The 57,671-nt window shown below is 30.5% G+C and carries 57 protein-coding genes, 1 tRNA gene and 1 other RNA gene (1 of these 59 only partly in view); 38 read left to right on the forward strand and 21 right to left on the reverse strand.

Annotated features, from left to right (window positions below; translation table 11 throughout):
- Positions 1 to 1,423, reverse strand: a 1,423-nt coding sequence (locus V7P59_RS08770; protein WP_333809793.1) for a SprB repeat-containing protein, incomplete at its 3' end; no start/stop codon positions are given.
- Between the two features lie 349 nt (positions 1,424 to 1,772).
- Between V7P59_RS08770 and V7P59_RS08775 the strand changes: the two genes are divergently transcribed.
- From V7P59_RS08775 to V7P59_RS08795, 5 genes are all read left to right on the forward strand, one after another.
- Positions 1,773 to 2,264 (forward strand): SixA phosphatase family protein, encoded by a 492-nt coding sequence (locus V7P59_RS08775; protein ID WP_333809794.1) that lies wholly within the window; start codon positions 1,773 to 1,775, stop codon positions 2,262 to 2,264.
- A complete protein-coding gene (ppk1, locus tag V7P59_RS08780; protein ID WP_333809795.1) occupies positions 2,257 to 4,341 on the forward strand; it encodes a polyphosphate kinase 1 in 2,085 nt (694 codons plus the stop codon). Before V7P59_RS08775 ends, ppk1 begins: the two co-directional genes overlap by 8 nt.
- Before the next feature lie 9 nt (positions 4,342 to 4,350).
- A complete protein-coding gene (locus V7P59_RS08785) occupies positions 4,351 to 5,241 on the forward strand; it encodes a Ppx/GppA phosphatase family protein (RefSeq protein ID WP_333809796.1) in 891 nt (296 codons plus the stop codon).
- A 145-nt stretch (positions 5,242 to 5,386) separates the two neighbouring features.
- Entirely contained in the window at positions 5,387 to 5,848 is a 462-nt protein-coding gene (gene tnpA, locus V7P59_RS08790; protein WP_333809797.1) for an IS200/IS605 family transposase, read from the forward strand.
- 333 nt (positions 5,849 to 6,181) lie between these two features.
- Positions 6,182 to 6,388 carry a hypothetical protein gene (locus tag V7P59_RS08795; RefSeq protein ID WP_333809798.1) on the forward strand — a complete coding sequence of 69 codons (207 nt, stop codon included), beginning with the start codon at positions 6,182 to 6,184 and terminating at the stop codon, positions 6,386 to 6,388.
- A 12-nt stretch (positions 6,389 to 6,400) separates the two neighbouring features.
- Here V7P59_RS08795 and V7P59_RS08800 read toward each other — a convergent pair whose 3' ends face one another.
- The 3 genes from V7P59_RS08800 to V7P59_RS08810 form a co-directional block, all read right to left on the reverse strand.
- On the reverse strand, positions 6,401 to 6,970 hold the full coding sequence (locus V7P59_RS08800) for a DNA polymerase III subunit gamma/tau (RefSeq protein ID WP_333809799.1): 570 nt from the start codon (positions 6,968 to 6,970) through the stop codon (positions 6,401 to 6,403).
- A gap of 119 nt (positions 6,971 to 7,089) precedes the next feature.
- Complete coding sequence (gene dnaX, locus V7P59_RS08805; protein ID WP_194095671.1) at positions 7,090 to 8,163, reverse strand: DNA polymerase III subunit gamma/tau; 1,074 nt, start codon at positions 8,161 to 8,163, stop codon at positions 7,090 to 7,092.
- 108 nt (positions 8,164 to 8,271) lie between these two features.
- Positions 8,272 to 8,580, reverse strand: a complete 309-nt coding sequence (locus V7P59_RS08810; RefSeq protein ID WP_333809800.1) for a hypothetical protein — start codon at positions 8,578 to 8,580, stop codon at positions 8,272 to 8,274.
- Between the two features lie 124 nt (positions 8,581 to 8,704).
- Here V7P59_RS08810 and rnpB point away from each other — a divergent pair.
- Positions 8,705 to 9,027: RNase P RNA component class A (rnpB, locus tag V7P59_RS08815), an RNA gene on the forward strand.
- 13 nt (positions 9,028 to 9,040) lie between these two features.
- Here rnpB and rsmD read toward each other — a convergent pair.
- The 3 genes from rsmD to V7P59_RS08830 are packed head-to-tail and all read right to left on the reverse strand — an operon-like array spanning position 9,041 to position 11,173.
- Positions 9,041 to 9,619 carry a 16S rRNA (guanine(966)-N(2))-methyltransferase RsmD gene (gene rsmD, locus V7P59_RS08820; protein WP_333809801.1) on the reverse strand — a complete coding sequence of 193 codons (579 nt, stop codon included), beginning with the start codon at positions 9,617 to 9,619 and terminating at the stop codon, positions 9,041 to 9,043.
- Positions 9,616 to 10,428, reverse strand: a complete 813-nt coding sequence (locus V7P59_RS08825; protein WP_333809802.1) for a DUF3822 family protein — start codon at positions 10,426 to 10,428, stop codon at positions 9,616 to 9,618. The genes rsmD and V7P59_RS08825 overlap by 4 nt, the downstream gene beginning before the upstream one ends.
- Positions 10,412 to 11,173, reverse strand: coding sequence for a hypothetical protein (locus tag V7P59_RS08830; RefSeq protein WP_333809803.1), 762 nt, complete (start codon positions 11,171 to 11,173; stop codon positions 10,412 to 10,414). The genes V7P59_RS08825 and V7P59_RS08830 overlap by 17 nt, the downstream gene beginning before the upstream one ends.
- 122 nt (positions 11,174 to 11,295) lie before the next feature.
- On the opposite strand from V7P59_RS08830, the gene V7P59_RS08835 reads away from it, so the two are divergent.
- Entirely contained in the window at positions 11,296 to 12,720 is a 1,425-nt protein-coding gene (locus V7P59_RS08835; RefSeq protein ID WP_333809804.1) for an ATP-dependent DNA helicase, read from the forward strand.
- Positions 12,721 to 12,747: 27 nt separating this feature from the next.
- Entirely contained in the window at positions 12,748 to 13,473 is a 726-nt protein-coding gene (kdsB, locus tag V7P59_RS08840) for a 3-deoxy-manno-octulosonate cytidylyltransferase (RefSeq protein WP_333809805.1), read from the forward strand.
- Here the strand turns inward: kdsB and V7P59_RS08845 are convergent.
- Both V7P59_RS08845 and V7P59_RS08850 read right to left on the reverse strand, forming a co-directional pair.
- Positions 13,470 to 14,180, reverse strand: coding sequence for a potassium channel family protein (locus V7P59_RS08845; RefSeq protein WP_333809806.1), 711 nt, complete (start codon positions 14,178 to 14,180; stop codon positions 13,470 to 13,472). The two genes, kdsB and V7P59_RS08845, sit on opposite strands and share 4 nt — an antisense overlap.
- Entirely contained in the window at positions 14,177 to 14,839 is a 663-nt protein-coding gene (locus V7P59_RS08850; protein ID WP_333809807.1) for a spermidine synthase, read from the reverse strand. The genes V7P59_RS08845 and V7P59_RS08850 overlap by 4 nt, the downstream gene beginning before the upstream one ends.
- Positions 14,840 to 14,894: 55 nt before the next feature.
- Here V7P59_RS08850 and V7P59_RS08855 point away from each other — a divergent pair, with 55 nt between their 5' ends.
- Complete coding sequence (locus V7P59_RS08855) at positions 14,895 to 15,449, forward strand: 1-acyl-sn-glycerol-3-phosphate acyltransferase (protein ID WP_333809808.1); 555 nt, start codon at positions 14,895 to 14,897, stop codon at positions 15,447 to 15,449.
- A 474-nt stretch (positions 15,450 to 15,923) separates the two neighbouring features.
- Here the strand turns inward: V7P59_RS08855 and V7P59_RS08860 are convergent, their stop codons facing one another.
- Positions 15,924 to 16,385 carry a helix-turn-helix domain-containing protein gene (locus V7P59_RS08860; RefSeq protein WP_333809809.1) on the reverse strand — a complete coding sequence of 154 codons (462 nt, stop codon included), beginning with the start codon at positions 16,383 to 16,385 and terminating at the stop codon, positions 15,924 to 15,926.
- A gap of 302 nt (positions 16,386 to 16,687) precedes the next feature.
- Between V7P59_RS08860 and V7P59_RS08865 the strand changes: the two genes are divergently transcribed.
- Genes V7P59_RS08865 through V7P59_RS08875 form a run of 3 tightly spaced genes read left to right on the forward strand, consistent with a single transcriptional unit; the run spans position 16,688 to position 18,933 of the window.
- Entirely contained in the window at positions 16,688 to 17,842 is a 1,155-nt protein-coding gene (locus tag V7P59_RS08865) for a M14 family metallopeptidase (protein ID WP_333809810.1), read from the forward strand.
- Positions 17,843 to 17,899: 57 nt separating this feature from the next.
- Positions 17,900 to 18,379, forward strand: coding sequence for an Lrp/AsnC family transcriptional regulator (locus V7P59_RS08870; RefSeq protein ID WP_026726210.1), 480 nt, complete (start codon positions 17,900 to 17,902; stop codon positions 18,377 to 18,379).
- Positions 18,380 to 18,423: 44 nt separating this feature from the next.
- Positions 18,424 to 18,933, forward strand: coding sequence for a DinB family protein (locus V7P59_RS08875; RefSeq protein WP_333809811.1), 510 nt, complete (start codon positions 18,424 to 18,426; stop codon positions 18,931 to 18,933).
- A 37-nt stretch (positions 18,934 to 18,970) separates the two neighbouring features.
- Here the strand turns inward: V7P59_RS08875 and V7P59_RS08880 are convergent, their stop codons facing one another.
- The 4 genes from V7P59_RS08880 to aroB all read right to left on the reverse strand — a co-directional run bounded on the left by V7P59_RS08880 (position 18,971) and on the right by aroB (position 23,203).
- Complete coding sequence (locus V7P59_RS08880) at positions 18,971 to 19,357, reverse strand: DNA primase (protein ID WP_333809812.1); 387 nt, start codon at positions 19,355 to 19,357, stop codon at positions 18,971 to 18,973.
- A gap of 87 nt (positions 19,358 to 19,444) precedes the next feature.
- Complete coding sequence (locus V7P59_RS08885) at positions 19,445 to 20,419, reverse strand: deoxyhypusine synthase family protein (RefSeq protein WP_026726207.1); 975 nt, start codon at positions 20,417 to 20,419, stop codon at positions 19,445 to 19,447.
- An 11-nt stretch (positions 20,420 to 20,430) separates the two neighbouring features.
- Entirely contained in the window at positions 20,431 to 21,840 is a 1,410-nt protein-coding gene (locus V7P59_RS08890; RefSeq protein WP_333809813.1) for an arginine decarboxylase, read from the reverse strand.
- A 295-nt stretch (positions 21,841 to 22,135) separates the two neighbouring features.
- Positions 22,136 to 23,203 carry a 3-dehydroquinate synthase gene (gene aroB, locus V7P59_RS08895; protein ID WP_333809814.1) on the reverse strand — a complete coding sequence of 356 codons (1,068 nt, stop codon included), beginning with the start codon at positions 23,201 to 23,203 and terminating at the stop codon, positions 22,136 to 22,138.
- 94 nt (positions 23,204 to 23,297) lie between these two features.
- On the opposite strand from aroB, the gene V7P59_RS08900 reads away from it, so the two are divergent.
- The gene (locus tag V7P59_RS08900) at positions 23,298 to 24,464 is read left to right on the forward strand and encodes a proline dehydrogenase family protein (RefSeq protein WP_333809815.1); all 1,167 of its coding nucleotides are present in this window, start codon (positions 23,298 to 23,300) and stop codon (positions 24,462 to 24,464) included.
- Between the two features lie 146 nt (positions 24,465 to 24,610).
- Here V7P59_RS08900 and V7P59_RS08905 read toward each other — a convergent pair whose 3' ends face one another.
- From V7P59_RS08905 to V7P59_RS08930, 6 genes are all read right to left on the reverse strand, one after another.
- Complete coding sequence (locus V7P59_RS08905) at positions 24,611 to 24,886, reverse strand: GIY-YIG nuclease family protein (RefSeq protein WP_333809894.1); 276 nt, start codon at positions 24,884 to 24,886, stop codon at positions 24,611 to 24,613.
- Between the two features lie 33 nt (positions 24,887 to 24,919).
- Positions 24,920 to 24,997: transfer RNA gene (locus V7P59_RS08910), tRNA-Val, on the reverse strand.
- Positions 24,998 to 25,079: 82 nt separating this feature from the next.
- Complete coding sequence (locus V7P59_RS08915) at positions 25,080 to 25,466, reverse strand: DUF4258 domain-containing protein (protein ID WP_333809816.1); 387 nt, start codon at positions 25,464 to 25,466, stop codon at positions 25,080 to 25,082.
- A gap of 59 nt (positions 25,467 to 25,525) precedes the next feature.
- Complete coding sequence (locus V7P59_RS08920; protein WP_333809817.1) at positions 25,526 to 26,722, reverse strand: alanine dehydrogenase; 1,197 nt, start codon at positions 26,720 to 26,722, stop codon at positions 25,526 to 25,528.
- Positions 26,723 to 26,822: 100 nt separating this feature from the next.
- Positions 26,823 to 27,236: a tRNA (adenosine(37)-N6)-threonylcarbamoyltransferase complex ATPase subunit type 1 TsaE gene (tsaE, locus tag V7P59_RS08925; RefSeq protein ID WP_333809818.1), complete on the reverse strand. Its 414-nt coding sequence runs from the start codon at positions 27,234 to 27,236 to the stop codon at positions 26,823 to 26,825.
- A 27-nt stretch (positions 27,237 to 27,263) separates the two neighbouring features.
- Entirely contained in the window at positions 27,264 to 28,817 is a 1,554-nt protein-coding gene (locus V7P59_RS08930) for a T9SS response regulator signal transducer PorX (RefSeq protein WP_333809819.1), read from the reverse strand.
- Between the two features lie 132 nt (positions 28,818 to 28,949).
- Between V7P59_RS08930 and V7P59_RS08935 the strand changes: the two genes are divergently transcribed.
- The 8 genes from V7P59_RS08935 to sucD all read left to right on the forward strand — a co-directional run bounded on the left by V7P59_RS08935 (position 28,950) and on the right by sucD (position 36,534).
- On the forward strand, positions 28,950 to 30,185 hold the full coding sequence (locus V7P59_RS08935) for an HD domain-containing protein (RefSeq protein WP_333809820.1): 1,236 nt from the start codon (positions 28,950 to 28,952) through the stop codon (positions 30,183 to 30,185).
- A gap of 120 nt (positions 30,186 to 30,305) precedes the next feature.
- A complete protein-coding gene (gene lpxD / locus V7P59_RS08940) occupies positions 30,306 to 31,325 on the forward strand; it encodes a UDP-3-O-(3-hydroxymyristoyl)glucosamine N-acyltransferase (RefSeq protein WP_333809821.1) in 1,020 nt (339 codons plus the stop codon).
- A gap of 15 nt (positions 31,326 to 31,340) precedes the next feature.
- On the forward strand, positions 31,341 to 32,729 hold the full coding sequence (locus tag V7P59_RS08945; protein WP_333809822.1) for a bifunctional UDP-3-O-[3-hydroxymyristoyl] N-acetylglucosamine deacetylase/3-hydroxyacyl-ACP dehydratase: 1,389 nt from the start codon (positions 31,341 to 31,343) through the stop codon (positions 32,727 to 32,729).
- Positions 32,730 to 32,824: 95 nt separating this feature from the next.
- Complete coding sequence (gene lpxA, locus V7P59_RS08950) at positions 32,825 to 33,610, forward strand: acyl-ACP--UDP-N-acetylglucosamine O-acyltransferase (protein WP_333809823.1); 786 nt, start codon at positions 32,825 to 32,827, stop codon at positions 33,608 to 33,610.
- A gap of 34 nt (positions 33,611 to 33,644) precedes the next feature.
- Positions 33,645 to 34,211, forward strand: a complete 567-nt coding sequence (gene efp, locus V7P59_RS08955) for an elongation factor P (protein ID WP_333809824.1) — start codon at positions 33,645 to 33,647, stop codon at positions 34,209 to 34,211.
- 73 nt (positions 34,212 to 34,284) lie between these two features.
- Positions 34,285 to 35,226 (forward strand): UDP-3-O-(3-hydroxymyristoyl)glucosamine N-acyltransferase, encoded by a 942-nt coding sequence (locus V7P59_RS08960; protein WP_333809825.1) that lies wholly within the window; start codon positions 34,285 to 34,287, stop codon positions 35,224 to 35,226.
- Positions 35,216 to 35,578, forward strand: coding sequence for a nuclear transport factor 2 family protein (locus V7P59_RS08965; protein WP_333809826.1), 363 nt, complete (start codon positions 35,216 to 35,218; stop codon positions 35,576 to 35,578). Before V7P59_RS08960 ends, V7P59_RS08965 begins: the two co-directional genes overlap by 11 nt.
- 83 nt (positions 35,579 to 35,661) lie before the next feature.
- Entirely contained in the window at positions 35,662 to 36,534 is an 873-nt protein-coding gene (gene sucD, locus V7P59_RS08970; RefSeq protein WP_333809827.1) for a succinate--CoA ligase subunit alpha, read from the forward strand.
- Positions 36,535 to 36,598: 64 nt separating this feature from the next.
- Here sucD and V7P59_RS08975 read toward each other — a convergent pair whose 3' ends face one another.
- A complete protein-coding gene (locus V7P59_RS08975; protein WP_333809828.1) occupies positions 36,599 to 37,783 on the reverse strand; it encodes a cytochrome-c peroxidase in 1,185 nt (394 codons plus the stop codon).
- 137 nt (positions 37,784 to 37,920) lie between these two features.
- Here V7P59_RS08975 and fabG point away from each other — a divergent pair, with 137 nt between their 5' ends.
- The 17 genes from fabG to hisD all read left to right on the forward strand — a co-directional run.
- Positions 37,921 to 38,667 (forward strand): 3-oxoacyl-[acyl-carrier-protein] reductase, encoded by a 747-nt coding sequence (fabG, locus tag V7P59_RS08980; protein ID WP_333809829.1) that lies wholly within the window; start codon positions 37,921 to 37,923, stop codon positions 38,665 to 38,667.
- 41 nt (positions 38,668 to 38,708) lie between these two features.
- A complete protein-coding gene (locus tag V7P59_RS08985) occupies positions 38,709 to 39,086 on the forward strand; it encodes a four helix bundle protein (RefSeq protein ID WP_333809830.1) in 378 nt (125 codons plus the stop codon).
- Positions 39,087 to 39,119: 33 nt separating this feature from the next.
- A complete protein-coding gene (locus tag V7P59_RS08990; protein ID WP_333809831.1) occupies positions 39,120 to 41,147 on the forward strand; it encodes a hypothetical protein in 2,028 nt (675 codons plus the stop codon).
- Between the two features lie 85 nt (positions 41,148 to 41,232).
- Positions 41,233 to 43,191, forward strand: a complete 1,959-nt coding sequence (locus tag V7P59_RS08995; RefSeq protein WP_333809832.1) for an LTA synthase family protein — start codon at positions 41,233 to 41,235, stop codon at positions 43,189 to 43,191.
- A gap of 129 nt (positions 43,192 to 43,320) precedes the next feature.
- Positions 43,321 to 43,758, forward strand: coding sequence for a thioredoxin family protein (locus V7P59_RS09000; RefSeq protein WP_333809833.1), 438 nt, complete (start codon positions 43,321 to 43,323; stop codon positions 43,756 to 43,758).
- Positions 43,755 to 44,738 (forward strand): FAD:protein FMN transferase, encoded by a 984-nt coding sequence (locus V7P59_RS09005; protein WP_333809834.1) that lies wholly within the window; start codon positions 43,755 to 43,757, stop codon positions 44,736 to 44,738. The genes V7P59_RS09000 and V7P59_RS09005 overlap by 4 nt, the downstream gene beginning before the upstream one ends.
- A gap of 1 nt (position 44,739) precedes the next feature.
- A complete protein-coding gene (locus V7P59_RS09010) occupies positions 44,740 to 44,949 on the forward strand; it encodes a DUF4266 domain-containing protein (RefSeq protein ID WP_333809835.1) in 210 nt (69 codons plus the stop codon).
- Between the two features lie 8 nt (positions 44,950 to 44,957).
- Positions 44,958 to 46,289, forward strand: coding sequence for a DUF3570 domain-containing protein (locus tag V7P59_RS09015; protein WP_333809836.1), 1,332 nt, complete (start codon positions 44,958 to 44,960; stop codon positions 46,287 to 46,289).
- Positions 46,290 to 46,302: 13 nt separating this feature from the next.
- Positions 46,303 to 46,968 (forward strand): response regulator transcription factor, encoded by a 666-nt coding sequence (locus tag V7P59_RS09020; protein WP_333809837.1) that lies wholly within the window; start codon positions 46,303 to 46,305, stop codon positions 46,966 to 46,968.
- A 1-nt stretch (position 46,969) separates the two neighbouring features.
- Entirely contained in the window at positions 46,970 to 47,854 is an 885-nt protein-coding gene (locus tag V7P59_RS09025; protein WP_333809838.1) for a cation diffusion facilitator family transporter, read from the forward strand.
- A 3-nt stretch (positions 47,855 to 47,857) separates the two neighbouring features.
- Positions 47,858 to 49,243: a sensor histidine kinase gene (locus V7P59_RS09030; protein WP_333809839.1), complete on the forward strand. Its 1,386-nt coding sequence runs from the start codon at positions 47,858 to 47,860 to the stop codon at positions 49,241 to 49,243.
- 63 nt (positions 49,244 to 49,306) lie between these two features.
- The gene (locus tag V7P59_RS09035) at positions 49,307 to 49,684 is read left to right on the forward strand and encodes a hypothetical protein (protein WP_333809840.1); all 378 of its coding nucleotides are present in this window, start codon (positions 49,307 to 49,309) and stop codon (positions 49,682 to 49,684) included.
- Between the two features lie 89 nt (positions 49,685 to 49,773).
- Positions 49,774 to 54,108, forward strand: a complete 4,335-nt coding sequence (locus V7P59_RS09040) for a CusA/CzcA family heavy metal efflux RND transporter (RefSeq protein ID WP_333809841.1) — start codon at positions 49,774 to 49,776, stop codon at positions 54,106 to 54,108.
- Between the two features lie 6 nt (positions 54,109 to 54,114).
- Entirely contained in the window at positions 54,115 to 55,227 is a 1,113-nt protein-coding gene (locus V7P59_RS09045) for an efflux RND transporter periplasmic adaptor subunit (RefSeq protein WP_333809842.1), read from the forward strand.
- Between the two features lie 13 nt (positions 55,228 to 55,240).
- Entirely contained in the window at positions 55,241 to 55,741 is a 501-nt protein-coding gene (locus V7P59_RS09050; RefSeq protein ID WP_333809843.1) for a hypothetical protein, read from the forward strand.
- 258 nt (positions 55,742 to 55,999) lie between these two features.
- The gene (gene hisG, locus V7P59_RS09055) at positions 56,000 to 56,857 is read left to right on the forward strand and encodes an ATP phosphoribosyltransferase (protein ID WP_333809844.1); all 858 of its coding nucleotides are present in this window, start codon (positions 56,000 to 56,002) and stop codon (positions 56,855 to 56,857) included.
- Positions 56,858 to 56,890: 33 nt separating this feature from the next.
- Positions 56,891 to 57,671: the 5' portion of a histidinol dehydrogenase gene (gene hisD, locus V7P59_RS09060; protein ID WP_333809845.1), read on the forward strand. 494 nt of this gene lie beyond the right edge of the window; the window shows 781 of its 1,275 coding nt (coding positions 1-781); the start codon lies at positions 56,891 to 56,893; the stop codon falls past the right edge of the window.

Raw genomic sequence — 57,671 nt, forward strand, 5'->3', positions numbered from 1 at the left:
TTAGAGCAGCGGTATTTCCAGCGCCATCACATTGCACTTCCAAATTAGAAGCTTGAGTTGTGATTGTTGGGTTAGTGGTATCATTAATATTAAAAATTTGATTACAAGTTACAACGTTTAATATTGTATTCTCTCCTGCATCTCGAATTCCGTTATTATTTGCGTCTAAATATTCAGTAATAGTGTATGTTCGGGTTACTTGAGAATTGCATCCCAAATAAGCGCTGTTTGAAGCAGTTATTTGGATTACACCACAAGGATTATTTCCTATTATACCCGTACCGTTTCCAAGAGCTTCAAATTCTAATTCGGTTAATGAAGTTGCTTGAGGTAATAAATCATAACATTGTAAAGTTATGGGTGAAAAAGTTGGACAAGTAACTAAAAATTCACAGCATACCACAGGAGATATTGTTGTAGAATAATTTTTTACGCATCCAACTGCGTCTGTAATTGTAGCTGAGTATGTTCCAATTCCTAAATTAGAGATATTTGGTGTTGTGGCTCCAGTATTCCATAAAATATTGTAAGGTCCAGTTCCACCACTAATTGATAAATTAATCGAAGCGGTAGAACCTGCAATACAAGACAAACCTTGAACATTCGGATTAATAATAACTTCACTAGGATAATTAATTAATACAGAAAAAGTATTTGTTAATCCTAAGGCATCAGTTACAGTTAATGTCGCTGTATTAGAAGTGGTAGTATTGTAGTTGAAAATAGGATTTTCTTCAGTGGAATCAATAGTTCCATTTGAGTCAAAATCCCAAGCGAAACTGTAGGGGGGAGTTCCACCATTAGTTGTAGAATCAAAATGGATTGAAGCTGTAGTTCCAGTTGTACAACCTGTATATGTAAATTGAACTGCTAGTGGTTTTTTTATTACTACACTAGGAGGAAATTCGCATTGCGATCTGTTGTAGGTACTACATGTGTATGGAATTAATTCTGTATTGTTTCCAGAAGTTCTCCATACAATTAATATTCTACTTAGAATCATTTCTTGTCCACAAACCCATGTAAATGGGCCATAGAGTAGGCGTTGTCCAGCTCCTGGAGCAACTGTTCCTAAGTTAACATTAAGTGGAGTGCTAACTCCATCAATTTCTAAGTCAGCAAACATTCTTGCATGATAAATATTGCTATTAGAATTAGAAGTATAATTTAACATCACATACATGGTTTGAGACACACCAGGTGTACATGTTGTATTGTTTAGTGGAACTCCATTAACATCTGTTAAACTTAAAAAGACATCATCTAATGTATAATTATTTGATGTACAATTATAATAATCTAGATAATAATTAGGAGCTGAACCACATAATCTTAAGTCGGGTTTTGAAGTTGTAAATTGTGAATGAACAAAATTAAACCCAAGACAGATAAGAAATATCGAAATGGTAATTTTTGTTTTCATGAACGTTTTGATTTAATTTAACAATAATTGAAAAATAAGACCAAAAACGAGTAGTGAATAACTAATAGTTGAGGGGAAAAAGACGAAATGTAATTTTTGGAAAAATGATTTAAAAAAAAATATTTTAACACATATCTATTACTTGTAAAAAGTAATTAAAGCTCTAGTTAGGGCAACTATTGTAGAAATTTCTTAATGCTAAATTACTCAAAAACTTATAGTTACCTAAAATTCACCCCTTGTTTTCGATAAAATGTTCAAAAAAATCTATTAACTAACTTAAAATTGGCAAAAACTTTAACTTTTAATTCAAAAAAAAGTAGTAATTTGAATCTCTAAACTAATAACTATGAAAAATTTAATACTTATTAGACATTCAAAATCAAGTTGGGATGCGCCAGTACAAGATATTGATAGATCAATTTCTCAACGTGGTGTTAGAGATGCACATTTAATTGCTTCTAAGACTTCAACTATTTTGCCTTCATCTTACATTGTTTGGAGCAGTAAAGCAAAACGTACACAAGAAACCGCTTACATCTTTTCGCAATATTTATCTATTCCTATTGAAACGATTCTTTTTTCAGAAGAATTATACACTTTTGATGTAAAGAAGTTAGAAAAATGCATAAATAAATGTGAAAATTCATATGATAGTCTAATTCTTTTTGGGCATAATGAAGCTATTACAAAATTTGTTAATAAATTTGGAGACCTTTACATTGAAAATGTTCCCACATCTGGAGTTGTTGCCTTGCAATTTAACACTAATGATTGGAATAATTTATCTGAAGGAAAAACTATAGCAACATTATTTCCAAGCCAGTTTAAAAATGAGTAATACTATTAATAACTATATAGATAGAGAAAAAAGTTGGTTAACCTTTAATGCAAGAGTACTTCAAGAAGCAAATGATGAGAATGTACCTTTATTAGATCGATTTCGATTTCTTGGGATTTTTTCCAATAACCTTGATGAATTTTTTAGGGTTCGATATGCTGCTATTCGAAGATTAAGTCATGAAAATTTGGAAACCGAAAAAATTTTAGGTTTACCAGCCGAACAATTGCTTAAAGAAATTACTGACATTGTTATTGAACAACAATCCGAGAGTTTACGTATTTTAAGTGAAATCGAAAAAAAACTTGAAAAAGAGAATATCTATATCATCAACGAAAAACAAGTTACCAAAGAACAAGAGATTTTTATTCATGATTACTTTATTCAAAAAGTAAGTCCGGCTGTTGTAACTATTATGTTAAATGACTTGGAAGAATTTCCTTTATTAAAAGATACTTCTGGTTACTTAGCTATTAAGTTAGTCATGAAATCTGATAATGCTGAAAAAGAAATTCGTTATGCCGTTATCGAAATTCCGCACACCATAAATAGATTTGTAGTACTTCCTTCAAATTCTGAAAAACAGTATATTATTCTATTAGATGATGTTATCCGTCTTAACTTAAATAGTATCTTTAATATATTTGATTATGAGAGTATTTCGGCACATATGATTAAAATTACTCGTGATGCTCAGCTGGAATTTGATAGTGATTTAAGTAAAAGTTTAATTGAAAAGATTTCTTCTTCTGTTAAAGAAAGAAGAGTTGGAGAACCTGTTCGTTTTGTATACGATCAGGCCATTGGAAAAGATACTTTAGATTTCTTTCTAAAACGAATGAATATTTTAAGTTCTGAAAGTATTATTCCAGGAGGAAGATATCACAATCGTAGAGATTATATGAACTTCCCCAATTTAGGTCGATACGATTTATTATATAGAGAAAATCTTCCATTACCTGTTCCAGGTTTATCACTAGAAGGAAGTATTTTAGAGCGAATCAAAAAGAAAGATTATTTGCTTTATGCGCCTTATCAATCTTTTTCTTACATCATTAAATTTTTGCGTGAAGCCGCTTTAGATCCAAAAGTAGCGTCAATTAAAATTACATTGTACCGATTGGCTAAGAACTCTCAAATTGTAAGTTCCTTAATCAACGCTGCAAAAAACGGAAAAAAAGTAACTGTCCAAATAGAATTACAAGCGCGTTTTGATGAAGAAAGTAATATTTCATATTCCGAACAAATGCAAACCGAAGGTATCGAATTGATTTTTGGAGTAAAAGGCTTAAAAGTACATAGTAAAATATGTGTTATTGAACGTATTGAAGAAGGAAGAGTAAAACGCTATGGCTTTATTTCAACAGGAAACTTCAATGAAAATTCTGCAAAAGTCTATACAGATGTAACTTTATTTACAAGTAATACAGAAATTTTAAAAGATGCGGCTAAAATTTTCGATTTCTTTGATGTGAATTACAGAGTACATCGTTATAAGCACTTAATAGTATCACCACATTACACTAGAAGTCGTTTTAACAAATTAATTGATAGAGAAATTTTAAATGCACTTTCTGGAAAAGAAGCTTATATTAAGTTGAAAATGAATAGTTTGTCAGATTTTAAAATGACTGATAAATTATATGAAGCAAGTAAAGCGGGAGTTAAAATTCAATTGATTATTAGAGGAATCTGCTGTTTGATTCCGGGTGTAAAGGGGTTAAGTGAAAATATTGAAGCCATTAGCATTGTAGACAATTATTTGGAACATTCACGAATTTATATTTTCGCAAATTCGGGTAATCCTGAAGTGTATATTTCTTCAGCTGATTTTATGACCCGAAATCTAGACGCTAGAGTAGAAGTTACCTGCCCAATTTATGATCCAGAAATCAAACAAGAGTTAATCGATACATTTGAAATTGGTTGGAAAGCTAATGTAAAAGCCCGAATTCATTCAGCTGATTTACTAAATCGTTACAGAAAAAAAGGAGATGAGAAACCTTTTAGAGCCCAACAAGAAATGTACAATTATTACCAAAATAAATTAGATGTAATTGCAGAAAACGTGCAATAAATTAAATACATGATTACAATTAAAAAATATGCAGCTATTGATATTGGTTCCAATGCCATGCGATTATTGGTTACTAATATTGTAGAGCAAGAAGGTCAAACGCCACAATTCAATAAAAGTTCATTAGTTCGTGTTCCCATTCGTTTAGGACAAGATGCCTTTACTGTGGGCGAAATTACGGATGAAAACATCGATAGAATGATTGACGCCATGAAAGCCTTTAAATTATTAATGAAAGTGCACAAAGTAGAAAAATATCAAGCTTGTGCTACATCGGCCATGCGTGAAGCTTATAATGGAAAAGAAGTAGTTGAAATCATCAAAAAGAAAGCTGATATAAAAATTGATATCATCGATGGTAAAAAAGAAGCCGCTATCATTGCTGCATCCGATTTAAAACAATTTATTAGTACTGATAAGGCATATTTATACGTTGATGTTGGAGGAGGAAGCACCGAATTTTCATTATTCTACGAAGGTAAAATCATAGCATCTAAATCTTTTAAAAATGGAACGGTTCGTTTATTAAACAATATGGTAAACGAAGTTGTTTGGCAAGAAATTGAAAAATGGATTAAAACCAATACCGAACCTTTTGAAGATATTACACTAATTGGTTCTGGTGGAAATATTAATAAATTATTCAAATTGTCCGAAAAACAACAAGATAAACCGCTTTCGTATGTGTATGTGAGTTCGCAATATCAAAAATTGAATAGTATGACTTACGAACAAAGAATAGCCGAAATTGGTTTAAATCCAGACCGCGCCGATGTAATTATTCCAGCTACAAGAATCTATCTTAATGCCATGAAATGGAGTGGAGCCCGTCATATTTACGTACCAAAAATCGGATTATCCGATGGTATCGTGAAAGCAATGTATTATGGTAGGATTTGATATTATTCTCAGATTCATTTAGTCTCGTAGGGACGCCATTTCGGTAGAAAAAACAGTCGGTATTCAGAGTCCCATCGGGACGACATATTGGTAGAAAAATTTAATTGTAATAATTAATTAATCCCGTCGGGATGGCAAAACGGTAATGGCAAACACATATACACAGATTCATATTCAATTTGTTTTTGCGGTAAAATACCGAGACGGATTAATTCATTCGTCCTTCAAAGAGGAATTGTATCAATATATTTCTGGAATAATTAAAGCCAATAATCATAAATTATTAGCGATAAACGGAATGTCAGACCACATTCATATTTTAATAGGAATGCGTCCAACACAGTCAATTTCCGAATTGATGCAAACCATTAAAGCCAATTCCTCCAAATGGATTAACGAGAAAAAGTTTTTGAAAGTAAAATTTGAATGGCAAGAAGGTTATGGAGCTTTTTCGTATTCTAAATCCCACGTTGAAAATGTTATTAAATATATTCAGAATCAAGAACAACGTCATAAAATAAAAACATTTCAAGAGGAATATTTAGAATTTTTAGAGGCTTTTGAAGTGGAGTATGATGAGCGTTACATTTTTAAAGAACCGATTTAATGTCATCCCTACGGGATTATAAGTCCCTGTCTGCTTTACGTTACCAAAATTTCATCCCTAACGGGATTTATAAAATTTGTTTTTATGAATAAAATACTATTTTTCAAATTTCTTATAATAATAACATCTTTATTTCTATATAGTTGTGATAAACGTTAGATTAATAGAATTTCTGAATCAAATAAAAGAAAAAATATAATTGAAGATTTTGATAGATTTTATGATAAATTCCATAAAGATTCTATTTTCCAAATATCAAGAATTAAATTTCCTTTGGATGGTGCTAAATTTGATTCAGGTGAGGAAATGAAATGGTCGAAAAACAATTGGACTATGTTAAAAACAAGAATATTTGATGTAGATACAACCGAATTTAAAATTGAATTTAAAAAAAATAATGATTCCTTTTATCAGAAGTACTGGATTGAAAATTCAGGTTTTTGGGGAGAATATAAGTTTAAATTGATAGAGAATAAATGGTATCTAGTCTATGCTGTTGATCATAATTTATTAGGAGAATTTGGGTATTTCCTTTCTTAAAGGATTCATTAACTAAACATCCAAATCAAAAGTCTTTCTCAACAAGTCTAAAGCCGGATTAATTTGTTTTAAACGTTCAAATTTTTCTTGAGGGGTGAACGCATATTTGTTTTCGGTAGTTTCATTTACTACAACTTCGATGGTAATATCATGGTTGTGTAATTTGCCTCTTAAATACCCTAATAATTCAATCGAACCAGATAAAAACTCTTCTTTTGTACTTTGGTTAGGAAGTTCTAAAGTAATTTTCGTTCCGTTTAATGTTGGATCGTTCATTTGCATGTATGTCGCCATTAAACGTTTTCCAGTGTCTGCCATTTTTTGGGCAAACTTATTCCATTGCAACAACATATCGGTTTCGTTAAAGGCTTCTGAAGGCAATTCTTCGCGATGTCTTTGAACGGTTTGTTGTTGGGCTTCTAACTCTTTTTTAGCTTTAATACTCGCTAATGAAAGTGCCGAAACTTTAGTTCCTGTCGGATTTAAATTGGTTAAAACAGGTTTTGGTATTTCAGGAACAATTGGAGTAATTACTTCATTTTGAACTTCTGGAATTGAAGATAAGATTGACTCATTTACCACTGGTTCTGTTTTTTCAACAGTTTTAATTTCCTCAGTTGGAACTTGAGTTTTTAATGAAGAAACTTCCGAAATAGAGTAGGAGTTGTTCTTGTAATACGTAGCCGGAATGATAAATTTAGCTACTTTTTTTTTTCTCCATCAAAAGTGATAGAGGCTAATTGCATCAAACAAAGCTCAACTAAAAGTCGTTGATTTTGACTGACTTTATATTTCAAATCGCATTCATTAGCTAATTCAATTCCTTTTAATAAGAAATCGTGCATCGCTTTGTGAGATTGTGCTGCATACAAACTTTGTGCATGTTCACCAGCTTCCAATAAAGATAAGGTTGCAGGATTTTTACAAACTAATAAATCTCTAAAATGCGAAGCCAAACCAGCAATAAAATGATGTCCATCAAAACCTTTTGCTAAAATGTCATTGTAAGCTAAAAGTAAATCTGGAATCTTATTTTCTAAAATTAAATCGGTGATTTTGATGTAATATTCAAAATCTAAAACATTTAAGTTTTCGGTAACCGCTTGTCTGGTTAAATTATTTCCGCAATACGAAACAACTCTGTCAAAAATTGATAAAGCATCACGCATAGCACCATCAGCTTTTTGGGCAATAATGTGCAATGCGTCGTCTTCAAACGTAATTCCTTGTTCTTTAGCGATTTCTGCTAAATGCTCTTTCGCATCTTTAACCGTAATTCTTTTGAAATCAAAAATCTGACAACGCGATAAAATCGTTGGGATAATTTTATGTTTTTCAGTAGTAGCTAAAATGAAAATAGCATGTTTAGGAGGTTCTTCTAATGTTTTCAGGAAAGCATTAAAAGCAGCTTGTGACAGCATGTGTACCTCGTCAATGATGTAAACTTTGTATTTTCCCGTTTGAGGTGGTATTCTAACTTGGTCGATAATGCTTCTGATATCATCAACACCATTATTAGAAGCAGCGTCTAATTCAAAAACATTAAAAGAGAAATCTTCGTAAGGATCATCATAACCTTCCTGATTGATTTTTCGGGCTAGAATTCGGGCACAAGTTGTTTTACCCACACCACGTGGTCCAGTAAACAATAAGGCTTGTGCTAGATGGTTGGTTTCAATAGCATTCAACAAAGTATTAGTAATAGCTTGTTGGCCCACAACATCTTTAAATGTTTGCGGACGATATTTACGAGCTGATACAATAAATTGTTCCATAAATTCTATTGAAATACAAATATAGAGGGAAAATATCCAAAAGTCAAATCTGTGTTTCTAAAATCTATGAAATGTTACTAAAAGTTATTCACAATTAAAAAATAGCAATTAAAGGGAAGATTTATTTTCTGTTTTAACTCCTAATTTAGAAATTATTTCAGCATCTTCATCAAAAGAATTAGCTGATGTACCCGTTACAAAAACTCCTTTTAAACCAAATTTTGAAACTATTCCGTAAACGGTTGCTTCATCATCAGGATTTGAGTTTCCTTCATAGTGATACACATAATTGATAATATAATTTTCAGGATGAACAATAAGATCTTCTCTATTCAAATTAAAATCGAAGGTAAAACCTTTCTCTCTTAGTTTTGTTAATGCTTCTGAAACTGAAGCATAATGATAAATACCTGACATAGTTGTATATTTTAAAAGATTTGCGACCTATAAATTTACAACTTAAATAACGGATTAGGACAAAACATTATGTTAAACTATATATTAAAATTTCTTTAAAGAACTTTATTTATTGTAAGTTTGCACCGCAGACCGCCTTATCGTTCCCGATTTATCGGGAGAGGAAAGTCCGGACACCACAGAGTAGCATAGTGGGTAACGCCCATCCACCGAAAGGTGAGGACAAGTGCAACAGAAAGTATGTACAGGTAATGCTGTAGTGAAACCAGGTAAACTCTATGCGGTGAAATGCCAAGTATATCAGCAGTTTCTGAGCAATCAGAATAAGGGCTACTCGTCCGATGTTGAAGGGTAGGCAGCTTGAGTTATGTAGTAATACATAATCTAGATAAATGATAAGGCTCCATTCATTGGAGACAGAATCCGGCTTATAGGTCTGCTTTTTTATTTTGTGACGATTTTATCCTTCATCTTCATTTTCAAATTCTTCTTCATCTTCACTTTCAAATTCATAAAATGAAAATACTGAACCTCCATAGCTTTTAGAAAATGAAAAATTCGTTAAATGATCTAATTTGGTATGTTTTGAATGCTCTACAATTAACATTCCTTCTTCATCCAAAAGTTCGTTTTCAAAGATAAGTTGAATAATTTTTTCAAAATTCTCTTGACTCAAATCATAGGGTGGATCAGCGAAAATAATATCATAGTTAGCTTTACTTTTTTCTAAAAACTTGAAAACATCGCTTTTGATTACACTAATATCTAAATCTAGTTCGGTAGAAGTTTTTTTTATGAAATTTACGCAACCCATATCACCATCAACACTGGTAATAGGACCAGCGCCTCGAGATGCAAATTCGTAGCTTATGTTTCCTGTTCCTGCAAACAAATCCAAAACTTTTAATCCGTGAAAATTAAAGTAATTATTCAAAATATTGAATAACGATTCTTTACACATATCGGTTGTGGGACGAACAGGCAAATTTTTTGGAGCAACTAAACGACGTCCTTTGTGTTTTCCAGATATAATTCTCATGAATGATAAAGTATAAAGTGATTTCTCAACTCGGCAGACGAAACATCTAACATTGAAGCTTTGTTTGTAACATCTAACAAAGTACAATTTCTGATGTATTTATAGGCAATTTTATATAAGGCATCTTCTTCTAAGCAATTTCCTAAAAGTTGTACTGAAATAGTCTCTGGATTTAATTGCAATTGTTCACAAGTGAATAAGATGAAATAAATAAAATCTTCGGGAGTATGATATTGAAAAGAATTAAAAAGTAATAATTGTTGATTTTTAACCACAACAATTTCAAAATGCTCTTTTTGTATGTGAACAAAAACTTGTTTTTCTTCTTTGTTTTTTGATAAATCGAGTAATTGTTTTACTAATATAGAATTTGAGTTTTGATATTCAAACGTTTCGTATTGATCTAACAGGAAATTGTTAATATTTACAAAAGGCACATAAACGTTATTCATCTCATATGGAAAAATAACATCATGTGTAAAAAAATCGGTTTCAAAAACTTTGGTATTGTATTGCAAGTAACTTGCTAAAAAATGAACATCAAATAAGGAAGTAGGAACAAAAGTATTCAAGTTATTGTCATGAATTACCATTACTTCATCAAATGATTTTGTTAGAATAGGATAGTCAACAAAAGTTCTCCAAAGTTGTTCTTCAATAACTTTGTTTTTTTCAAAGTAAATAGACATGGTATTGACTACCTTGTTGCTAAGTAAATCAAATACACAAAAAGAAAGTCCACTCAAGGAAACCTGAATGGACAACTTTTTGTATGTTTTTTGAGTAATGTCGTTATTCGTTATTACCATATTTCTTTGGCCAGTTTCCTGTAAGAGTAACTTCTTCTAATGAACCTAAGATAATTTTATCACCATTGATTTCATCAATAGATTCTACTTTGTTTTCTTGTTTTACCAATTCTTGATCTAAATCTTTTAGTAAAGCATTTTTATCTATTGTAGCTTGGAAAACAGAAATATTCATATCGTTTCTAGGAACTACAGCAGTTTTCATAAGAACTGGTACTTCAAAGTTACCAACTTTTACAACATTTAATCTTTTGTAACGATCAGAATTTTTAAATAATGAATCTTTTACTTTAACAGTACCTAATTTAGTAATGATAACTTCGTCTTTAAAGAAACCACCTACACCATCAGCACCTACTTTAATACCAAAAGCAGCATTTTTAGCATGATCGATTACAGCAGTATCTCTTCTTGAAATAATTTCAAATTCACCAGTTTCTACAAACTTTACTAATTCTTCAAAAGTATCTGCGTATTTTCCATGAACAGATTTGTAACCTGTTTGTAGTTTTTTAATGTCAAGCATCTTTTTAACAGCAATTTCATAGCGAGCTTCTTTTTCTTGTTTAAACTCAATTGGTTTCATTACTGAAGCATAGATTAAGTATGCTAATGCAAAACAAATAATCCATAAAGCAGCTGATACGGCTACTCTAGCTTTAGCTGGTAAAAATTTATCTATTAGTTTTACTAAAACCACTGCAACAACGCAAGTGATTACAACGTACAATAATAATAATAACATTAGATTTATATTTTTTTAGTTAAATAGGTACGCAAATCTACAATTTTTTTTTCTACACAAAAGAATTTCTTGTAAAAATCATCAGTATATTTGAAAAATTAATATTGGCCTAAACCATTTTTATGACTTACAAGCTGTTTTACAATTTATTACATCGAAATTTTCCGCATCAACCCACTTTAAAACAGGATATTTTTTTTCAAAAAATTGCCGATTTCATTTTGAATTCGACTTCCGATGATATTTTTATCCTCAAAGGTTATGCCGGAACTGGTAAAACAACAATAATTTCTACAGTAATTAATAATTTGGTTGATGTTAATATGAAAGTAGTGCTGCTTGCACCCACCGGTAGAGCTGCAAAAGTAATCAGCAATTATTCTGGAAAACCAGCTTATACAATACACAAGAGAATTTATTTTCCTAAAAAAAACAAAGCAGGTGGAGTTAGTTTTACTTTACAACAAAATAAATTTAAAAATACTCTTTTTATTGTTGATGAATCTTCTATGATTTCAGATACCAATCAAGATTCCAAAATGTATGAAAATGGTTCGTTGTTAGATGATTTATTTTTTTATGTTGATGCAGGTAAAAATTGCAAACTTTTATTAATTGGAGATACTGCACAGCTACCACCTGTTAATATGAGTGTGAGTCCTGCCTTAGATATTGATTCGCTTTCACTTCATTATCAAAAAAATGTGCATCACATTGAATTGGATGAAGTCATGCGCCAAGCAGAACATTCTGGAATTTTATACAATGCAACCCAATTACGAGAATTATTACACTCGCATTTTTTGGATACTTTCCAATTCAAATTGAAAGGTTTTAAAGATATTGTTCGCTTGCAAGATGGATATGATATTCAAGATGCTATTCATCAAGCGTATGATAGTTATAGTATAGAAGACACGGTTTTTATTTTACGATCCAATAAAAGAGCGAATCAATACAACCAACAAATTAGAGCTTCCATATTGTCTAAAGAAAGTGAAATTTCAACTGGAGATTATTTAATGGTTGTGAAGAACAATTATTTTTGGTTACCCGAAAATTCAGAGGCAGGTTTCATTGCTAATGGTGATATTGTCGAAATTCTAGAAATCAGAAAAATTCAAGAACTGTACGGATTCAAATTCGCCACGGTTAAAATCAGAATGGTCGATTATCCAAATCAAATACCGTTTGACACTGTGATTATGTTAGATACGATTATGAGTGAATCGCCTTCGTTGACATACGAAGAATCAAATAAATTGTATCAAGAAGTGTTGTTGGATTATGAAGAAGAACGCCAACAATATAAAAAACTTCAAAAAGTTAAAGAAAATCCTTATTTCAATGCACTTCAGGTGAAATTTTCTTACGCCATAACCTGTCATAAATCACAAGGTGGCCAATGGAAAACTGTTTTTGTAGAACAACCATATTTACCAGATGGAATTGACATCGATTATGTACGTTGGTTATATACTGCCATCACCCGTGCCGAAGAAAAATTATATTTAATCGGATTTAAGGATGAGTTTTTTGAAAATTAATACTTTTGTAAACAAACATAGTTAACCATGAAAATAATAGCTGTAATTCCCGCTCGATATGCTTCTACACGTTTCCCAGCAAAATTAATGCAAGATTTGGGAGGCAAAACAGTAATTCTTAGAACCTATGAAGCAGCTATTTCAACCAATCTGTTTCATGATGTTTTTGTTGTGACGGATTCTGATTTAATTTACAATGAAATTATTTCGAATGGAGGAAAAGCCATTATGTCAATAAAAGAACACGAAAGTGGAAGCGACAGAATTGCAGAAGCTGTTGAAAACATGGAGGTTGACGTTGTAATTAATGTTCAAGGCGATGAACCTTTTATCAATAAAAAACCTTTAGAAGAATTAATCGAAGTTTTTAAAAACGATACAGAAAAGAAAGTCGATTTAGGTTCTTTAATGTTTCAAATTACTGATAAAGAAGAAATTAATAATCCAAACAACGTAAAAGTAATTACAGATCAACAAGGCTTTGCCTTATACTTTTCGCGTTCTGTAATTCCTTTTCCAAGAGAAGAAAATGTTGGTGTTCGTTATATGAAACATATTGGAATTTATGCTTTTAGAAAAGAAGCACTAATGGATTTTTATCGCTTACCTATGTTATCTTTAGAAGCTTCTGAAAAACTAGAACAACTCCGATACTTAGAATATGGGAAACGTATCAAAATGGTAGAAACTTCTCACGGAAGCATCGGAATTGATACTCCAGAAGATTTAGAAAAAGCTAGAAAACTACTTTAAAAATCTGATTTATCATTAAAATAACCTTTGGTCTTGATTTTTGAAGAGAAGAAATTCATAAATAAAATCACAAAAAATAAAAATAGAAATACCTGCATAATCGTAAAAATTTTTCCTTGTGTGGCTACAGGATAATAATCGCCATAACCAATAGTCGAAGAAGTTACAAAGCTATAATAAACAGCATCAAACCAGTTATTTAAAGGCTCATTCAAATAATCACCAGTTCTATAAAAAACAGCAAAAGACAAAACCGATTCTAGATAATTGAAAAACAATAACAACATTGATCTTTTATAAGAACGTGGTTGTGAAAACACATCGGAAGCAAAGATTAATGTTGGGATATACAAAACTGTTTCTAACAAAACATATATCAAGATATATATCACATAGTTATAGTTTTGCCAGTCATTTGTTAAAATTAGAACCGGGAAAATAACTTTAGCTAAAATATAAAAATCCATAGCTAGGTCTTTATATTCGTGACCAAATTTATTTGCATAATGCTTAATGTAAATACCTGGAAATAATAATTGAGATGAAGAAAGAAATAATCGAACAATTTTTTCTATTCCGTTATCTTCTTCATGGTCATTATTCCAAATAGCTCTGATATTTAGAATCGTTTTTTTAATAGGACTAATATTGTGATGATTGATTTTATTTACTTTTCCAACCAATAACTTTTTTATTACGCTCATCATGCTAATTTTTTTATAGTAAACAATTCATTATGAACTTCGATTTTTGGATACAGTCGCACTGAATAATTAGAATCAAATTTATTCTTATAATTAACATTTCGTCTTCTGTCTTGATAATCTAAAACCATAGTATTAAATAAGATAAAACCATTTACATTAAGTAAAAAATTAATACGATTTATGAAGAAATCTTCAAATAAAAAATTAGGCATTATTGTATCTTGAAAGATATCAATAATAATTAAATCGTATTTTTCTTTGGTTTTTAAAACAAATTCAAAAGCATCATCAATCACAATGGAAACGTTGTTGTAATTTTCTAAGCCAAAATATTTTGTTGCTAATTCTACAACTGCTGCATCAATTTCTACTCCCGTAATTTTACCTTCAAATTTAATTTCTTTTTTGAGAGTTTCAATAACACTCCCTCCAGCAACACCTAGCACTAATATTGATTGAAAATTCTGAATTCGTTCATAACCAATATATTTCAATCCTTTTTTAAGTACACGTTGTAAACTTCCAAAAGAATAGTTGGTGTTTTCAGAGTCTAAAACCAAATAACCGTTATTCCATGTAACTTCAAGATTTTTACTGTAAACCGATTTTCGTTGGTGAACTTTTATAGGGAATAAAAAACTAAGTAATTGCTTAATCATGTAATTTTGTTTGTAATCGTAAATATAATTTTATTTTTGTCTCAAAATAGCGCTAATGAAACAAATTTTATACAAATTCATTTTCTTCAAAATTTTAGGCTGGAAAATTGTAGGAACAATTGATCCTAAACTTAAAAAATGTGTTATGATTGTTGTTCCACATACCAGTTGGTTTGATTTTTTTGTTGGAGTATTTACCCGTGGGATTGTACAATTAGAAATGAATTTTGTAGCTAAAAAAGAACTATTTGTTTTTCCTTTTAATTTTTATTTTAAATGGATGGGAGGAACCCCATTGAACCGTCAAAAGAACGAAAATAAAGTAGATGCCATTGCTTCAATATTTGATAAGAAAGAGGTTTTTAGATTAGCTATTGCTCCAGAGGGAACTCGAAAAAAAGTTGAAGAATGGAAAACTGGATTTTATTTTATTGCCCAAAAAGCAAATGTTCCCATCATACCAGTAGCATTTGATTATGGAAAAAAAGAAGTTAGAATTCATGAACCATATAAAACTACTAATGATATTCAACATGATTTTAAAGTGCTAAAATCTTACTACAATGGGGTTTTAGGTAAGTTTCCTGAAAAAAGTTTCACAAATATTTAATTTTTTAAAACCATAAAGAATTGTTTTTCGTAAATAGGAGAAAACAAAATTCTTATTCATGAAAAACTATATGGTTTAGTTTTCTTAACCGTATTGCAAGCACTTTGTAAATACAGTAGTTTTTTTATGTCTAAGATTTTCATAATAAGGTAGTTAAAAATAAATGTTCCCCCTAGAATATGCTGAATTTTTTCAGTCCTAAAAGCGCCGACAGTGGTTTGATAAAGTGTTTAAAAATATTTCTGATACAAAAGAGACAGAAATTTCGAGAATGATTGCTATGAAAATCAAACTTTATGTGTACAACTTAACATTTTAAAAACCCTGTCGTTGTTGCTTTTTGAATATTGTACCTGAAGATTTTAATATATCTTACTCTAAAATATATTTATTATATCAATGAACTGATATTAAATCGTGTTAGTTGTTTAAAATTCTATTGAGAATGTGCTCTGAAGAAATTCAGAGCATTTTTTATGGCTTGTAATTTTTAAAAGTTCCATTTTTAAAGAAAATAACAATTCTTTCAATTTCTTCTGAATCTACATTGTCATTTTGAAGCATATCAGAATTTTTTCTTTCAGAAGAAATAATTGAAGTAGTTTTTTCTACTGATGAAAATAAGTCAGGCGTCAAGTTAGTATTTGATTCAATAGATGGAGGTATGACTTCATTTTCTGATTCTGAAAGAGTAGGAGATGTAGTTTCAGATTTAGGAAAATTTCCTTTTCCATTTAATATCCAATATAAATCTACTTCAGGAAAAACTTCAATAACTTTAATGATGAAATCTAAACTTGGCTTATTTCGACCTGAGAGTAGGTGAGACAAACTAGAACGCTGCACATTGATTTTATCTGCAAATGCAGATGCAGATAAATTATAATATTCAAGTATAATTTCAAGCCGTTTAATAAAATCATCTATGTTCACCATTGTAAATAGTTGTTTTGAATTACAAAGTTACAAATGTAAACAAAGTAAATAAAACACGCAAGTTTACATATGTAAATAATAATTTTAAAATTAAAATATAACTTTATTTAATTGGATATAATGCATTGATTTAAAACTAAATATGTGTTTGAATATTTGTCTATTCAATTTTGTAAATTAATACACTATAGTTAACTATATACAATAATTGAAATCGTTTACAAAAGTAAATTATATAGTTATTTACCGTGTTTACAATTGTAAAATTAAAGTTGTTTACATTTGTAAATCAAAATAAAAGCATGGATTATTTACAATTAGCAACTCAATTTTTAGAGCCGAAATTAAAAGGAAAGTATATTCATTTAGATTCTATTTTTCCACTATTACAATCGTTAAATTCTGATTTTGAAATTTCACAAATTGGTAAATCCGTTCAAGGAAGAGCAATTCATCAAGTTAAAATTGGAACCGGGAAAACCAAAGTTTTGATGTGGTCACAAATGCATGGGAATGAATCAACCACAACAAAAGGACTATTAGATTTCTTTAATTTCTTACAATCAGATAATGAATTCGCAAAAAGAATTAAATTGAATTATACATTATTATGCATTCCTATGCTAAATCCAGATGGAGCTTATTTGTACACAAGAGAAAATGCTAATAAAGTGGACTTAAATAGAGATGCTTTTAATGCTACTCAGCCTGAAATGCAGCTTTTAAGAAAGATTTATACGGATTTTCAACCTGATTATTGTTATAATTTACACGATCAACGCACGATATTTGGTACAGAAGGATACAATCTACCTGCAACGGTATCTTTTTTATCACCTGCATTTAATGAATTAAGAGAGTATAATTCGGTGCGATTAAAATCAATTAGTATAATAAATAAGATGAATAATGCGTTACAAGTTTATATTCCAAATCAAGTAGGGCGTTTTGATGATAGTTATAATGTGAATTGTACGGGAGATTATTTTACAACACAAAATACACCTACTATATTATTTGAAGCAGGACATTATGAAAAGGATTATGATAGAGATCAAGTTCGAAAATACATTTTTGTAGCGCTTTTGAGTTCATTTGATGCTAGTTACGAAAACGTTATAGTTGATAATGAATTGAGTAAATATTTAAATATTCCTCAAAATAACAAATGTTTTTATGATTTTATTTATAAAAATGTCAAAATTATCGATAATAATGAAGAAAAAATAATTAACTTTGCAGCTCAATATACTGAAGTAATAGAACAAGGAGAATTAAAATTCATAGCAATTATTGATAAGATTAATAATTTGCAAGATTTTAAAGGACATGTAGAATATGATTGTAAAAATGGATTATTTTCTTCAAAAACGTCTAATTTTCCAAAAATAGGAGATAATTCTAGTTTTTTTATCAATAATTTAACAAAATTTAACAATGGTGTAAAAATTATTTGATAAATTTGCTTCGGATTTGAATAAAAATCAAAAATTTAACAATTATTATAAGCACTTATGAGTAAGTTTCGTTTAGATGAAGTAGATCATCAAATTTTGGACATGTTGATTGATAACACGAGAGTTCCTTTTACAGATATTGCAAAAAAATTATTAATTTCTGCAGGGACTGTTCATGTTAGGGTAAAGAAAATGGAAGACGCAGGAATCATTCAAGGTTCTTCATTAACATTAGACTATGAGAAATTAGGATATTCTTTCATCGCTTATGTTGGGGTTTTCTTACACAATACGTCTCAAACTAAATTCGTTTTAGAGCGAATTAATCAAATACCATTCGTAACAGTTGCTCACGTAACTACAGGGAAATTCAATATTTTCTGTAAAATTAGAGCTAAAGATACTAAACACGCAAAAGAAGTAATCTTTATGATAGACGATATCGAAGGTGTTTACAGAACAGAAACGATGATTTCTTTAGAAGAAAGCATTAACGATAAGAAACGATTAATGCATACGATTTTTAAAGAATTGTAAAATACGGAAGCCTCTTATTGAGGCTTTTTTTATATCTTTAAATTATGAAAAATTTAAAACCAAACGAATTTGCTCCTTATTATGAGAATTATATCAAACTAGTTCCTGAGCAAGATATAGTGAAAGGACTTCTTAAACAAAGAGAAGAAATCTTGCATTTCTTTAAATCAATACCTGTTTTTAAACATGAATTTCGATATGCCGATGGGAAGTGGACAATAAAAGATATTATATTGCATTTGATTGATGCTGAAAGAATTTTTACCTATAGAGCTTTGCGAATTGCTAGAAATGACGAAACTGCATTACCTGGATTTGAGGAAAATGATTATGTAAATACAGCTAATGCTAATAATAGAGAATACGAAAGTTTGTTGGCAGAGTATGAAACGGTAAGAAATGCTACAATAAGTTTGTTTGAAACTTTTACTAGTGAAGATTTACTTCGATTGGGCACTGCTTCTAATAACTCCGTTTCTGTTAGAGCTATAGGGTATATAACATTAGGACATGAATTACATCATAAAAATATAATTCTAGAAAGATATTTATAAAAAAAGGGATTCAAACTGAATCCCTTTTTTTTATATGTTAATATTCATCTTCTTCGTCCGCATCATCATCACCATCTTCAGAATCTTCAATATCATCAGAATCATTTGAAATATCATCATCGTCATCGTCGTCTTCAATATCTAAGTCTTTCAGAGCTCCGATTTTTTCATCTGGTACTACTACCACATCATCTTCGATAATGTCATCTTCGTCGTAATTTTCTATTCTGTCAGCTAGTTTAGTACTTACTTTTACCAAGTAAATAGTATCTTCTGTACGAACTTCTACAGCTTCAACTGTTTCATTCTTAGCATTTTTAAAACGAATAACATCCGAATCATCATATCCATCGGGGAACTTCTCAACTAATAAGGTTAAGATTTCATTTGTTAATTTTGCGTAATCAACAATAACTCTTTTCATTGGGTAGGTTTTAATCTTGTAATTTTTTCAAAAGTACTATCCTTTGCTTATATTTTCAAGTAAAATTTAATATTTTTTTTAAAAAAATTACCAACCTAAAACGTAAGCAAACATTAATGGTGCAACTATCGTAGCATCAGACTCTACGATAAATTTAGGTGTGGTAATATCTAATTTACCCCAGGTAATTTTTTCGTTTGGAACAGCTCCAGAATAAGATCCGTAACTAGTTGTAGAGTCAGAAATCTGGCAAAAATAGCTCCAAAATGGTACATCATGCATTTCCATATCTTGATATAACATAGGAACTACACAGATAGGAAAGTCTCCTGCAATACCACCACCAATTTGGAAAAAACCAATTCCTTTTCCTTCACAATTTTTCGTGTACCAATCTGCTAACCACATCATGTATTCAACACCACTTTTCATAGTTGTAGCTTTGAATTCCCCTTTGATACAGTAAGAAGCAAAAATATTACCCATTGTACTATCTTCCCATCCTGGAACAACAATTGGTAAATTCTTTTCTGCAGCAGCTACCATCCAAGAATCTTTTGGATCGATTTCGTAGTATTGCTCTAATACACCTGAATTAATCATTTGGTACATGAATTCATGTGGAAAATAGCGTTCTCCTTTTGAATCGGCATTGTTCCAAATGTCAAATAAATGTTGTTGTAATCTTCTGAAAGCCTCTTCTTCAGGAATACAAGTATCCGTTACACGATTATAATGGTTTTCTAATAAATCCCATTCTTCTTGTGGTGATAAATCTCTGTAATTTGGAACTCTTTTGTATGAATTATGAGCTACCAAGTTCATGATGTCTTCTTCTAAATTAGCACCAGTACAAGAAATAATATGTACTTTATCTTGACGAATCATCTCGGCTAATGATTTCCCTAACTCAGCTGTACTCATAGCACCAGCTAATGTAATCATCATTTTTCCGTTGTCTAATAAATGTTCTTCATATCCTTTTGCAGCATCTACTAAAGCAGCAGAATTAAAGTGAAGATAATGTTTCTCGATAAACTGACTAATTGGTCCTTTGCTCATTACTTTTTATTTTATTGTTCTTTTTTCTTGTTGTATCCTAAAATTTCTAAAACGTCCTCGGCTTTTTGTTGCTCTGAAAAAACTTCAGTGGCAATTATTCCGTTTTTGTCTTTATCTATTAAAATATGCTTTGGTTGTGGTAAAATACAGTGACTCAATCCGCCAAAACCTCCAATGGTTTCCTGATAAGCTCCTGTGTTAAAGAAACCGATGTATAATGGTTTTTCTTTATTGTATTTTGGTAAATAAACGGCATTCATGTGCTGCTCAGAATTATAATAATCATCACCATCACATGTTAATCCTCCTAAAAGAACTCTTTCATATGTATCATTCCAACGATTAACAGCTAGCATTACAAAACGCTTGTTAATTGCCCAAGTATCAGGTAGTGTAGTGATAAAAGAGGAATCTATCATATTCCAATTCTCTCTATCGTTTTGTTTCTTTTGATATAACACTTGGTATAATGCACCTCCTGATTCACCAACAGTAAACGAACCAAATTCTGTGAAAATATGTGGAACAGCAACCTCTGCATCATCACAAGCAATTTTGATTTGGTTTAAAATTTCATCTACCATGTATTGATAATCGTAATCAAAAGCTAGTGAATTTTTAATTGGGAATCCGCCACCGATGTTTAAGCTATCTAATGATGGACATTCCTTTTTTAATGCAATGTATACTTTCATACATTTTAATAATTCGTTCCAATAGTAAGCTGTGTCACGAATACCTGCATTAATAAAGAAGTGAAGCATTTTTAATTCTACTTTCTTGTTTTCAGCAATTTGTTTTCTGTAGAAAGGAACAATATCTTTATATCCAATTCCTAAACGTGAAGTATAAAACTCAAATTTTGGTTCTTCTTCAGCAGCAATACGAATTCCAATTTTAAATTTCCCTTCAATTTCTTCTTGAAGTAAATCTAATTCTTCAAAATTATCAATTACCGGAATGGTATTTTTATGTCCGTTATTAATCAAACGAGCAATATTTGTTACATATTGATCGCGTTTAAATCCGTTACATACAACGAATGTATTTTTATTTATTTTTCCTTGCTCCATTAAGCTTTCAACAATGTTGATATCAAAAGCTGATGAAGTTTCAATATGAATATTGTTTTTTAAAGCTTCGTTTAAAATAAACTCAAAATGAGAGCTTTTTGTGCAATAACAATAGAAATACTTTGCATCATAATCATGCTTTTCCATTGCATTTCTAAACCACATTTTGGCTTTATTAATATTTTGAGAAATTTTAGGTAAATAAGTGAATTTTAATGGTGTACCATATTCTTCAACCAATTTCATTAAATCGATACCATGAAACTGAAGATTGTCTTTGTTTAAAGTAAATTCTTCTTGAGGAAAGTAAAAAGTCTGATTAATTAAGTCGTAATATTTAGTGTTCATTTTGAAAAATAAGATTAAAATTAAAAAAGCTTAAGTATACTTGATTTTAATCTTAATTTTCAAACCCTTATATTCGCAAATCGAATTAATAGTTTTTCACTAAAAGTTTTCGATAATGCAAATAAATCAATTATGTGAAAACAAAAAACAGAAAAGAACAATCTTTCAATAATGGATAAGTCAGCATTCCTATTATCAAGAATCCTGTTGTAATTATTAGTATTGTTGTTCTCTTTCATTGGTGCAAAGTTAAAAAATAAAATGGCTATTATTTAAAGAAAAATTAAAAAAATAATTAGAGAGCATAATCTTTAAAAGCCTTGAAAATCAATTCATTGTTAGCTTCTTGATTAATTTTAATTTTTCCAATTCCATCAAGTAATGCAAATTGTACTTTTCCAAATTCATTTTTTTTGTCGAAAATTAATAGTTCAATAATTTGATTAATGTCGTTTTCATTAAATTCAATTCGTTCAAAAATATCGTTTATAATGTATTTAATTTCTTGATATTCTTCATTTGATAATAATTTTTTTTCTTTAGAAATGTAGCTCTCTAGAATCATTCCAGCTGCAATTGCTTCGCCATGAAGTAAGTTAGTTTTATTTTCATTGTCTAAAAAATAACTTTCGATTGCATGACCTAGAGTATGTCCAAAATTCAAGGCTTTTCTAATTCCGTTTTCAGTTAAATCTTCACAAACAATTGTGTTCTTTATTTCAATTGATTGATGAATTAGTTCATTTAAATCATCTGTATTTAAGTTATTTAGACTTTTAAATTTATCCCAATATTTTTTATCAAAAATTAATCCGTGTTTAAGCATTTCTGCTAATCCGGAACGCATTTCTTTTTGCGATAATGTACTTAAGAATTCCGTATCCACAATAACTGCTTTAGGTTCACGGATTATCCCGATTTGATTTTTTAAATTACCTAAATCGACACCGTTTTTTCCTCCAATTGAAGCATCAACCATAGAAAGTAAAGTAGTAGGAATATTAATAAAATCTATACCTCTTTTAAATGTACAAGCTACAAATCCGCCCAAATCAGAGATTACACCCCCACCTAAATTTATGATGATACTTTTTCTATCAGCTCCTAATTCTGACAATGCTGCCCAAACTTCAGTACAAGTCGCAATATTTTTATGAACTTCACCAGATTCCAATTCAATGATTTCAATTTCTATTTCGGTAGCCAAATTGTTTAATAAATGAGGTAAACAATGCTGAGAGGTATTATCATCAACTAAAATAAAAATTCTTGAATAGCTTGAAGGAATAAGATATGAAGCTAGTTTTTCATAGCCTTTTTCATTAAAAAATACGGAATAATTAGTCGCTTGTATGGTTTGCATGAATATGTGTAAAATTAGGCTGCAAAATACGTTATTTTTTATTTATTATTCGATAACTGTAGCGTATATTTGTATCACTTTATTTTAAAACATAATGAACACACTATTTAATAATACAGAAGTTGCTTTTGCATTAAAAAGTGACACCGAATTAGAAAGAGCTTATTTTTTATTCAAATTAATAGACAGTCAGCCTTTAGTTAAAATTGGAACAGCGGTAACAAATTTTGCTTTAAAAGCTCATTTGCCAGTTGAGGGTTTAATTCGTTCAACTGTTTTTGATCATTTTTGTGGTGGTGTTAACGAAACGGATTGTCTTCGAGTGGTAGATAAAATGTACACAAAAGGAGTTTCTTCGGTTTTAGATTATTCTGTTGAAGGAAAAGAAGAAGAAGCGCAATTTGACGCTGCTTTGAACATGACTTTAAAAACAATTGAATTTGCTAGAGAAAGAGAAGCAATTCCGTTTGCAGTATTTAAACCAACTGGATTCGGGCGTTTAGCATTGTATGAAAAAATAGGAGAGAAGGCTTATTTAACAGAAAACGAACAAAAGGAATGGAACAGAGTAATTGAACGCTTTGATATTGCTTGTAAAACAGCATTTGAAAAAGATGTTTTATTATTGATTGATGCTGAAGAAAGTTGGATGCAAGATGCTGCTGATGCAATTGTAACTGACATGATGCGCAAATACAACAAACAAAAAGCTATTGTTTTTAACACATTACAAATGTATCGTTGGGATCGATTAGATTATTTAAAAAATCTTCATGAACAAGCAAAAGCTGAAGGTTTTTACATTGGAATGAAATTAGTTCGTGGCGCCTACATGGAAAAAGAAAATGATAGAGCGGCTGAACGTGGACAAAAATCGCCAATTTGTGAATCTAAAGAAGCTACCGATATCAATTACGATGCAGCTGTTTTGTTTATGGTTGAAAATATTGATAGAATGGCAATTTTTGCGGGTACACACAATGAAAATAGTTCTTACAAATTAATGGAATTGATGGAAGAAAAAGGAATTGCAAAGAATGACAAACGTATTTTCTTTGGTCAATTATTAGGAATGAGTGATAACATTAGTTTCAATTTGGCGGCTGAAGGTTATAATGTTGCAAAATACTTGCCTTTTGGTCCAGTGAGAGATGTGATGCCTTATCTGATAAGAAGGGCAGAGGAAAATACTTCGGTAGCTGGACAAACTAGTAGAGAGTTAACGTTGATTAAGAAAGAAAAAGAACGTAGAAAGTTATAATTAGAATCCCACATTAGTGGGATTTTTACTTTTTAGAGTATAAAAACAAAAATCCTACATTCCCGTAGGGTTTAAATTTGGTGGGCAATAAGGGATTCGAACCCCTGACCCTCCCGATAAATTCGGGATGCACTGAAATAACTGAGCTAATAATTATTTTGTTGAATTAATTCTTTAATTTTGATTTTACTTTTCCAGTTTTTGATTTGCTTTTCTCTCTGAATAGCTTCGCTTTGTGAGTTAAATTCTTCTTGGTAAACTAAAATCCAATCATTTGTAGAACCAGTAAAACCTTTACTTTTTTGATTATGTCGAATAATTCGTTCTGATAAATTTGTTGTACATCCAATATAGAATTTGTCTTCAGTATGACTGTGGAGAATGTAAACAGTGTATGGTATATAAATTAATTTTTGACGTATAAAAAAATCCTACATTTCTGTAGGATTTAAATTTGGTGGGCAATAAGGGATTCGAACCCCTGACCCCCTCGGTGTAAACGAGGTGCTCTGAACCAGCTGAGCTAATTGCCCCAATAAAGTGCTTTACTATTTCTGTATTGCGAGTGCAAATATACAAGTATTATTTGTATCTGCAAGAAATTTTGAATAAAAATTACTTTTTTTCTATCTTTTCCAACAAGACTTTATTGGTATAATTAACCATGGTTATGGTAATCTCTTCATTATTAGAAGTTTTACCTTCAATTACATAAATTTTCCCTTTTCTGTAGGCTTCATTACTTTTTGAAAAATCAACATCTCCATAGCGCATACTATTACGAATATCTTCTAGGGTAACCCATTTAGCATCTAAAGATTTTTGTGCAAGTGAATCAATTTCTAATGATTTACTACGTAAATCTTTCAGAACTCTACAATTTGGAAAATAACAAAATTCTACACCTTTATCAGTAGCTTTCGATTTTAAAAACCACATTACAAAAACTGCTCCTAATAATAACCCAAATAAATAATATGCTAATCTAAACTGGAACTTCATAAATTAATAATTTCTGCAAATTTAGTTTAAATTATACATATAGTCTATAGATTTTGATTTTAAAAAACAATCAGATTGATATCGCGATATTCTAAGTTAAACCAATCGGCAATCGCCTTGTTAGTAAGTAAGCCATGATAGCTGTAAATTCCGTTTTTTAAACCTCTGTTACAACGAATAGCACTTTCAATTCCACCATCTTCGGCAATATGTAATAAGAAAGGAGTAATAATGTTACTAATTGACATTGAAGCTGTTTTTGAATAACGGGAGGGAATATTTGGTACACAATAATGAATAACGCCATTTTTAATGAAGGTTGGTTTTTCATGAGTAGTGACTTCCGAAGTTTCAAAACAACCACCCGTATCAATGCTCACATCTACAATAACAGCACCTTTTTTCATGTGTTCTACCATGGTTTCAGTAACTACCACTGGGGCTCTATTTTTACCTTTCATAGCGCCAATTGCAACATCGCAACGTCTTAATGCTTTTAAAAGTGATTTGTCTTGTATAGTTGAAGTAAAAATCCTTTGATTTAACGTATTTTGTAAACGACGTAACTTAGTAATAGAATTATCAAAAACTTTTACATGAGCACCTAAACCAAGTGCAGTTCTTGCTGCATATTCAGCTACTGTTCCAGCACCAATGATAACAACTTTTGTTGGAGGAACACCAGTAATATTACCAAAAAGTAAACCTTTTCCAATTTTTTCACCAATCATTAATTCTGAAGCGATTAAAATAGAAGCAGTTCCTGCAATTTCTGATAGTGATTTTACGGCTGGATATGAACCGTCTTCATCCTTAATAAATTCGAAAGCTAAAGCTGTAATCCTTTTATTGGCTAATGCTTCAAAATATTCTTTTTTTTGTGTTTTTAATTGAATGGCAGAAATGACAATCGTTTGTGGATTCATCATTTCAATTTCGGCAAGCGTAGGTGGTTCTACTTTCAAAATCATGGGGCAACCCAATACTTTTTTTGTGTCTTGCGTAATTTCTGCGCCAGCATCACTGTATTCTTTGTCGGTATAACTAGAACTTTCACCTGCACCTGCTTCTAGCATTACGCGATGTCCGTGAGAAACTAATGAAGAAACCGCATCAGGCGTTAAGCAAATTCTTCTTTCCTGATAGGATGTTTCTTTAGGAATTCCTATAAATAATTCGCTTTTATGACGCGCTACCTCGAGTTTTTCTTCTTGTGGAAGCAATTGTGAAGCAGAAAAAGGACTATATATCGACATTACTTTTGATTTTGAGGTTCTAAATTAGGAATAATTTTAGACTTGAGAAATAGAATCATAAAAAAAGAGAATAGCATCTAATTTTCTATTCTCTTAATATTTAATTTTTAAGCGTTAATTCACGTTTACCATTTGGTAAAATTTTTATAGAAATACTTGCATGATCTATTGGGATTAAATTTGGCGTTTTTTCAGGCCATTCAATAAAACACCAATTATCAGAATAAAAATATTCGTCTAATCCCATGTCATAACCTTCTTCTTCTGAATTTAAACGATACAAATCGAAGTGATACACGATTTCGTCTTCATGAGTTCTATATTCGTTCACTAAAGAAAATGTTGGGCTACTTGAATTATCTTTAACCCCCAACTCTTTAACTAATTCTTTAATTAAAGTGGTTTTTCCGGCACCCATTGGCGCATGAAACGTTATGATTTTCTTTAAATATGGTGTAGCAAGAATTTGTTTTGCAATGGCATTTATTTCTTCTAAACTGTAAATTACGGTCATAATAAATTTTCCTTTTACTGAACACTATTACCTTGGCTCTAAAACTAAAAACGGAATTACCATTTCTTCTAATGAAATTCCTCCGTGTTGATAGGTGTTTCGGTAATAACTCACATAATGATTGTAGTTATTCACATAAGCCAAAAATAAGTCGTTTTTTGCAAATATAAAAGAGCTACTCATATTTAGTGCTGGCAATCCAATTTTCTTAGGGTCTTTAACAGCATAAACGTCTTTATCTTCATAAGTTAAACTTCTACCTGTTTTATAACGAAGGTTTAAACTCGTGTTTTTATCACCAATTACTTTTGAAGGATTTTTACAATTAATTGTTCCATGATCAGTTGTTAAAATTAATCGAAATCCTTGTTTTTGCGCTTGCTGAATGATATCTAATAAAGGTGAATTTTTAAACCAACTTACCGTTAATGAACGATAGGCTTTATCATCAGAAGCTAATTCTTTAACAACTTCCATTTCTGTTTTAGCGTGCGAAAGCATGTCAACAAAATTGTAAACAATGGTTGTTAAATCATTGTTTTTTAAAGCTTTAAAATTCTCGGCTAATTTTTTACCATCTTTAAAGTTGGTGATTTTATAATATTCTTGCTTAATGTTTAATCCTAATCGTTTTAATTGCTCTGTAAGAAATTCGCCTTCATACAGGTTTTTTCCGCCATCATCAATATCGTTTTTCCAATATTGTGGAAATTTTTTCTCCATATCCAAAGGCAATAATCCAGAAAAAATAGCATTTCTTGCGTATTGAGTTGCAGTTGGAAGGATAGAATAGTAGCTTACTTCTTTTTCTAATTTGTAATAATTATTAACTATGTTTTCAAAAGCTTTCCATTGATCATATCGTAAATTATCAATTACAACAAATAAAATAGGTCTGTCTTTTTTACGAATCTCTGGCGCAACATATTGTCCAAAAACTTGATGTGATAGAACAGGCGCATCATCTGGATTTTGAATCCAATCTTCATAATTACGTTCGATGAATTTTCCAAATTGAACATTCGCCTCGGTTTTCTGACTCTCTAAAATTTCGACCATGCTTTGGTCTTCGATATTTTCCAGCTCTAATTCCCAAAACAATAGTTTTTTATACAATTCAACCCAATCTTCATAAGAATTCACCATAGCCAAATCCATAGCTATTTTTCTGAATTCTTTTTGATAATCCAAAGTTGTTTTTTCGGAAATTAAACGAGAATGATCTAAATTCTTCTTTAAACTCAATAAAATTTGATTAGGATTTACGGGCTTTATCAAATAATCAGCAATTTTAGATCCTATCGCTTCTTCCATGATATATTCTTCTTCACTTTTAGTGATCATAATCACTGGAACAGAAGATTTTTTTTCTTTTAATTCAGATAACGTTTCTAAGCCACTCAAACCAGGCATATTTTCATCTAAGAAAACAATATCAAAATTATTTTCTTCGAATAAATCAATAGCATCTTGTCCGTTATTGCAAGTGGTTACGTGATAATTTTTCTTTTCTAGAAAGAGGATATGGGGTTTTAATAAATCAATTTCATCGTCTACCCAAAGTATTTTTATCTGACTCATATTTCTTAATTTGTGTGCAAGTTACTATTTATTAAACGAGGTTTGTATTAAATATTGTATAAAATTTTGAATACTTTTTAACGATTTCATTTTGTAAAAAATCGCTACATTTGTTACTAAAATTATCAAATTGTGAGCCAAACCAACAAACTCAAAATATTCAACGATCCTATTTATGGTTTTATTACCATTCCCAACAGTTTAATTTACGATTTAATTCAGCATCCTTACTTTCAGCGTTTACGAAGAATTTCTCAAATGGGAATGTCGTATTTGGTGTATCCAGGAGCTCATCATACACGTTTTCATCATGCTTTGGGTTGTATGCATATCATGCAAAAAGCGGTTCAAACCTTGCAATTTAAAGGTGTTTCAATTTCAGAAGAAGAAGAAAATGCGCTGTATATTGCGATTTTATTACACGATATTGGTCACGGCCCATATAGTCATGCAATGGAACATAGTATTGTAGAAGAAGTGCATCATGAAGAATTATCGTTGTTGTTTATGGAGCAATTAGATAAGGAGTTTGATGGTAAACTAAGTTTAGCAATTCAAGTTTTTAAAGGCGAATATCACAGAAAATTCATGTTGCAATTGATTTCAAGTCAATTGGATATGGATCGCATGGATTATCTAAAACGCGATAGTTTTTACAGCGGTGTCGCCGAAGGAAACATAAATAGTGAGCGTTTAATTCAAATGATGAACGTGCAGGATGATTATTTGGTTATCGAGGAAAAAGGAATTTATTCTGTAGAAAAATTTTTGGTTGCCAGAAGATTGATGTATTGGCAAGCATATTTACACAAAACTAGTGTGGTGGCAGAATTGATTTTAACTAAAATTCTAAAAAGAGCCAAAGAATTAACTCAAAAAGGGATAATTTTACCTTGTAGCGAATCGTTACAATTTTTCTTGCAGAATAAAATCTCTTTAGAAAATTTTGATAAAAATGTTTTAGATAAATTTTCCTATTTGGATGATTACGATGTTTTAGGCGCAATAAAATCATGGCAATTTCATGATGATTATGTATTACAATCACTTAGTAAAATGATATTAAATCGTGATTTACTAAAGATTCAAATGAGTGATGATAATCCAAACAAAGAGAACTTATTAGAAATTAAAAATAAATACATTTCTATATCTGGTATTTCTGAAAAAGAAGCAGATTATTTTGTATTCAAAGGCAAGTTAAAAAATCAAGCTTATAGTAAATCCAGTGAGCCTATTCGCATTTTGAAAAAAGATAAAACCATTGAAGATGTGGTGGAAGCTTCAGATCAATTGCATTTGAAAGCTTTATCAAAACCTGTAACAAAATACTTTATTTGTTTTCCAAAAGTGGTATTAGAAGCATAGCTTTTTAATTTAATTTTATATTTTTGCCAAGTTGAAGAGGAATCAATACTTGGTATTAAATGAAAATGAGTATTTTTATATTCCAAAGTCTATCTTAACAGATAGTAATAAAATTTTTAAATGAAGTTTACAGCAGCACAAATAGCAGGCATTTTAGAAGGCGAAGTAGTGGGTAATCCAGATGCAGAAGTATTTAAATTGTCTAAAATAGAAGAAGGGACCGAAGGTTCATTGACGTTTTTGGCCAACCCAAAATATATCAATTACATTTATTCTACTCAAGCAACTGTTACGATTGTTAACAATACTTTTGAGCCAGAGCAAGAAATAACAACTACTTTAATTAAAGTAGATGATGCTTATAAATCATTTTCAAAGTTGTTAGAATACTACAATCAAGTAAAATTGATGAAATCAGGAATTGAGCAACCTTCTGTAATTTCAGACGGCGTAACTTATGGTTCTGATTTATATTTAGGAAGTTTTTGTTATGTAGGTAAAAATGTAACTATTGGAAATAACGTTAAAATTTATCCGAATAGTTTTATTGGTGATAACGTTACCATTGGCGATAATTGTGTTTTCTTTGCTGGCGTTAGAATATACTCTGAAAGTGTAATTGGAAATAATTGCATTATTCATTCAGGAACTATTATCGGATCTGATGGATTTGGTTTTGCCCCTCAAGAAGACGGAACATATACGAAAGTCCCTCAAATAGGTAATGTAATTATTGAAGATAATGTTGAAATTGGCGCTTGCACTACAGTTGATAGAGCAACATTAGGCTCTACAATAATAAGAAAAGGAGTAAAACTTGATAATCATGTTCAAGTAGCTCACAACGTTGAAATTGGAGAAAATACTGTAATTGCAGCTCAAACTGGTATTGCAGGAACAACCAAAATAGGGAAAAACTGCTTAATAGGTGGTCAAGTAGGTTTTGCAGGACATTTAGTAATTGGGGATGGTGTAAAGATCCAAGCACAATCAGGAATTGGAAAAAATTTAGAAGCTGGTGAAGTGGTTCAAGGAAGCCCAGCATTTAATTACGGAGATTTTGCAAAATCATTCGTGCATTTTAGAAATTTACCAAAGATTGTTACCGATTTAGAAGAATTAAGAAATAAAATAAAATAATTAAAAATTTTTATCATGGCTAAGCAAACAACAATTGCTGCAGAAATATCATTAAAAGGTGTAGGATTACATACAGGACAAGAAGTTACGATGACTTTTAAACCAGCTCCTGTAAACAATGGATTTACATTTGTACGTGTAGATTTAGAAGGTCAACCTATTATTGAAGCTGATGCAAATTATGTTGTAAATACGCAACGAGGAACAAATTTAGAAAAATTAGGAGTAATGATTCAAACTCCTGAACATGTTTTAGCGGCGCTTGTAGGTTGTGATTTAGATAACGTTATTATAGAATTAAATGCTTCTGAACTTCCGATTATGGATGGTTCTTCAAAATATTTTGTAGAAGCTATTGAAAAAGTAGGTATAGTTGAACAAGAAGCGGAGCGAAAAGTTTATGTTGTAAAAGAAGTAATTTCATTTTTAGATGAAGCTACTGGAAGTGAAATTACAGTTATTCCGTCTGAAGAATATTGTGTTACCGCTATGGTTGATTTTGGTACTAAAGTTTTAGGAACTCAAAATGCTACCATGAAAAACATAAAAGAATTTAAAGCAGAAATTGCAGATTGTAGAACATTTAGTTTTTTACATGAATTAGAATCTCTTTTAAATAATGGATTAATCAAGGGTGGCGATTTGAATAACGCTATTGTTTATGTTGATAAAGAAATTTCATCTGAAACTATGGAAAATTTAAAGAAGGCTTTTAATAAAGATTCTATTTCCGTAAAATCAAATGGAATTTTAGATAATCTAACCTTACATTTTCCTAATGAAGCGGCTCGTCATAAATTGTTGGATATAGTTGGTGATTTATCTTTAATTGGAACAAGAATTCAAGGAAAAGTTATTGCTAATAAGCCTGGACATTATGTAAATACACAGTTTGCCAAGAAAATTGCTAAAATTATTAAATTAGAAGAGCGCAATAATGTACCTAGTTATGATATCAACAAAGAACCTGTAATGGATATTCATGGTATTATGAATTTATTACCTCATAGACCACCATTTTTATTAGTAGATAAAATTTTAGAATTATCAGATTCTCATGTTGTTGGATTAAAGAATGTTACAATGAATGAAGATTTCTTCGTTGGACATTTTCCAGGAGCTCCAGTAATGCCAGGAGTTTTACAAATTGAAGCAATGGCGCAAACAGGAGGGATTTTAATTTTAAGCACAGTTCCAGATCCAGAAAATTATTTAACCTATTTCATGAAAATTGATAATGTTAAGTTCAAAAATAAAGTATTACCTGGTGATACCTTATTCTTCAAATGCGATTTAATTTCTCCAATAAGAAGAGGAATTTGTCACATGCAAGCGTATGCGTATGCTAATGGTAAATTAGTTTCAGAAGCCGAATTGATGGCTCAAATTGTTAAAGTAAAATAAAGATATATGAAATCGCCACTAAAAAAACTTTGCGTAAGCAAAAACAAAAATGAAAGGCGATACCATATTTTACCATAAAAATAAAATTTTAAAATATGAATCAACCATTAGCTTATGTGCATCCAGGTGCCAAAATAGCAAGAAACGTAGTAATTGATCCTTTTACTACTATTCATAACAATGTTGAAATAGGTGAGGGAACTTGGATTGGCTCCAATGTTACCATTATGGAAGGTGCTCGAATCGGAAAAAATTGTAATATTTTCCCTGGTGCTGTTATTGCAGCAGTACCACAAGATTTAAAATTTGGAGGTGAAGATTCTTTAGCAATTATTGGTGATAATACCACTGTTAGAGAATGTGTAACTATTAATAGAGGAACTATTGCTTCTGGTCAAACAAAAATTGGAAAAAACTGTTTGATAATGGCTACAGCTCACATTGCACATGATTGTCACATTGGTGATAACGCAATTATTGTAAATGGAGTAGCGCTTGCCGGACATGTTTCTGTGGGTAATTTTGCGATTATTGGAGGTTTAGCTGCGGTTCATCAATTTATTTCAATTGGAGATCATGCTATGATTTCTGGTGGTTCGTTAGTTCGTAAAGATGTTCCTCCATTCACAAAAGCTGCAAAAGAACCACTTTCTTATGTGGGTATTAATTCTGTTGGATTAAGGAGAAGAGGATTTACAACTGAAAAAATTAGAGAAATTCAAGATATTTACCGAATTTTATATCAAAAAAATTATAATACTTCTCAAGCAGTAAGTATTATTGAAGCTGAAATGGAAGCAACTCCAGAAAGAGATGAAATTTTAGATTTCATAAGAAACTCATCGCGTGGAATTATGAAAGGATATACAAGTTCAATTTAAAAATAATAATAGTAAACAAACATAAATAATTACAATGGCAACAACTGCAGATATTAGAAACGGATTATGTATTAAATATAATAATGATATTTACAAAATCATTGAGTTTTTACACGTTAAACCTGGTAAAGGTCCAGCTTTCGTAAGAACAAAGTTAAAATCATTAACAAACGGTAAAGTGTTAGATAATACGTTTTCAGCAGGACATAAAATCGAAGAAGTTCGTGTAGAAACACATACTTTTCAATATTTATATGCAGAAGGAAACGATTTTCACTTTATGAATAACGAAACATTTGAACAAATTACATTAAACAAAAATGTTTTAGATGCTCCAGATTTATTAAAAGAAGGAACAAACGTAATGATTCAAATTAATGCTGAAACAGAAGCACCTTTATCAGTAGATATGCCTGCTTCAATTGTTTTAGAAGTGACTTATGCTGAGCCAGGAGTTAAAGGAAATACAGCTACAAATGCTACAAAACCAGCAACTGTTGAAACTGGAGCTACAGTAAACGTTCCGTTATTTATCAATGAAGGTGATAAAATCAAAATTGATACTGCAACTGGTAACTATATGGAAAGAGTAAAAGAATAATTACAAAGTGTTCGGTTAACAATGAGTTTTCCGAACACTTTTTTTATATTCTTTTTAATCTAATTTTTATCTAATGAAATTTCCAAAAGTTTATCCTCTAAAAGAAATTGCCCAAATTATCAATTGTAATTTTGTGGGTAACGCTGATTTTCCAGTTCACGGTATGAATGAAATTCATGTAGTAGAACCTGGCGATATTGTATTTGTAGATCATCCCAAATATTATGACAAAGCACTTCAATCGGCTGCTACTATTGTTTTAATTAACAAAGAAGTGGTATGTCCAGAAGGAAAAGCATTGTTAATTTCAGATGATCCATTTAGAGATTTCAATAAACTTACAAAACATTTCAGACCTTTTCAAGCTTCTAATAGTGCAATTTCAGATTCTGCCAAAATCGGTGAAGGTACGGTTATTCAGCCTAATTGTTTTATTGGACACAACGTTCAAATTGGTAAAAATTGTTTGATTCATGCCAATGTTACCATTTATGATAACACCGTAATTGGTGATAACGTAATGATTCATGCCGGAACCATTTTAGGAGCTGATGCTTTTTATTACAAAAAACGTCCTGAAGGATTTGACCAATTATTATCAGGTGGGCGAGTAGTAATTGAAGATAATGTAGGAATCGGTGCACTTTGTACAATTGATAAAGGAGTTACTGGCGATACAACTATTGGAGCTGGGACTAAAATAGATAATCAAGTTCATGTTGGTCACGACACTGTGATTGGCAAAAAATGTTTAATTGCTTCACAAACTGGAATTGCAGGATGTGTTGTTATAGAGGATGAAGTAACTCTTTGGGGACAAGTTGGTACAACAAGTGGAATTACTATTGGTTCAAAAGCTGTGGTAATGGGACAAACTGGTGTTACCAAATCCATTGAAGGTGGTAAAACTTATTTTGGTACTCCTATTGAAGAATCGCGAGAAAAATTGAAGCAGTTAGCCAATGTGAAACGTATTCCAGAAATCATTGAAAAATTGAAACAAAATGACAAATAGAGAGAAATTAGAATTTTTGTACAAAGAAGATGGAATAAGAGATAAGCAGTTTTTAGATGCTTTAATCCATGAAGATTTTAAATTAGAATGGGATAGTTCTTCTGGGAATTCTATTTTAGATAAAAATTTTATTTTGAATCTGAGTGAAGTTATTAATTTGAATTTCGAGATTTCTTATTTTGAAATATCGCATTTAATCGAAGAAAATAATCAAATAGCAGTAAAATATAATCATAAAGTGGCTACTATTGAAAACCCAAAAGAGATTATGTTAATTGCCAAAGTTGTTGCGATTTGGACTTTTGAAGATGGCAAAATTATTAATGGATACCTAATTAGCAAACCTAATTAAAAAAATATAATAAAAATTACTGATTTGTTGGTAAAAAACTTACTTTTGCATCACAAATTTAAACACAATTTAATTCATATATCATGAGCGTTTTAGTAAATAAAAATTCAAAAATAATTGTACAAGGATTTACAGGTAGTGAAGGAACTTTTCACGCTTCTCAAATGATTGAGTACGGAACTAATGTTGTAGGTGGTGTAACTCCTGGAAAAGGTGGTTCAACACATTTAGACCGACCAGTTTTTAATACAGTAAAAGATGCTGTTGAAAAAGCGGGTGCAGATACTTCAATTATCTTTGTTCCGCCAGCATTTGCTGCTGATGCAATTATGGAAGCTGCTGAGGCTGGTATCAAAGTAATCATTTGTATTACAGAAGGTATTCCAGTTGCAGATATGATTAAAGCGTATGATTACATTAAAGGTAAAGATTGCCGTTTAGTGGGTCCAAATTGTCCAGGAGTAATTACTCCAGAAGAAGCTAAAGTGGGTATTATGCCAGGTTTCGTTTTCAAAAAAGGTTCAGTTGGAATTGTATCTAAATCTGGTACTTTAACTTACGAAGCTGCTGACCAAGTAGTAAAACAAGGTTTAGGAATTACTACAGCAATTGGAATTGGTGGTGACCCAATCATCGGGACAACAACTAAAGAAGCTGTTGAATTATTAATGAACGACCCAGAAACTGAAATCATCATCATGATTGGTGAAATTGGAGGTCAATTAGAAGCAGATGCTGCACGTTGGATTAAAGCTGACGGAAACCGTAAACCAGTTGTTGGATTCATCGCAGGTGAAACGGCTCCAAAAGGAAGAACAATGGGTCACGCAGGTGCAATCGTAGGTGGAGCTGATGATACAGCAGAAGCTAAAAAACGCATCATGAGAGAAAACGGAATTCACGTAGTTGATTCTCCAGCTGAAATTGGTAAAAAAGTAAAAGAAGTTTTAGGATAATCCTCAAAACCATATAATAAAAAAAGTCCCGATGTAAATCGGGACTTTTTATTTTATATTACTTTTAATTAAAAGGATTCGACCATTTAGAATTCGTATAAACATCTGTTCCAGAGAGTGTTCTTAAAAATGCAATTACTGCATTTACTTCTGTAGCTGTTAAATTTAATTGTTGACCAACACCTCCAGGTCTTAGTCGTGGATCTAAATTATTATTACCAGGAGCAATATTGATAGTTCCGTAATGACCAATAGCTGCTTGTAAAGTGGTAATTACTCCAGTATGCATCATAGGACCATTTGTAGTTCCATCAGTTTTTACTAAATCGCGAAGGGAAGGAGCTCTTGTATTCCCTGTATCAATTCCAGTTCCAGCAATTGTTCCAATAATTCCATTGTTCAAAGTATTAGGATCTATATCGAATTCTGGTGCTCTATGACATCCTGCACATCCTAAACCTCCACTAGTTCTTACACCATTTGCATTAAAAACGGGTGGCGATAAAAATAAGTTTTTGCCTTGATTTTCTTGTGGTGTAAAATTTGAAAAGGGTTGTCCATCATTAGCAGCTAAAGCTCTTCCAGCATCATATTTGGAATCAAAAGATTGAATACTTCTAATGAATTGAGCTAATGCACTTTGTATTTTTGCTTCTGTTATTTCTTCAGAGCCATATACAAATTTAAAAAGTTCTTTATAATAACCTATTGCACTTAATTTGGTAATTAAATCATTAAAAGATAAATCACCATTTTCGCCACTAAATCCCATTTCCCCATGATCTTTAATTGGCATAGTAGTTTGAGTTTCTAAATTTAAAGCGCGTTCATTCCAAAAGAATTTGGTTTCAGTTGCAAATCTCGAATTAATTAGACGCATCGAATGTCTTCCAGTTGTTCCATTAACACCTGTACTTGCCACGTTAGTATCACTAAATGCAAATTCTTGTTTGTGACAACTTGCACAAGAAATAGTATTATTAGATGAAAGATTTTTATCATAAAATAATACTCTACCTAATGTTGCACCTTTATCGGTAATTAAATTTCCTTGCGAGTTATCTTTAATTATATAACTTGGAATATTTTGATTTGCATAGTTAGCCAAGTTATTTAAATCTAAAGATGATCCAAATTCTGCTTGTACAAAGGGATAAGAAGGAATTTCTTCATAATTTTCATCTGAGTTGTTACTACAAGAAGTCAATCCACAAATTGCAAAAAGACCTAAAATAATCTGGTTTTTCATATAGGTTGGTTTTAGGATTATTTTTGTAAGACTACATTTAATAAAAAAGGTTTAATTGAAGTGGTACATTTTTTATACTTTAAAATATTCCTATATTTGAACTTTATTACGAAAACAAACTAATACGAATCTTTATTATGAAATTATTAGAAGGAAAAGTTGCTATTATTACAGGTGCCAGTAGAGGAATTGGTAGTGGAATAGCAAAAGTTTTTGCAGAACAAGGAGCAAATGTTGCTTTTACTTACAGTTCATCTGTTGAATCTGCAATGGCTTTAGAAACAGAATTAAATGCTTTAGGAATTAAAGCAAAAGGATACAAGTCAAACGCAGCCGATTTTAATGAAGCTCAAAAATTAGTTGATGATGTAATTGCTGAATTTGGAACAATTGATGTTTTAATCAACAATGCTGGAATCACAAAAGACAATTTGTTAATGAGAATGTCAGAAGAAGATTTTGATAAAGTAATCGAAATCAACTTAAAATCAGTTTTCAACATGACTAAAGCGGTACAAAAAATCATGTTGAAAAATCGCAAAGGTTCTATTGTAAACATGAGTAGTGTAGTAGGAGTAAAAGGAAATGCTGGTCAAGCTAATTACGCTGCATCAAAAGCAGGTATGAACGGATTTACAAAATCTATCGCATTAGAATTAGGTTCAAGAAATATTCGTTGCAACGCTATCGCTCCGGGTTTTATTGAAACTGAAATGACAGCTAAATTAAATGAAGATGTAGTGAAAGGTTGGAGAGATGCTATTCCATTAAAAAGAGGAGGAACTCCTGAAGATGTAGCTAACGTTTGTGTTTTCTTAGCATCTGATATGAGTGCATATGTCACTGGTCAAGTTATTAATGTTGACGGTGGAATGCTTACATAGAAGTTTAAAAGGTTGACGTTTATAAGTTTAAAAGTTAAGAAATGAGAGTTTTTAGTTTTGAAAAATTAATTGCTTGGCAAAAAGGTAGAGAATTAGCTTTAATGATTTATAAGACTACGAAACAATTTCCTAAAGATGAAATTTTTGGTTTAACCAGTCAAATGAGACGATGTTCAATATCAATTGCATCGAATTTAGTAGAAGGTTCTGGAAGAAATTCATACAAAGACAAAGCAAGATTTTCTGAAATAGCTTATGGTTCTTCATTAGAACTATTAAACCAAGTTATTTTATGTCATGATTTTGAATATATAAATGAAAATGAATATTTATTGCTTCGAGAAAAAATAACAGAAGTCAATATGCTTATAGATGGTTTGTACAAATCTCAAATGATTAAAGCAAATCAACCCTCTTAAACTTTTAAACTTTATAAACTTTTAAACTTATAAATGACAACAAACACAATTTTACTTCTTATCTTATCAGTAATTCTTGCTGTGGGATTGTCATTTTATCAATATTTATACAAAGTCAAAAATCAGTCAAAATTCTACTGGTTTTTGGCTTTTTTACGTTTTATTAGTTTGTTTTCAATATTTTTATTGTTGATTAACCCAATTATCAGCAGAAAAATAACAGAAATCAAGAAAACGCCCTTACCCATAGTTGTAGATAATTCCAAATCAATTTCAGAATTAAAAGCAACGAAAGATGCATCAGAACTATATCTGAAAATTTCTGAAAATAAAGCGATTACCGAAAAATATGATGTTCAATTATTTTCGTTTTCCGAAGAATTTCAATCCTTAGAAAACTTAAATTTTGAAGGAAAACAATCTCATATTGATGGTATAGCTAAAAATTTAAAACAGTTATACCGAAACACAAATTATCCTGTAGTTTTATTTACTGATGGAAATCAAACCATGGGTAATGATTATGTGTTTAGTTTTCAGGAAAATACAAGTGTTTTGCCAGTTATTTTAGGTGATACAACAACGGTTTTTGATTTGAAAATCAATCAAATAAACGTTAATAAGTATGCTTTTTTAAAGAACAAGTTTCCTGTTGAAGTCTTTTTGCAATACAATGGTAATCAAACAATTTCAACTACTTTTACTATTCAAAATGGAAATCAAAATGTACACAAACAAACCGTTACATTTTCTAAAGACAAAAAAGCGCAATCTGTTGTTGTATTATTGAATGCCGATAAAGTTGGGATTGCAAAATATAAAGCTGTAATTTCTTCGAATATCAAAGAGAAAAACATAATTAATAATACTAAGAATTTTGCGGTTGAAGTAATTGATCAACGTAGCGAAATCGCTTTAATTTCAGCTATTAATCATCCCGATTTAGGTGCTTTAAAAAGAAGTATTGAAATTAATCAACAACGTAAAGTAACTATAGTAAAGCCAAACGAAATCAATTCATTACAAAATTATAATGTTTTGATTTTATATCAACCAAATACTACTTTTAAATCCATATTTGAGCAAAATAAAACAGCTCTAATTAATACCTTAATAGTTACAGGAACGGCAACTGATTTTGGATTTTTAAATCAAGTACAAGACGATTTATTTTTTAAAATGTCTGCGCCAAAAGAAGATTATTTAGCAACGTTTGAACCCGATTTTAATTTATTCGCTCAAACCAATATCGGTTTTGAAAATTTTCCACCATTAGAAAATAATTTTGGGGTTATTACGGCCAAAAATAATGTAAACACACTACTTTCTGCAAGAGTAAGAAATGTTCCATTGCAAAATCCTATTTTAACTTTTACTGAAAATGGAAGTAAAAGAAAAGCTTATTTGTTAGGTGAGAACATTTGGAAATGGCGTTTGCAAAACCACTTGAAAAAGAAATCTTTTGACGATTTTGACCTATTTACTGACAAAATCATTCAATTTTTGGTTTCAAATGCTTCAAAAAAGAATTTGAATGTTACTTATGAAAGTTTTTATAATTCTGGAGAAAGCATCGAAATTACAGCAGAATATTTCAATAAGAATTATGAATTTGATGATAAGGCTCAATTAACTATTCAAGTAGTAAATTCTAAAACAAAAGCTTCTAAGAAATACGATTTATTAAAAGCCAATAATTCATTCAAAGTAAATTTAGATGGCTTGGAAGCTGGTAATTATACTTTTAAAGTAACAGAAAAAAAGTCGAATAGCAGTTTTACAGGAACATTTGAAGTTTTAGATTTCGAGATCGAAAAACAATTTGTAAATCCAGATAAAAACAGATTAGAACAATTAGCTCAAAATACAAAAGGTAAAGTTTATTATCCAAATCAAATTGAGAATTTAATTCAAAATTTAATTGATAATAAAGACTACATCCCAACACAAAAAGAGACTATTAAGAAATCACCAATAATTGATTGGATATGGTTGCTTCTTATAGCTGTTAGCACACTTACTGCAGAATGGTTTATCAGAAAATACAATGGTTTGTTATAAATTAAGCTAATCTTAATTTTTATTTAAGTTACCCTTAAGCTATTCTTTTTATTTAAAACTCAATTTTGACAAAAATTTGAGTTTTATGATAGTAACAAATTTTATTTCAAAACGATATAGATTACTGTTAGGTTTTTCAGTTTGGTATATATTGTTTTCATTCTTATTAAGAATTGTACTTTTATTTTGGCAAATCAGTGAAATTGATATTTCGTTGATAAATTTACCCCGAATTTTATTAACAGGATTGTTATTTGATTTTGGAGTTCTATCTTTTTTAGCAGTAATTAGTACAATATATATATTGTTAATTCCAAGAAAATTAATTGGAAGTAAATTAGATAAAATATTAATTTACAGTGGTTTCGGATTAACGTTACTAATTTTTGTATTTACTTTTTTTGCCGAAATTACTTTTTGGGAAGAATTCAAATGTCGTTTTAATTTTGTCGCTGTTGATTACTTAATTTACACATTTGAAGTAGTTCAAAACATTCATGAATCGTATCCTTTGTACATATTAATTCCTTCAATGTTATTAATTACGGGTGTCATTTTTTACTATTTCATCAGAAATGAATTTTTCAAGAATACTTTTTCAACTAAAATTTCATTTAAAAACAGAGTTTTACCATTTATACTATCAACTATAATAATGAGTTTATATCTGTTTTTTATTTCCAATACTAATGCAGAATGGTCTAAAAATCGATACAATAATGAAATATCAAAAGCTGGAATTTATTCTTTTTTTGCAGAATTAAGAAATAACAAGTTAGATTTTAAAACTTTTTATAATACAATTTCTGATAAAGAGGCATTTCAGATTATCCGTAAAGATTTAAGTGATGACAATGTAAAATTTTTAGAAAATGATTACGCTTTAAAACGAAATATCACAGATAGTTTAGATAGCAATAAAAAACCAAATATAGTTTTCATTCTTATCGAAAGTATGAGCGCGAGTTTTATGAGCGAATTTGGAAACGAAAATAAAATTACACCATTTTTAGACAGTATTGCTAATCAAAGTTTATTTTTTAAAAACTTACAAGCAACAGGAAATCGTACTGTAAGAGGAATGGAAGCGGTTACTTTATCAATTCCGCCAACACCAGGGCAAAGTATTGTGAAACGCCCGAATAATTCTAATTTATATACGATTTCAAATGTTTTCAAAAGTAAAAACTATCAATGCAATTTCTTTTATGGAGGCGATGGTTACTTTGATAACATGAATGCTTTTTATGGTGGAAATGGTTTTGATATCTACGATAGAGGTAGAGGAAGTGTATTAAATGATGACATAAAAACAACTCGCCATAATATTGACGATAATGAAGTTACTTTTGAAAATGCATGGGGAATTTGCGATGAAGATATTTATAATAAAATGATAAAAGTGGCAGATGAATACCATAAAAAAAAGAAACCTTTTTTAAATTTTGTGATGACAACTTCTAATCACAGACCTTATACTTATCCTGAAAATAAAATTGATATTCCTTCTGGCTTTGGAAGAGATGGTGCTGTTAAATATTCAGATTATGCTTTACAAAAAATGTTTAAAAAAGCGAAAAATAAACCTTGGTTTAAGAACACTATTTTTGTTTTTATAGCAGATCATTGTGCTAGCAGTGCTGGTAAAGATGAAATTGATGTGGCGAATTATCATATTCCAGCAATTATTTACGGACAAAACTTTATTCAGACTCAAAAAGTAACAAAATTATGTAGTCAAATTGATGTTTTTCCTACTTTATTTGGTCAATTACATTGGAGTTATACCTCTAACTTTTTTGGATTGGATGTATTCTCAAAAAAATATAAAGAAAGAGCATTGATTGGAACTTATCTAAAACTTGCATTAAAAAGAGATAATAATGTAACTATTTTATCAAACAAAAGAACAAGTACAAATTATTTTTGGAATGAAAAAACAAACAAACTAAATGTATTACCAGTTAGTAAGCCTGAATTAGACGAGACAATTTCTTGGTATCAAACAGCTGATTATTTATATTTGAATAACAAACTCAAATAAACTTAATTTTTGCTTAATGTAATACTCTCAATATAATTATTTGATAGAATTAAAGTTAATTTGTATAGTAATTGATTGGATATAAAAGTTATTAAAACATTTGTATTCAGTAATTAACAAAAAAATAAAATGAAAAAAATAGTTATTACCCTTATCCTTTTTGTTACAACATTAGGATTCTCTCAAGATTGGAACTACAATTTTGAAGAAGCAAAAAAAATAGCCGCTGAACAAGATAAAAATATTATAATAGTTTTTTCTGGTTCAGATTGGTGCGCGCCATGTATCAAATTAGATAAAAACATTTGGCAGTCAGATACTTTTAAAAAAGAAGCAGCAAAACAATGGATAATTGTTAGAGCTGATTTTCCAAGAAAAAAAGCCAATGAATTACCAAAAGAACAAATGGATCGCAACAGAAAATTAGCGGATAAATTTAATCCAGATGGAAGTTTTCCATTAGTTGTAATTTTAGACAATAATGGAAAAGTACTAGGAAAAATGGGCTTTAAAAATGTTTCTCCGGAAGAGTATATTAAAATGATTCATGCATTCGAGAAAAAATGAAAAAGCTATTCATTCTTTTGCTTTTAGCAACACAATCTATTTCATTTGGACAACAAATTTTTAAGAAAAAAGAAAATTTGTTAGGAAGTCCATTTGAAATTACTGTTGTAGCAAAAGATTCCTTACAAGGAAACGAGTTTACAAGTTTAGCAATTCAAGAAGTAAAACGAATTGAAAATTTAATATCGGATTGGATACCTACAAGTCAAATTTCAAAAGTAAATCAGAATGCAGGAATTAGTCCTATTAAAGTAAATCAAGAAGTTTTTGATTTAGTGGATAGAGCAACCAAAATTTCCAAATTAACTTCTGGAGCATTTGATATTAGCTATGCTTCAATGGATAAAATTTGGAAATTTGATGGGAGTATGAAAGAAATGCCATCTGCAGAAGCTATAAAAAAATCAGTTGAAAAAGTTGGGTATCAAAATATTATTTTAAACTCAAAAGACAGCACAATCTTCCTTAAAAACAAAGGGATGAAATTAGGTCTTGGCGGAATAGGACAAGGTTACATTGCCGATAAAATTAAAATTCTATTACAAGAAAAAGGCTGTAAATCGGGTTTAGTAAATGTTTCGGGTGATATTAATACTTGGGGTACACAACCTAATGGCGCTCCTTGGACTGTTGGTATTGTTAATCCAATGAACAAAAATAAAGTTTTTGCAACTTTTCCTTTAGATGATAGTGCGGTAGAAACTTCAGGTAGTTACGAGAAATATGTTACTTTCAATGGAAAACGTTATTCTCACATCATTGATCCCAGAACAGGTTATCCTGCAACTGGAATTGTTAGTGTTTCCGTTTTTGCAAAACAAACTGAAATAGCGGATGCATTAGCTACAGGAATTTTTGTACTGGGTGTAGAAGTTGGATTAGATTTAGTAAATCAGTTAAATGGAATAGAATGTATTATTGTTGATGATAAAGGCGGTATACATGTTTCAAAAAATATAGACATCAAAAAGTATCAATAAAATGAAAAAAGTATTGGCATTAGCATTAATAATAGTTGGAATTACATCTTGTAATTCGGTAAAGGAATACGATAAACAATACATTAACGATCCTGATATGAAACTCTCAGCAAGATCTTCAGAACGTTTTGAAACCACTTTTCAAGTATATAGAGAAGCAGCTTCTGGAGCAAATGGTGGAAAAACGGGTGGTGGTTGTGGTTGCAATTAAATAAGAATATGAAAAATAAATTCACCCTACTAGTTATACTCTTTTCGCTAATTGGTTTTGCTCAAGAGAAAGATTCAACTGATGTAACGTATAAAAAACGTGTTTTAGAAACTATCGAAGTTGACTTTCTTATGAGTTATTACAAACAGGATGGTGTTCACTCAGCGGTTTCTGGAGGAAAAGGAATGGAAAAGTTAACGAATATTACACCTACTATTGTAGTTGCAATTCCTTTGAATGATGATGATGTATTAACAGTGGATGCTGGTTTATCGGCATATTCTTCAGCTTCGTCTGGAAATATTAATCCGTTTGATAGTAATACACCAAGTCCGTGGCAAGCAAGTTCTGGTGCTTCTGCTCAAGATGTTTTAACTTCTTTGGTTTTAAATTACAGTCATAGTTCTGATGATAGAAACACCATTTGGAACGGACATATATCGGGTTCGGTAGAATACGATTATTCTTCTATTGGTTTTGGTGGTGGTGTATCTAGATTATTTAACGGGAAAAATTCAGAAGTTTCTGTAAATGCAAACGTATATTTAGATACCTGGAAACCTATTTACCCTAAAGAATTACAAGATTTTGCTGATAATAATGGAATGAATGGAGGTATCTACAATCATTTCACAGTTATACCTGAACCTGGACAAATATCATCTGAAGTATATAATCCATCTAATTTTAAATTTCACGACCAAAAAAATCGAAATTCATTTGCTTTAAGTTTGGCTTTTTCACAAGTAGTTACCAAAAAAATACAAGGTTCTGTTTTTATGGATGTTTTGTATCAAAATGGTTTGCTTTCTACACCTTATCAACGTGTTTATTTTGCAGACAAAGGCAACTTCTATATAAATGAATTTCAACTAGCTGATGATATTGAACGTTTACCCAATTCAAGATTCAAATTACCTATTGGAACAAGGTGGAATTTTTATCTGAATGAAAAATTTACTTTAAGAACTTATTACCGCTATTATTTTGATAATTGGGATATTACATCTCATACTTTTAATATCGAAATCCCTTATAAGATAACTGATAAGTTTACTGTTTTCCCAATGTATCGCTACTATACACAACAGAAAACCAAATATTTTGCGCCATATGACATGCATTTGTCTACTGAAAAATATTACACCTCAGATTACGATTTATCAACGTTCAATGCCAGTCAATATGGGTTTGGTATCAACTATACTGATATTTTTACGAATGCTAAAATTTGGAGATTTGGTTTAAAAAACATAGATTTAAGGTTTAATCATTACGATAGAAATGATGGTTTGAATGCTAACATTGTATCATTTGGAATTAAATTTGTTGAACAATAATCCACACCTAACTATGCATATTTTAATTGTTGAAGACGAAAGAGGAATAGTTGACTTCTTAAAACAAGGTTTAGAAGAAGAAGGTTATACTATTTCAACTGCTTCCGATGGCGAAGAAGGTTTAAAAAAAGCAGTTACGCTTCCCGTGGATTTGGTTTTATTAGATTGGATGTTACCTAAAATACAAGGAATTGATGTTTGTAAATTCATTCGTAAAGAGAAAACAAATCTTCCTATTATCTTTCTAACAGCTAAAGATACAGTTCAAGAAACAATTGAAGGATTAAAAGCAGGAGCGAATGATTACATAAAAAAACCTTTTTCTTTTGATGAATTATTAGAAAGAATCAAAATTCACTTCCGAACAAAAGATGAAGTTAAAGTTTTAACCTTAGGAAATATCAAAATCGATAAATCAAAATTTCAGGTTTTTGTTGATAATAAAGAAGTATCTTTGACCCAACGAGAATTTGAATTACTTGAATATCTAATTAAAAATAAAGGTCAGGTATGCACCCGAACAAACATAATTGAAGACGTTTGGGATATTCATTTCGAATATGATACTGGTGTTATTGATGTTTTTATGAACTCTATTCGAAAGAAACTAAATCTTACTAAAGACCAAGAATTAATTAAAACTATTAGAGGAGTAGGGTATATCGCAAACGAAATTTAGCATGCCAAACACTGAAAAAGCTATCAAAGCCACTTATTTTAGTATCATAGGAAATACGTTATTAGCTTTAATAAAAGGTATTTCGGGTTATTTTGGTAATTCTTATGCAATGATTGCTGATGCTATTGAATCAACTGCAGATATTTTTTCTTCTTTTTTAGTACTTTTTGGAATTAAATATTCAAACAAACCTGCCGATGAAAATCATCCTTATGGTCATGGAAGAGCAGAACCTTTGATTACTTTTTTAGTTGTTGGGTTTTTAATTACTTCGGCTACTATTATTGCTTACGAAAGTATTCAAAACATTGGAACACCACACGAACTGCCAAAACCTTTTACGCTTTTTATTCTGGGTGCAATCATTCTTTGGAAAGAAATTTCGTTTCAAATTGTAATGAGAAAAAGTATCGAAACAAAAAGTAGTTCTTTAAAAGCAGATGCTTGGCACCATAGAAGCGATGCTATTACTTCGGTTGCTGCATTTATTGGAATTTCAATTGCTTTGTATTTTGGAAAAGGTTATGAAGCAGCTGATGATTGGGCTGCTTTATTAGCTTCTGGATTTATATTGTACAATTGTTATAAAATTTTCCGTCCAGCATTAGGTGAAATTATGGATGAACATTTATATCATGACTTAGAAGCTGATATTAAAAAGATTTCTCTTCAAGTTGATGGAGTAATTTGCATCGAAAAATGCTTCATTAGAAAAGCTGGAATGAAATATCATGTTGATTTACATGCTATGGTAGACGGAAATAAATCAGTAAAAGAAGGACATGATATTGCTCACAAACTGAAAGATACCTTACGAAAAGAACTTATTGAATTAGGTCACGTTTTAATTCATATAGAGCCAAATTTTGAATCCATAACTCGTTAACTTATGTTTTCACTTTCGTTTAAAAATAGAATTGCGTTTAACTACATTGTAAGTGGTTCTTTTCTTATTGCAATTGTATTTTTATTCATCTATAACATTGTAAAGTATAGCGTAAACAAACACGTTAATGAAGAAATTCAAGAAGAATTATACAAACATTTAGATGACGTTTCTACAGATTCAAATGATACCTATTTAATTCATGTAGATCAATGGCGAGCTCGCGAACATAATTCTATTAGAGTAAATCCTGTGTTTGTTGAGTTTTATGATAACAACAAAGAAATTATTGATAAATCGCCAAATCTTAAAAATTCTGATTTGATATTATTCTCAAAAAACAACACCTTCATTGATACAAAATTAAATCTAATTCCAATTCGACAAATTCAAACTGAAATTATTAATAACGGAAAGGTTGTTGGATATTTAGTTGTTGCCATGTCTTTAGAAGATTTTGAAATCGTTTTAATTTTAAAGAATATTCTTTTAATTACATTTCCGTTAATTTTAATTTTATTATTCTTAATTGCCCGTTTTTTTGCAGGAAGAAGTATAAAACCAGTTCGAACTATCATTGATACTTCAAGTCAAATTACAAAAGACAATTTACAAACACGAATTCCATTACCGCAAAATAAAGATGAATTATATCTTCTTTCTAAAAACATAAATAATCTATTAAACCGTATTGAAAGTGCTATTGATAGAGAAAAACAATTCACGTCTGATGCTTCTCATGAATTAAGAACACCTTTGGCAGTTATTAAAGGAACTATGGAAGTTCTTATTAGAAAGCCAAGAAATCAACAAGAATACGAAGAGAAAATTCAATTCTGTATTTCAGAAGTGGACCGACTAAATCATATGGTTGACCAATTGTTATTGTTAGCTCGATTCGAGAATCAAAAGCAAAACGTTAAACAAGAATCTATCTATCTTAACGCATTAATACTTGATAATTTAGCTCGTTTTTCAGAAAAAACAGAAAGTAAAAAACTCAAAATAAAAGCGAACTTTACCGAAGATTATTATATCCTTTCTGACAATTATTTGTTATCCATAATCATAAGTAATTTGATTTCTAATGCTATTAAGTATTCTAACAACAATGGTGAAATTTCTTTAGAATTAGAAAAAAATCAAGAAGAAATTATTTTTTCTATAATTGATAATGGAATTGGGATTGCTGAAAATGATTTAGATAAAATTTTCAATTCCTTTTATCGTTCAGATGTCTCAAGTCATCCTAATATAAAAGGGACTGGTTTAGGTTTGTCAATCGTAAAAAGACTTTGCGATTTATTAAAAATTGAAATAAAAGTAAAAAGCAAGTTAAATGAAACAACAAAATTCATTTTAATTTTTCCTTTGGCCAAACTTAAGTAGTTCTTAAGTAATTATGTACTTTTATTAATTATCTTTGTAAGGTATTTTCATAATTCGGTTATAATGAAAAAACTAATTGTCATATTTTTAATTTCAGTATTTATGTGTGCCAACACATCAATCGGGCAATTATTGAAAATTCCGAATTTAATTGAACATTACATTGAGCATAAAAACGAATTAACAACTGCTTCCATTTCTTTTATTGATTTTCTGGAATCACATTACTCAAAAAATGCCGAAAATAATAAAGAAGAACACCAAGATTTACCTTTTAAAACCTTTGAAATTGCATCAACTGTTTTTTTATTAACTAACAATGCAAATTTTCAAATTCAACCTATTAAAGTCTTAATTCCAAACAAGCAGAAGTTTTTTTACCACAAAAATTTCAAATCGCATTTGATTGCTTCTATTTGGTTGCCTCCTAAAATAGCCTAACATTTTTCGTAAATAATCATTTTTAATGATTCAAGCGTATTTATCCATATTGCCGATAAATGCTATTCGTTTATTTTAAATCTATTAAAATGTTAGAAAAAATAATTGCTTTTAGTTTACGCAACAAACTCATTATTTTACTTTTTACTTTAGGAGTATTTGGTTTTGGTTTGTTTTCTGTTTTCCAAATTTCAATTGGTGCCGTTCCAGATGTAACTAATAATCAGGTACAAGTTATTACAACATCTCGAAATCTATCCACTCAAGATATTGAGCAATACATCACGTATCCAGTAGAAATAGAAATGGCTAATTTGCCTAGTGTAAAAGAAATTCGTTCCATTTCAAAATTTGGTTTATCAGTAGTTACTATTGTTTTTGAGGATGAAATAGGTACTTATTTACCAAGACAACTTATTGCTGAAAAAATTAAAGCAGCTTCAGAAAAAATTCCAGAAGGATTTGGAACTCCAGAGATGGGACCAATTACCACTGGTTTGGGAGAAATTTATCAATATACATTAGAAGTAAAACCAGAATTCAAAAATCAATATTCGGTTACCGATTTAAGAACGATTCAAGATTGGGTAGTAAAACGTCAATTATCAGGAATAAAAGGAGTTGTTGAAATTAATACTTGGGGTGGTTATTTAAAACAGTATGAAGTTGCTATCAATTCCGCAAGTTTAAAAGCTATGAATATCTCAACTTCTGATGTATTTACGGCTTTAGAAAAAAATAATAGCATTGCAGGAGGTTCGTATATTGAAAAAACAAATGAGAGTTATTTTATTCGTGGTGAAGGAAAAGTTAACTCTATCGAAGATATTGAAAATATAGTCGTTAAAAATGATTCTGGAACACCTATTTATATCAAAAATGTAGCAAAAGTACAATTTGGTCATGCCAATCGTTTTGGAGCCATTACCGGAAATGGAGAAGGTGAGAAGGTTTTAGGACAAGTAATGATGCTTAAAGATGGTAACTCTAAAAAAGTTATTGAAGATGTAAAACACCGAGTAGCCGAAATTGAAAAAACATTACCAGATGGAATTTATATCAACGGATTTTTAGAAAGAAGTGAATTAGTTGGAAAAACCACATTTACAGTTGCTGAAAACTTAATATTAGGCTGTTTAATCGTAATTTTCGTTGTAGTTCTTTTATTAGGAAATTGGCGTTCTGGTTTGGTGGTAGCTTCTGTTATTCCACTTTGTCTGTTGTTTGCCATTTCGTTCATGAATGTTTTCAAAATTGATGCTAACTTAATGAGTTTAGGTGCAATCGATTTTGGGATAATTATTGACGGAGCCGTTATCATTGTTGAATTTATCGCGTTTCAAATTGCAAGTAAATCAGCTCATTTAATAGGCTTAGATAAGAAAGAACGTCAGGATGAAATTGATCAAATCACCTATAAAAGTGCTTCAAAAATGATGAATTCGGCCATATTTGGTCAGTTGATTATTTTGATTGTATTTATTCCTATTTTATCACTTTCTGGTGTAGAAGGAAAGATGTTCAAGCCCATGGCTATGACATTCAGTTTTGCCTTATTAGGCGCTATGTTGTTTTGTTTTACTTATGTTCCTGTAATAGCTTCATTGTTTTTAAAACCAAAAGAAGAAAACCCAAATTCATTTTCACGCAAATTAATTAATAAGCTAAATTCTTGGTATTTACCTGTAATTAAATGGGCTTTACAAAATACTAAAAAAGTTTTGTTTGGAGCTGTTGCTTTACTTTTCACAGCTATTGCTTTATTTTCAACTATGGGTGGCGAATTTATTCCGCAATTAGATGAAGGAGATTTTGTAATTCAACCCGTATTGAAAACTGGAACTTCGTTAAGTAAAACAATAGAAACCACAACTAAAATTGAGAAAATCATCTTAAAAAACTTTCCAGAAGTCGAACAAGTGGTAAGTAGGATTGGTGCTGCCGAAGTTCCTACAGATCCAATGAGTATGGAGGAAAGCGATGTGATTGTCAAACTAAAACCAAAATCGGAATGGGTTTCTGCCGATTCTAAAGATGAATTAGCAGATAAAATTAAAGCCGCTTTAGAAAAACAAATTCCAAACATGGAAATCGAGTTTACACAACCTATCGAAATGCGTTTTAACGAACTTATTTCAGGTTCTCGTTCTGACGTTGCGATTAAAATATTTGGTGAAGATTTAGATGTATTAGCCAAAAAAGCGCATGAAGTGGAAAAAGCCATTCGTAATGTAGCAGGCGCTTCGGATATCATTATTGAAAAAACAGAAGGTTTACCCCAAATGTTTGTGCAATACGACAGAAGTAAAATTGCTCGCTACGGCTTAAACATTGCTGATTTAAACGATATGATTTCACTTGGATTTGCAGGTAAAGTAGTTGGTAATGTATTTGAAGGAGAAAAACGTTTTGATATGGTAATTCGCTTAGATAAAACCAACAGAACGGATATTGAAGATTTGAGAAATTTATATGTCTCTGTACCAAATGGCGAACAAATTCCATTACGAGAACTTGCAACTATTGAATACACAGAAGGCCCAGCAAAAATTTCCAGAGATAATACCAATAGAAGAATTGTGGTTGGAATCAACGTAAGAAACCGCGATTTACAAAGTGTTGTAGATGATGTTAAGAAAATTATTGAAGCAAAAATCGATTTGCCTCCTGGATATCGCGTTACGTATGGCGGACAATTTGAAAATTTAGAAAGTGCTAAAGCCAGATTATTGATAGCTGTTCCAATTGCATTATTTTTAATTTTTATCTTATTGCATTTTGCTTTTGGTTCTATTAAAGAAGCTATGATGGTTTATACCGCAATTCCACTTTCTGCAGTAGGAGGAATTTTATTTCTATGGTTGCGCGATTTACCGTTTAGTATTTCAGCTGGTGTTGGATTCATTGCTCTTTTCGGAATCGCCGTTTTAAACGGAATTGTATTAATTGAACATTTCAAAGAATTAAAACACAGTGGAATGAAAGACATGAACGAACTAATTTTAAAAGGAACAACAGATAGACTTCGACCCGTTTTATTGACTGCAGCAGCAGCTGCTTTAGGATTTTTACCTATGGCTATTTCTACAGGAGCAGGAGCAGAGGTGCAACGTCCATTAGCAACCGTTGTAATTGGTGGTTTATTAACTGCAACTCTTTTAACTTTAATTGTTTTACCTGTTTTATTCAAGATATATGACGAAAAAGAAGAGAAAAAACTAAAATTCAAAAAAATGAAAAATAATAACATTATCATCTTTTTGTTATTTAGTTCATTATTGGGCTTTAGCCAACAAAGTAATCCTGAATTGGATAGTTTGGTATCAAAAGCAATTGCTAATAATAAAAATATAAGATCAGGACAATTACAGGTTGATAAAGCAAAAGAAGCTATAAAATTGGCGTATGATTTTGAGAAAACGAATGTTTATTACAGTTATGATCAAAATAATTTAGCGTTAAATAATTTACCTTTAAAAGTATTTGGCGCCCAACAATCATTTGCTTTTCCAACGGTTTATGGAGCACAAAGAAAAGTATATGTTGCTGAATATGAAAAGGAAAAATCAGGTTTTGAAATACAGAAAAATAAACTTACGCTGGAAGTTTCAAAAGTATATCATGAAATCGTTTACTTGAAACACCAAGAAAAATTGTATCAGTATTTAGATAGTTTATACCAAAATTTTTCGAAAGCAAGTAATCGCAGATTTGAATTAGGTGAAACTAATTATTTAGAAAAAATTACTGCCGAAGCAAAATTTAGACAAATAAGAACTAAGTTATCTCAAATTGATAAAGCAAAATCAGCTCAGTTTGAATTGTTACAATCATTGGTTCAAAGTGATGAAAAAATAGCGATTAACTTATCAGAAATCAAACCATTAAATAATTTAAAAATCACTTCAAGTAAAGAATTATATATTACTTATTTAGAAAGTATTACAAAAAAATATAAATCAAGTGAGAGTTTACAAAAACAAAATTGGTTACCCGATTTAAATCTAGAATATTTTCAAGGTAAGAACACCGGACTTTCTCAATCTTTATATGGATTTCAAGTTGGATTATCTGTCCCGATTTTATTTAATGGCAACATTACTAAATCAAAAGTAGCAAAATTAGAAACTCAAGCTTGGGAAGAACAAAAGCAAAACGAACAAACAAAAATTGAGGCTTATATTAAGCAAAAAAACAATGAATTAAATCAATATCAACAAGCCATCGATTACTACAATCAATATGGTAAAAAAGTGTTTGAAGAAATCATTAAAGTTGCCAATAGTAGTTATAAACATGGAGAAATTGATTTTTTCCAATATATCTTAAGTTTAGAAAATGCAACAACTATTCAGGTTGAATATTTAGATGCAGTTATTCAATACAATAAAACTCAATTAGATTTACAATACATCAATTTATAAAAAACAATGAAAAAGATTTTATACATACTAACACTAGCTTTCTTTACAGTTTCATGTAAAAAAGAAGCAGTAGAAGAAACCGTTAAAGATGATGGACTAATAACCGTTACTGCTGAGCAATTCAAATCTTCAGGAATGATTATAGGCACTCCAACAGAAGAAGATTTTAATATAACTGTAAAAGCATCAGGAAAAATTGATGTTCCGCCACAATATCGCGCAAAAATAACACCATTTATTGGAGGTTATGTAAAAGCAACCAAATTGTTGGTAGGTGATAAAGTTTTAAAAGGTCAAGCTTTAATAACATTAGAAAATACCGAATATTTAGACATTCAAAAAGACTATGTAGAAGTTGCCGAGCAAATCAATTATTTAAAATCCGAATTTGAACGTCAGAAAACATTGTATAATGAAAAAATTACATCACAAAAGAATTATTTGAAAGCAGAAAGCGATTATCGACAAGCAAAAGGAATGTATTTAGGTTTACGTGAAAAACTATTGTTACTTAATATCAATCCAGCGAATGTTGAAAAAGGAAAATTCACATCGGTTATTACCTTAACCTCGCCAATTTCAGGAGATATTACGGTTATGAATGCAAATGTTGGAATGTTCATGTCGCCATCTGATGTAATTTTAGAAGTTGTAGATACCAATTATTTACATTTAAATTTGAGTATATTCGAAAGAGATATCCTCCACGTTAAAGAAGGTCAAAAAATTAATTTTACAATTCCCGAATCAAGCAAAGATATTTTTACATCAAAAGTACAAGTGGTAGGAAAATCGATTGAAAATAAAGATAGAACCATTGCTGTTTTTGGTACTTTAAATCCAAATGACAAAATCAAATTACTATCTGGAATGTTTGTAGAAGCTGAAATTATAATCGATTCAAAAAAAGGATTAGGAATTCCAATTGATGCATTAATTAGTGAAAACAATAAAAATTTCGTACTTTTATTACAAGAAAATAAAAGCAATTATGTTTTTAAGAAAATATTGGTTTCAATTGGTGAAAAATCAAGTCAATTTGTAGAAATTTTACCAAACAAAACCATTAATGAAAACTCAAAAATAGTAACTAAAGGAGTTTTCGATCTAACCAATTAAAAAAACAAAAGTTATGAATCAAGCACATTTACACATGGTTTTAAACCATTTCCCTATTATCGGATTAATGTTTGGTATTGGAGTTTTAATTTATGGCATTATAAAGAAACATACGATTTTAGTTAATACAGCTTATGTAATCTTTATCATTTGTATGATTATGGGAAAAGCCACTATGATGACTGGTGAAGGAGCGGAAGAAATTACTGAAGAATTAGGAATTTCTCATGACCTAATTCACGAGCATGAAGAAATGGCAGAAACTTTCATGAAATTACTTTATGTTTTGGGCATTTTATCTGTTGCAGGATTAGTAGTTAATACAAAAAAACATGCAAAAGCATTTATTTTATCTCTGATAATATTAATTTTAGCAATTAGTACTTCTATTTTGTCTATCAAAGTAGGAAATTCAGGTGGCGAAATTCGTCATACTGAAATCAGAGAAAATATCACCAATAGCAATACATCAGAGTCTAATTTAGAAGAAGAATCAACAAATGATGATCACTAAACAAAATATAAAATTTCAAAAACATTTTGTTTATTCGAAAAATTAGTTGTTACATTTGCAATGTTAAATAATAACAGAAATTATGTTTTTAAATCAATTACATCATCATCATCATATCTCCGCTCAAGCGAAGTAATGATGTTATGTAATTAATTCATATAAATCAGAAACCCGTTTGAGTACATCAAGCGGGTTTTTTATTGTTCAGTATTTTTAAAATCTTCTTGGTGTACTCATTTTAAACAAATTAAATTTAAAATGAACACTTTAAAAATTGCTATTCAAAAATCAGGTCGATTACACGACGAAAGTATCCAAATTCTTCGAGATTGTGGAATTTCAATCTACAATGGAAATGACCAACTTAAAGTTACGGCTTCTAATTTTCCTTTAGAAGTATATTATTTGCGCAATTCTGATATTCCACAATATTTGATTGATGGAGTAGTAGATATTGCTATTGTTGGCGATAATTTATTGGTTGAAAAAGGACAAAACATTCAAATTGCCGAGAAATTAGGTTTCTCCAAATGTAAAGTTTCAGTAGCCGTTCCAAAAAATTTCAACTACAAATCAACCGAAGATTTAAACGGATTACGTGTGGCCACTTCTTATCCAAAAACCGTTTTAGATTACTTTTCTTCCAAAGGAATTTCCGTAGATATTCACCAAATTTCAGGTTCGGTTGAAATTGCCCCAAACATTGGACTTTCAGATGCGATTGTTGATATCGTTTCTAGTGGAAGTACTTTGTTTAAAAACGGATTAAAAGAAGTAGAAGTCATTCTAAAAAGTGAAGCTGTTCTTGCTGTTTCACCACAAATTTCAGAAGAAGCCAAACAAGTTTTAACCAAACTTAAATTCCGAATTCAATCCGTTTTGCGTTCTAGAAAATCGAAATATATTTTAATGAATGTTCCCAATAATAAGATTTCAGAAATCAGTAAAATTCTTCCCGTTTTAAAAAGTCCAACAGTTATGCCGTTAGCCGAAGAAGGTTGGAGTAGCGTACATTCTGTAATTGATGAAGATAAATTTTGGGAAGTCATCGACCAATTAAAAGAAGCTGGAGCCGAAGGAATTTTGGTTTGCCCAATTGAGAAAATGGTGCTGTAAGAAGTTAGAAATTAGATATTAGAAGTTAGACATATGAAAAAAATATATAACCCAAAACCCGAAACTTGGTCAGAAATTTGCAAAAGACCAACTCAAACGTTCTCTGATGTAGAAGAAACGGTAAAGCAAATCTTCAAAGAAGTACAACAAAAAGGCGATAAAGCCATTGCCAAGTATTCCTCTTTCTTTGATGGCGTAACATTGGACAATATTCAAGTCACTACAGAAGAGATTGAATCGGCTAAAAAGGAAGTTGCTGCCGAATTAAAAGAAGCCATTCAATTAGCAAAATCAAATATCGAACAATTTCACACAGCTCAAAAAACAGATAAAATTGTAGTTGAAACTACCATCGGAGTAACTTGTTGGCAAGAAAAACGTCCGATTCAAAAAGTTGGTTTATACATTCCAGGTGGAACGGCTCCTTTGTTTTCAACGGTTTTGATGTTGGCTGTTCCTGCAAAACTAGCAGGTTGTCAAGAAATTGTTTTGTGTTCGCCACCGGATAAAAATGGAAAAATTAATGCTGCAATTCTTTATGCTGCTGATTTATGTGGCGTAACAAAAATCTATAAAGTAGGCGGAATTCAAGCGATTGCTGGAATGACATTCGGAACAGAAACGATTCCACAAGTCTATAAAATCTTCGGACCAGGAAATCAATTTGTAACGATTGCTAAACAATTTGCTTCTCAAAACGGTGTAGCTATAGATATGCCAGCTGGTCCAAGTGAATTATTAGTTTACGCTGATGAAACCGCTATTCCAAGTTTCGTAGCTTCCGATTTATTGAGTCAAGCCGAACATGGTAAAG

This window comes from Flavobacterium sp., assembly GCF_036782315.1.
In the GTDB taxonomy this organism is placed as follows: domain Bacteria; phylum Bacteroidota; class Bacteroidia; order Flavobacteriales; family Flavobacteriaceae; genus Flavobacterium.

Bases quoted from the DNA above. Each gene is read 5' to 3' on its own strand.
- V7P59_RS08775 (WP_333809794.1), top strand. From the start codon at position 1,773: ATGAAAAATTTAATACTTATTAGACATTCAAAATCAAGTTGGGATGCG.
- ppk1 (WP_333809795.1), top strand. From the start codon at position 2,257: ATGAGTAATACTATTAATAACTATATAGATAGAGAAAAAAGTTGGTTA.
- V7P59_RS08785 (WP_333809796.1), top strand. From the start codon at position 4,351: ATGATTACAATTAAAAAATATGCAGCTATTGATATTGGTTCCAATGCC.
- tnpA (WP_333809797.1), top strand. From the start codon at position 5,387: ATGGCAAACACATATACACAGATTCATATTCAATTTGTTTTTGCGGTA.
- V7P59_RS08795 (WP_333809798.1), top strand. From the start codon at position 6,182: ATGTTAAAAACAAGAATATTTGATGTAGATACAACCGAATTTAAAATT.
- dnaX (WP_194095671.1), bottom strand. From the start codon at position 8,163: ATGGAACAATTTATTGTATCAGCTCGTAAATATCGTCCGCAAACATTT.
- V7P59_RS08810 (WP_333809800.1), bottom strand. From the start codon at position 8,580: ATGTCAGGTATTTATCATTATGCTTCAGTTTCAGAAGCATTAACAAAA.
- rsmD (WP_333809801.1), bottom strand. From the start codon at position 9,619: ATGAGAATTATATCTGGAAAACACAAAGGACGTCGTTTAGTTGCTCCA.
- V7P59_RS08825 (WP_333809802.1), bottom strand. From the start codon at position 10,428: ATGGTAATAACGAATAACGACATTACTCAAAAAACATACAAAAAGTTG.
- V7P59_RS08830 (WP_333809803.1), bottom strand. From the start codon at position 11,173: ATGTTATTATTATTATTGTACGTTGTAATCACTTGCGTTGTTGCAGTG.
- V7P59_RS08835 (WP_333809804.1), top strand. From the start codon at position 11,296: ATGACTTACAAGCTGTTTTACAATTTATTACATCGAAATTTTCCGCAT.
- kdsB (WP_333809805.1), top strand. From the start codon at position 12,748: ATGAAAATAATAGCTGTAATTCCCGCTCGATATGCTTCTACACGTTTC.
- V7P59_RS08845 (WP_333809806.1), bottom strand. From the start codon at position 14,180: ATGATGAGCGTAATAAAAAAGTTATTGGTTGGAAAAGTAAATAAAATC.
- V7P59_RS08850 (WP_333809807.1), bottom strand. From the start codon at position 14,839: ATGATTAAGCAATTACTTAGTTTTTTATTCCCTATAAAAGTTCACCAA.
- V7P59_RS08855 (WP_333809808.1), top strand. From the start codon at position 14,895: ATGAAACAAATTTTATACAAATTCATTTTCTTCAAAATTTTAGGCTGG.
- V7P59_RS08860 (WP_333809809.1), bottom strand. From the start codon at position 16,385: ATGGTGAACATAGATGATTTTATTAAACGGCTTGAAATTATACTTGAA.
- V7P59_RS08865 (WP_333809810.1), top strand. From the start codon at position 16,688: ATGGATTATTTACAATTAGCAACTCAATTTTTAGAGCCGAAATTAAAA.
- V7P59_RS08870 (WP_026726210.1), top strand. From the start codon at position 17,900: ATGAGTAAGTTTCGTTTAGATGAAGTAGATCATCAAATTTTGGACATG.
- V7P59_RS08875 (WP_333809811.1), top strand. From the start codon at position 18,424: ATGAAAAATTTAAAACCAAACGAATTTGCTCCTTATTATGAGAATTAT.
- V7P59_RS08880 (WP_333809812.1), bottom strand. From the start codon at position 19,357: ATGAAAAGAGTTATTGTTGATTACGCAAAATTAACAAATGAAATCTTA.
- V7P59_RS08885 (WP_026726207.1), bottom strand. From the start codon at position 20,419: ATGAGCAAAGGACCAATTAGTCAGTTTATCGAGAAACATTATCTTCAC.
- V7P59_RS08890 (WP_333809813.1), bottom strand. From the start codon at position 21,840: ATGAACACTAAATATTACGACTTAATTAATCAGACTTTTTACTTTCCT.
- aroB (WP_333809814.1), bottom strand. From the start codon at position 23,203: ATGCAAACCATACAAGCGACTAATTATTCCGTATTTTTTAATGAAAAA.
- V7P59_RS08900 (WP_333809815.1), top strand. From the start codon at position 23,298: ATGAACACACTATTTAATAATACAGAAGTTGCTTTTGCATTAAAAAGT.
- V7P59_RS08915 (WP_333809816.1), bottom strand. From the start codon at position 25,466: ATGAAGTTCCAGTTTAGATTAGCATATTATTTATTTGGGTTATTATTA.
- V7P59_RS08920 (WP_333809817.1), bottom strand. From the start codon at position 26,722: ATGTCGATATATAGTCCTTTTTCTGCTTCACAATTGCTTCCACAAGAA.
- tsaE (WP_333809818.1), bottom strand. From the start codon at position 27,236: ATGACCGTAATTTACAGTTTAGAAGAAATAAATGCCATTGCAAAACAA.
- V7P59_RS08930 (WP_333809819.1), bottom strand. From the start codon at position 28,817: ATGAGTCAGATAAAAATACTTTGGGTAGACGATGAAATTGATTTATTA.
- lpxD (WP_333809821.1), top strand. From the start codon at position 30,306: ATGAAGTTTACAGCAGCACAAATAGCAGGCATTTTAGAAGGCGAAGTA.
- V7P59_RS08945 (WP_333809822.1), top strand. From the start codon at position 31,341: ATGGCTAAGCAAACAACAATTGCTGCAGAAATATCATTAAAAGGTGTA.
- lpxA (WP_333809823.1), top strand. From the start codon at position 32,825: ATGAATCAACCATTAGCTTATGTGCATCCAGGTGCCAAAATAGCAAGA.
- efp (WP_333809824.1), top strand. From the start codon at position 33,645: ATGGCAACAACTGCAGATATTAGAAACGGATTATGTATTAAATATAAT.
- V7P59_RS08960 (WP_333809825.1), top strand. From the start codon at position 34,285: ATGAAATTTCCAAAAGTTTATCCTCTAAAAGAAATTGCCCAAATTATC.
- V7P59_RS08965 (WP_333809826.1), top strand. From the start codon at position 35,216: ATGACAAATAGAGAGAAATTAGAATTTTTGTACAAAGAAGATGGAATA.
- sucD (WP_333809827.1), top strand. From the start codon at position 35,662: ATGAGCGTTTTAGTAAATAAAAATTCAAAAATAATTGTACAAGGATTT.
- V7P59_RS08975 (WP_333809828.1), bottom strand. From the start codon at position 37,783: ATGAAAAACCAGATTATTTTAGGTCTTTTTGCAATTTGTGGATTGACT.
- fabG (WP_333809829.1), top strand. From the start codon at position 37,921: ATGAAATTATTAGAAGGAAAAGTTGCTATTATTACAGGTGCCAGTAGA.
- V7P59_RS08985 (WP_333809830.1), top strand. From the start codon at position 38,709: ATGAGAGTTTTTAGTTTTGAAAAATTAATTGCTTGGCAAAAAGGTAGA.
- V7P59_RS08990 (WP_333809831.1), top strand. From the start codon at position 39,120: ATGACAACAAACACAATTTTACTTCTTATCTTATCAGTAATTCTTGCT.
- V7P59_RS08995 (WP_333809832.1), top strand. From the start codon at position 41,233: ATGATAGTAACAAATTTTATTTCAAAACGATATAGATTACTGTTAGGT.
- V7P59_RS09000 (WP_333809833.1), top strand. From the start codon at position 43,321: ATGAAAAAAATAGTTATTACCCTTATCCTTTTTGTTACAACATTAGGA.
- V7P59_RS09005 (WP_333809834.1), top strand. From the start codon at position 43,755: ATGAAAAAGCTATTCATTCTTTTGCTTTTAGCAACACAATCTATTTCA.
- V7P59_RS09010 (WP_333809835.1), top strand. From the start codon at position 44,740: ATGAAAAAAGTATTGGCATTAGCATTAATAATAGTTGGAATTACATCT.
- V7P59_RS09015 (WP_333809836.1), top strand. From the start codon at position 44,958: ATGAAAAATAAATTCACCCTACTAGTTATACTCTTTTCGCTAATTGGT.
- V7P59_RS09020 (WP_333809837.1), top strand. From the start codon at position 46,303: ATGCATATTTTAATTGTTGAAGACGAAAGAGGAATAGTTGACTTCTTA.
- V7P59_RS09025 (WP_333809838.1), top strand. From the start codon at position 46,970: ATGCCAAACACTGAAAAAGCTATCAAAGCCACTTATTTTAGTATCATA.
- V7P59_RS09030 (WP_333809839.1), top strand. From the start codon at position 47,858: ATGTTTTCACTTTCGTTTAAAAATAGAATTGCGTTTAACTACATTGTA.
- V7P59_RS09035 (WP_333809840.1), top strand. From the start codon at position 49,307: ATGAAAAAACTAATTGTCATATTTTTAATTTCAGTATTTATGTGTGCC.
- V7P59_RS09040 (WP_333809841.1), top strand. From the start codon at position 49,774: ATGTTAGAAAAAATAATTGCTTTTAGTTTACGCAACAAACTCATTATT.
- V7P59_RS09045 (WP_333809842.1), top strand. From the start codon at position 54,115: ATGAAAAAGATTTTATACATACTAACACTAGCTTTCTTTACAGTTTCA.
- V7P59_RS09050 (WP_333809843.1), top strand. From the start codon at position 55,241: ATGAATCAAGCACATTTACACATGGTTTTAAACCATTTCCCTATTATC.
- hisG (WP_333809844.1), top strand. From the start codon at position 56,000: ATGAACACTTTAAAAATTGCTATTCAAAAATCAGGTCGATTACACGAC.